This is a genomic window from Arthrobacter sp. EpRS71, from assembly GCF_001512285.1.
Lineage (GTDB): Bacteria > Actinomycetota > Actinomycetes > Actinomycetales > Micrococcaceae > Arthrobacter.
Genome location: NZ_LNUV01000003.1, coordinates 410,117 through 466,590 on the forward strand (window position 1 = coordinate 410,117; position 56,474 = coordinate 466,590).

Genomic DNA, 56,474 nt, shown 5'->3' on the forward strand with positions numbered 1-56,474 from the left:
TCTGTGCGGGTCCGTTCCACAGCCTGGGCCGCGACCACCTGCAAATACTCCACCGAACGGGACATCTCCTCGACCCTGCCCGCGAAATCAGCAGCCTCAACAAACCCCAACAACCGCACCTCATCGGTGACGGACAAGCGCGCTGCGTCCAGAAGTGCAGCAGCGTCTTGTAGAAGTTCACCCAGCACCACTCCCGAAACCGCAACGGGTCCAGGACGCTGCCCGTGCGGACGCTCGATCGGCTGATCAGGAACCAAGGTGGAGTCCGGGCCAGAGCCGAACCAGGCGTCCGGCCGTGGGCCGGACACCGATCCGGCATTGATTGCCGAAGCATCTACCTCCGTGCCGCCCGTGGAACCGGTGTCCGTGGTTTTGGCGTCGGCAGACTCTGCACCGTTGACCGGGCCTGCACCGTTGACCGGGCCTGCACCGTTGACCGGGCCAGTGCCGTTGGGCAGGCTGGTTCCGTTGACCGGGCCAGCACTGTTGACCCGCCCAGAGTCCTTGGGCCGCCTGCCGCCCTCGAAACGGCCAGCACCGCTGGCCAATCCAGTTCCATGGAAATGTTCCAGCACGGTGATGTACGGCGTCGAATCCTTGAACCCTGCCTTGACCACCCGCGGCATGCTCACGACGCGCTGTGACCGAATAGCAGCCAGAGCAGCAACAGCAGGGGACGGTTCCGCCCAAGATGCCATCAACTGCGCCAGTTTCTCCATGAATTAATCATTTCACTGGGGTCAGACATTATTAGCGGGACATAGTGGGAGGCAGCAGAACACAGCCGGACAGTGAAGGGCGGCACAAACCGCCCGTTAGGAACAGCGAGGCAGACCTGTCATCGGACCGAAGTCAGAGCCGCCAAAGCCATCTGTTCCAGAATGGGACGGGCGGACTTGACCGCGATCTTCCTGCCGTGATGGCGTACGGAGTGAGGGGTGGAGTTGATGAGTCCAAAGGCTGCGTGTGCCCGGACGCGCAACCCTGAAATGTCGGCGCCCTCGTGGAGCCGCGCCAAAACGTCCACCCAGGTTTCCACGTAGCTTCTCTGCAGGGACCTGACCTTGGCTTGGTCGTCGTCGCTGAGGCTGCCGAAGTCCCGGTCCTGGACCCGGATGACCTCCGGATTACTCAGGGCGAAGTCCACCTGGAACCGGATCAGCCCGGTAAGCGCGGAAAGGGGGTCCTCCGCTTCAGAGACCACGCTCTCGCCACCGTCCAGCAGGTCCCGGCTGACGCTCAGGAGTAGCTCGCCAAGGACCGCTTGTTTGCCGGGGAAGTGGCGGTACACGGCTGGACCGCTGACACCTGCCGCTGCTCCGAGGTCTTCGAGGGACACCCTGCTAAAGCCGTTTTCCGCGAAGAGACCTGCGGCGGCGGACAGCAACGCCTTACGGCGCAGCTCCTTGGCCTGGCTTCGTTGCGTTGTAGCCGCACCGGTGCCGTTGGCATTTGCTTCCGGGCTTACGGTCATGTGGTCCTCCTTGGCGCCCATGCCGGCTCAGCGGGCCTGGCGGGCCATGCTGTGCTGGACATCACAGTTAATAAAGACTAACCTAAATTTCAGTTACGTGGCACTAACCGAAATGGCCTGGGGCCGGGAATGGAACACGGTCAATGGAGACACTCGCCAACCTGATGGCATCCACCAGCGGCACCTTCGAAGCCAGCCGTGAGGCGCAGCTGGCCTTAGTGGAGGAGTTGAAGGAACGGCTCGCGACGGCGGCCCTCGGTGGACCCTCAAAGTCAAGGGAGCGGCACATCGCCCGCGGGAAACTTCTGCCGCGTGAACGGATCGACTACCTGCTCGATGACGGGAGCCCGTTCCTTGAGATCGCACCCTTGGCTGCCAATGGCATGTACAACGACGAGTCCCCAGGCGCCGGCGTCATTGCGGGCATTGGCCTTGTCCATGGCCGCCATGTTCTGGTGATCTCCAACGACGCCACGGTCAAGGGTGGCACCTACTATCCCATGACCGTGAAGAAACACCTCCGGGCTCAGGAAATCGCCATGGAAAACAAGCTTCCGTGTATCTACCTCGTCGATTCCGGCGGAGCGTTTCTGCCCAAGCAGGACGAGGTCTTCCCAGACAAGGAGCACTTCGGCCGGATCTTCTACAACCAGGCCAAAATGTCCGCGGCCAAGATCCCACAGATCGCCTCTGTCATGGGATCGTGCACAGCCGGCGGCGCCTATGTCCCGGCCATGAGCGATGAGACGGTCATCGTCCGGAATCAGGGCACTATCTTCCTGGGCGGCCCGCCGTTGGTCAAAGCAGCCATTGGCGAGATCGTCACTGCTGAGGAGCTGGGCGGCGGCGACGTCCATTCAAGGATTTCCGGAGTCACGGACCACCTCGCCGAGAACGACCAGCATGCGCTGGAGATCGTTCGGGACATTGTGGCCACGTTACCGAAACCGGCGCAGCCGGTTTGGGACGTGTCCGACGTCGTCCTGCCGCCCGTCGTCGAGCCTGCAGAGATCTACGGTGTGGTTCCCACTGACGTGAACGCCCAGTACGACGTCCGGGAAGTCATCGCCAGACTGGTTGATGGATCCGAATTCCATGAGTTCAAGAAGAACTACGGCACCACCCTGGTGACCGGATTCGCGCACCTGCACGGTCATCCCGTGGGTATTGTGGCCAACAACGGCGTCCTGTTCAGCGAATCGTCCCTAAAGGGCGCTCATTTCATTGAGCTCTGCGATCAACGCGGCATTCCCCTGATCTTCCTGCAGAACCTCTCCGGCTTCATGGTGGGTAAGGACTACGAACAGGGCGGCATCGCCAAGAACGGCGCCAAGATGGTCACCGCCGTGGCCACGGCCCGTGTGCCCAAGCTGACGGTGGTGATCGGCGGTTCTTTTGGGGCCGGCAACTACTCCATGTGCGGCCGGGCCTACTCGCCGCGGTTCCTCTGGATGTGGCCGGCCGCCCGGATCTCGGTCATGGGCGGAAACCAGGCTTCCAGCGTCCTGGCCACCGTCAAAAGGGACCAGTATGAGGCAGCAGGCCAGGAATGGTCCGCCGAGGACGAGGAAGCCTTCAAAGCCCCCATCAAGCAACAGTACGAGGACCAGGGAAGCCCCTATTACTCCACCGCAAGACTGTGGGATGACGGCATCATCGATCCCGCTGACACCCGGCGAGTCTTGGGGATGGCCCTGGATGTCGTCTCCCGCCAACAACTGCCCGAGACCTCCTTCGGCCTCTTCAGGATGTGACCATGACCTCGCCAACTACAGCCCCAGCCCGGCCAAACCCTGTGGTGGAAGCCCGGACCTTTAGTGCTGTCCTCGTTGCCAATCGTGGCGAGATTGCCTGCCGCGTGATCCGGACCCTGAAGGAGATGGGTATCCGCTCAGTGGCTGTGTACTCGGATGCCGACAAGAATGCCAAGCACGTGGCCCTTGCCGATACCGCTGTTGCCATCGGTGGCACGGCACCGGCAGAGAGCTACTTGAAGATCGACGCCATCATCGAGGCATGTCGTCGCAGTGGCGCGGAGGCAGTCCACCCGGGATACGGCTTCCTGTCCGAGAATGTGGAGTTCGCCAAGGCACTGGACGCGGCGGGCATCACCTTCATTGGGCCCGGAATTGGAGCCATTGACGTCATGGGCGACAAAATCCGTTCCAAGAACCATGTGATGGCCTATGACGTTCCCTGTGTTCCGGGCATCGCACAACCAGGACTCAGCGATCAGGACCTGATTCAGGCCGCCCCGGGGGTCGGTTTCCCCTTGCTGATTAAGCCGTCCGCGGGTGGTGGCGGCAAAGGGATGCACGTGGTGGAAAGGCCGGAGGATATGGCTTCCACGCTCGTCACGGCCAGACGGGTCGCAGCGTCCGCTTTTGGCGACGACACTCTCTTCCTTGAGCGGCTCATTCGTACCCCTCGCCACATCGAGGTTCAGGTTTTGGCGGACAACCACGGGAACGTGATCCATCTCGGCGAGCGCGAGTGTTCTCTCCAGCGGCGCCACCAGAAGGTGATCGAAGAAGCTCCGTCCGCCCTTTTTGAATCATTGCCCAACGGTGCGCAGGAGCGTGCCCGGATTGGCGAGGCGGCCTGCAATGCGGCCCGTTCGGTCAATTACAGTGGCGCGGGAACCGTGGAGTTCCTGGTGTCCGACGAACACCCCGACGAGTTCTTCTTCATGGAGATGAATACCCGGCTTCAGGTGGAGCACCCTGTCACAGAGATGGTCACGGGCATCGACCTCGTTGAATGGCAGGTGCGGATCGCCGCCGGTGAGGTGCTCACCGTGGCGCAGTCCGACGTCGTACTTAAAGGCCACGCCGTGGAGGCGCGGGTTTACGCTGAGGTACCCGAGCGGAACTTCATGCCGTCCATGGGACGGATCGTGGCGCTCGCTGAGCAGGGCGTACCTGATTCAACCGTTTCGGGGCAGCAACCAACGCATGCGAAGGTGCGGATCGACTCAGCCATGCGGGACAACCTGGAGGTCACGGGGGACTACGATCCCATGCTGGCCAAGGTCATCGCCTGGGGTGAGGACCGGGCCTCAGCGCTGGATACGCTGGACGCTGCGTTGGGGCGCTACACGCTGCTCGGTGTGGATACGAATGTGGAGTATCTGCGGTTGTTGATCAACGATCCCGAGGTCATCGCCGGGCACCTTGACACGGGACTGATTGAGCGCAGGCTGCCGTCCATGGAGTTCCGGCACGTCGGTTCTGCTGAGCTGATTGCCGCTGCCCTCACACTCTGGCTCGACCGTACCGGCCCTGCGCTCGCGGGCGACGCGTGGAAGTCTGCCGACGCTTGGCGTGCCGGTGGCCGCGGCGCGTGGACGGCCACCTTCGGTGTCCCGGGCGCCGGCATCGCGACAGTGTCAATAACCGAGGAGGACGGCGCCGTCAGGGCAAGCGTCGACGGCGGGAGTCCGGTCAACGTCAAGGTGGCGGATCGCGGTAACAACACCATCAAGGTGGAGTTCGACGGCGGTCCGGTCACCCTCGCGGTTGGCGTGGCGCCGGGCGGGCGCAACAGCGTCCAAGAACTCTTTGTGGGCAACGACGGCTGGTCCTGCAGGCTTGAGGTCCTGGACCGGGCTGCGCGCTTGCGTCGGATGCTCGCCGGGATCCAACGTGACGAAGATGCGGCGGACCCGGAGGTTCGTTCACCGATGCCCGGAACGGTGGTTTCCGTGTCCGTAGCCAACGGAGACACCGTGGAGGAGGGGCAGCCGCTCCTTGCTGTGGAGGCCATGAAGATGGAGCACCAACTGGTGGCCTCCGTTGCCGGAACCGTCCATCTCACCAGCAAACCGGGCGACCTTGTCAAAGCTGACCAGGTACTCGCCACCATTCACGTAGACACAGACAGCACCAGCACAGACGAGGAAGTCCAGCCATGAGCACGTTTGAACTAAATGAGGAGTATCAGGACCTGAGCGACTCCGTCCGCGAGTTCGCCGACGAAGTGGTGGCGCCCGTCTCCGCCAAGCACGACGAAGAGCACAGTTTTCCTTACGAGGTTGTGAAGCAGATGGGGGAGATGGGGCTGTTCGGCCTGCCGTTCCCCGAGGAGTTCGGCGGGATGGGCGGAGACTACTTTGCCCTGGCCTTGGCGTTGGAGCAGTTGGGCCGCGTTGACCAGTCGGTGGCCATCACGCTGGAAGCCGGGGTGTCGCTCGGTGCGATGCCGGTGTACCGCTTTGGCACTGAGGAACAGAAACAGGAGTGGCTGCCGCAGTTGGCGTCCGGACGGTCCCTGGCCGGTTTCGGCCTGACGGAGCGCGAGGCAGGTTCGGATGCGGGAGGCACCAAGACCAACGCCCATCTGGACAACGGCGAGTGGGTCATCAACGGCAACAAGGAGTTCATCACCAACTCCGGTACGGACATCACCACCTTGGTGACGGTCACGGCGGTGACGGGGCAGAAGGACAACGCGGACGGCAGCGCCAAGAAGGAGATCTCCACCATCCTGGTCCCCACGGACACGCCCGGTTTCCGGGCGGAAAAGCCGTACAACAAGGTGGGCTGGAACGCCTCCGACACACACCCGCTGACTCTGGATAATGTCCGAGTTCCCGAAGCGAATCTCCTGGGCGAGCGCGGCCGTGGCTATGCGAATTTCCTGTCCATTTTGGACGAGGGCCGCATCGCCATCGCTGCACTGGCAACGGGCGCAGCCCAGGGGTGCGTGGACCTGTCCGTGAAGTACGCCAAGGAGCGCAGCGCGTTCGGGCAGAACATCGGCAAGTACCAGGCCATCCAGTTCAAGATCGCGCGGATGCAGGCAAGGGCCCACACTGCCCGCCTTGCTTATTACGACGCTGCGTCCAGGATGCTGGCAGGCAAGCCGTTCAAGACCGAGGCGGCCATCGCTAAGATGGTCGCAGGCGAGGCAGCCATGGACAACGCGCGGGACGCCACCCAGGTGTTCGGCGGCTATGGCTTCATCAACGAATTCACGGTGGCACGCCATTACCGCGATTCCAAGATCCTTGAAATCGGGGAGGGCACCACGGAGGTGCAGTTGATGCTCATCGCCCGCGAGCTGGGTCTGTAACCGTAGGGGAAGGATCAAGGATGATTGACAAGGTTGTTGCCAGCGCCGCGGAAGCGGTGAAGGACATCCCGGACGGTGCCTCGTTGGCTGTCGGAGGTTTCGGTTTATGCGGCATCCCCGTTTCCTTGATCGACGCCGTGTACCAGCAGGGAACCACGGATCTTGTGACGGTCAGCAACAACTGCGGTGTGGACGACTGGGGCCTTGGCATTCTCCTGAAGGATGGTCGTATCCGTCGGACCGTCAGCTCGTACGTCGGTGAGAACAAGGAATTCGCCCGTCAGTACCTCTCGGGCGAGCTGGAGGTAGTCCTCACCCCACAGGGCACCTTGGCCGAGAAGCTCCGTGCTGGAGGTGCCGGCATCCCGGCCTTCTACACCAAAGCCGGCGTGGGTACGCAGGTGTCCGAGGGCGGACTTCCGCAAAAGTACGACGCCGACGGGAACGTTGCGATTGCTTCCTCGCCTAAGGAAGTGCGCACTTTCAACGACGCGGACTATGTGCTGGAAGAGTCCCTGACGCCGGACTTCGGCCTGGTCCATGCCTGGAAGGGGGACCGGCACGGGAATCTGGTCTTCCACGCGACGGCCATGAACTTCAACCCCCTCTGTGCCATGGCGGCACGGACCACCATTGCCGAAGTGGAGGAGTTGGTGGAGCCCGGCGAGCTGGACCCGGAGCATATCCACACGCCGGGGATCTTCGTTCAAAGGGTGGTGTTGGCAGCGTCCAGCGAGAAGCGGATAGAAAAGCGGACCGTGGCGTTAACCCCCACTATTGATGCAGGCCAATCCGGAACAGACCAGGCAGGAGCGGAACGATGACCGACAACACGTCCCAGGACATCCCGCCCCGCCCGGAGGCCGTCCGGCACGAGTACCGTCGCGCCGACGTCGACCATCACGACGCCAAAGGCTGGACCCGCAACGAACTTGCCGCCCGGGTAGCCAAGGAACTGACCAACGGGCAGTACGTGAACCTTGGCATCGGGATGCCCACGTTGATCCCCAACTACATTCCGGACGGCGTGGAGGTCATTCTTCACTCGGAGAACGGAATCCTGGGCGTGGGTCCTTACCCGGCTGAGGACAAGATTGATCCGGATCTCATCAATGCGGGCAAGGAAACGGTCACCACTCGTGCCGGGGCTGCCTTCTTTGATTCGGCGGCGTCCTTCGGCATGATCCGCGGCGGGCACGTGGACGTGGCCGTTTTGGGTGCCATGGAGGTGGCTGTGAACGGAGACCTGGCCAACTGGATGATTCCCGGCAAGATGGTCAAAGGCATGGGCGGAGCAATGGACCTCGTGTTTGGCGCCAAGAAAGTCATTGTCATGATGGAACATGTGGACCGCAACGGCAGGCCGAAGATCGTCCAGGACTGCACACTCCCGCTCACAGGAAAAGGGTGCGTGGACCGCATCATCACTGACCTCGCAGTGATCGACGTCGTGAAGGATGATGGCGAACCGCGTTTGGTCCTCCGCGAACTTGCCCCCAACGTCACCCTGGACGACGTCGTGGCGGCCACGGGCGCAGACCTCTTCGAAGAAGACCAGGAACTGACCGTATGACGCGGGTTGTGGAGCAGCGCGGACTCTATTTCGACGAGCTCGAAGAGGGCGTGATTTACGCGCACAAGCCTGGCCGTACCGTCACCGAGACGGACAATGTCCTCTTCACCACCATGACCATGAACACGCAGGCGCTGCATTTGGACGCGGCCTGGAGTTCCGGGCAGCCGTTCGGGCAGCGGCTTATGAACTCTATGTTCACTTTGTCCACCATGGTGGGGCAGTCCGTGACACAGCTGACGCAGGGCACCATCATCGCGCAGTTGGGCCTGACGGATGTCACTTTTCCGCACCCGCTCTATCACGGCGATACCCTGTACACGGAAACAGTGATCACAGGTAAACGGCTGTCGTCGTCGCGGCCCGGCCAAGGCGTGGCGACCATGCAGCACACCGGCCGCAACCAGGACGGGACGGTGGTGGCCTTGGCAACCCGGACCTGCCTCATGTGGACCAAGGAAGCGCACGCCGCGCAATCCTGACCCACCCTTTCCATACCTTTGTAGGTCACCAGCAGCAAGGACTTTCATGCTTTCTTCAGACGCGATTCCGTTCACCATGGGGCCGGCCCTCCTTTTCTGCCCGGCGGACCGGCCTGAGCGTTTCGGAAAGGCGGCTGATCGTTCCGACGCCGTGATCCTGGACCTTGAAGATGCTGTAGCCCCTGCGGACAAGCCGGGGGCTCGCGAGGCGATTCTCGAACAGTTGGATTCAGGCGGCCTGGACCCACACCGGACCATTATTCGGGTCAACCCCGTGGGGACACCGGAGTTCGAGCTGGATCTCAACACTTTGGCGAAGACGCCATACCGCACCGTCATGCTGGCCAAGGCGGAGAATGCGGAGCAACTCAAGTCTTTGGCCGGCTATCAGGTCATCGCGCTGTGCGAAACCGCGGCGGGCATCGTCAACGCCCCGGCCATCGCCGCCGAGCCGAACGTGGTGGGGCTGATGTGGGGCGCTGAGGACCTGCTGGCTTCCCTCGGGGGCCTTTCCAGCAGGAACGACGACGGCGGGTACCGGGCTGTGGCTCTTCACTCACGTTCCGCTGTACTGCTCGCCGCCAAAGCCGCAGGCAAGGAAGCAATTGACTCCGTGTACGTGAACATCCCGGATCTTAAAGGCTTGCTGGCTGAGTCGCAGGACGCCGTGTCCAGCGGTTTTGGAGCCAAAGCCTGCATCCATCCCCAGCAGGTGGCGGTAGTCCGGGAAGCCTACGCGCCCACGGACGACGCCGTAGCCCAAGCCGCCGAACTCCTGGACGCTGCAGCATCTGCCGGGACAGGCGTGTTCCAGTTCAACGGCAAGATGATTGATGGCCCTATCCTCAAGCACGCCCAAGCGACACTTCGCCGGGCCGGGCACTAACGACGAATCCGGCCCTCCTTCGCCCCACACACCGTAGAACGGCATGCAGAGCGGACGAAGACCGGACTCGTTGGCCGGCAGGGCCCTAGGTGAGTACCGACGTCGTGATTTCCGTCAGTTCAACCACGGCTGGCCGGGACGCCGTGCTCTTGATGGCTACTGCCTGCCCGTTCCTGGCGGATTCCAGCACTGATTCCATCACGTCCAAGGCATGGAAGGCCAGCTGACCGCCGGCCCGTGGTTCCTGGCCGGAGGGTGTGTTGGCGAGGTCGGCGATGCCGAAGCCGCGGCCCGAGTCCACGTACCCGGCCGAGACGGGAAGCGTTTCCCACTCCTCGGCGCCGAGTGCGAACAGCTGCACGTCGCCGTCGAAATGATTTGGGTCAGGGACCATCAGCGAACCCGTTTCACCGTGGATCTCAATGTTGGGGCTTTTGGTCTTGACGGCATCGAAGCTCATGAACAGTGTGGACAAGGCGCCGGACGCATGCACCAGGACGCCGGTGACGTGCGAGTCGATGTCCACCGGAACCACCTGTCCCTGACGCGGGCCCGAACCGATGATGCGTTCGTCGCGGGTGTGGCTGGCAGCACCCACCACCGACACCACGGGCCCGAGCAGCGTGACGAGTGCAGAGACATAGTACGGGCCCATGTCCAGCAGTGGCCCGCCGCCCGGCTGGTAGTAGAAATCGGGGTTCGGGTGCCAACGCTCGTGGCCGGGCGTCGCCATGGTGGCCGTCGCTGAAATTGGCGCCCCAATCAGTCCGTCGTCAATGGCTTTGCGGGCTGTCTGGACGCCGGTTCCCAACACGGTGTCCGGCGCGCAGCCCACAGTGACGCCCGCCGCAGCCGCCGCATCCAGCACCTGCCGGGCTTCGGCCGTGGTGGCAGCCAGCGGCTTTTCGCCGTAGACGGACTTTCCGGCCGCGATGGCCCTCAGCGCAATGTTAGCGTGGGCGGCAGGGATGGTGAGGTTCAGGACGAGGTCCACGTCCTCGGCGGCCAGGAGTTCGTCCACGCTCAGTGCCCGGACCCCGTCATACGAATCGGCAACCGCCTGGGCCCGCGCCGAATCAAGGTCCGCGACGGCCACAAGGTTGATGGAATCGAGGCGGCGGAAGTTGCGCAGGTACTGGGCAATGATGGCGCCACAGCCAATCACTCCTACATTTAGCGGCTTGCCCACAGCATGCCCCTTTCAATGATGGTGCGGACGTTGCTGTCCTGAAGGATTTCCACGCGGTGGCCCGGCGTGCAGACGAAGATTTTTCCCTTGCCCCACTGGCGGGTCCAGATGGCCGGCGAGGTGACTTCGCGGTTCCATGGGTCCCAGTCACGGACTTTTTGGGTAGTGGTGGCCAGGACGTCGATGTAGTCATCGGAGAGGACCCAGTACTGTTCCGTGACGAGATCGAAGTCGCCCATTCCCTGAGTGATGGGGTGGTGGGAGGCAACGGGCAACATGTTGACGGTATAAGGGACGTAATTGTCGGACTGCTCGCCGATCCGCTCGTCAGCATGCTTGCCGGGGTGGCAGGCGAACTGTCCACCGATCAGGTGCAGGTAGTCCGAGTTATTGCGGTAGGAATCAGCGATCCCGCCGTGCCAGCCAGCCAGGCCCGTACCGTTTTCAACGGCCGCGCGGAGCCCCTCGAATTCGTCCTTCTCGATGGTGGACATGGTCATGCACTGCACGATCAGGTCCACGCCCGCCATGTAGTCAGGGTCGGCGTAGATCTTGGGGGATTCCTCCACCCGGACGTCATAACCGTTCTCCTTCAGGTAGGGGATGAACAGCTCTGTGGCTTCCACCGGCTGGTGTCCGTCCCAGCCGCCGCGGACCACCAGCGCTGTTTTGTTGATGCTTGTCATGGTTTCCTTCGTTTCGGGCATATTCATAGCATTTAGACGTTCTGCCAGCGGCTGGCGTTCTCAGCGCTGGCTTCTACGGCGGCCAGCACCTTTTGCACCTGCAAAGCGTCAGCGAACGACGGCGTGGGCTGCTCGCCTGCGCCGATGGCAGTGACGAGGTCCACCACCTGATGGGTGAAGCCGTGCTCATATCCGAGGCCGTGGCCGGTGGGCCACCAGTTGGCGGTGTAGGGGTGGGACGGCTCAGTGACCATGATCTTGCGGAAGCCGGCGTCAGGTTCCAGCGCGGAATCGTAGTACTGCAGTGAGTTCATGTCTTCGAAGTCAAAGGCGATCGACCCTTTGGTGCCGTTGAGTTCCAGGCGCATGGCGTTCTTGCGGCCCAAGGCAAAACGGGTGGCTTCGAAGATGCCGATGGGCCCGGCGGTGGTGCGGGAGCCGGCGTCAGCACCGCCGTCGTGCTTGGCAAAACGGGCGGTGAACAGGGCAGCGTCGTCCACGGTCACCGGGCCGCGCGGCCCGTCAGAGCCGCCGTGACCGCCCAAGCCCACGAAGTCGCCGCCCACGGGGCGCTCCTTCACGAAAGTCTCCAGCAGTGCAGAGACACCAGAGATGTTCAGTCCCGTGATCCACTGGGCGGCATCGATGCTGTGAGCGCCGATGTCGCCCAGCGAACCGGACCCGGATTTAGCCTTGTCCAGGCGCCAGGTCAGCGGCGCGTCGGCGTCACTGAGCCAGTCCTGAAGGTACTGCGCGCGGACGTGCCTGATCTCGCCCAGACGGCCGTCGTCCACCATTCGCTTGGCCAGTGCCAAAGCAGGAGTGCGCCGGTAACTGAAGCCGCACATGGAGAGCACCCCGCGTTCCGCCGCGGCCTGAGCCACCTGGGTCATCTTCCCGGCTTCTTCCACCGAGTTGGCCAACGGCTTCTCGCAGAGGACATGCTTGCCGGCCTCGAGCGCCGCAATCGCTATCTCGGCATGGGTGTTGCCGGGAGTGCAGATATCAATGAGGTCGATGTCATCGCGTTCAATGAGTCTGCGCCAGTCGGTCTCGATGGACGCCCAGCCGTATTTGGCGGCTGCTGACCGCACACCCTCCTCATTTCGGCCCGCCACGGCCGTGAGTTCCGGAGCGAGGGGAAGGTCAAAGAAGCGGGGAGCAGTACGCCAGGCATGGGAGTGGGCGGCGCCCATGAAGGCATACCCCACCATGCCCACGCGCAGGGGTCGAGTCTCTGTCATCGGAAGTCCTTTCTGGTTGGTTCGTCGCCGGTTACTTGCTGAAACCTGCGGTGAGGCCACTGAGCAACTGCCGGCGCGCCACCACGTAGATCACCAGTAGCGGAAGCGTTGCCAGCACCACGGAGGCGAGCACTGCCGGGATGTTGACGCTGAATTCACCTTGGAACGTCCACAGCGACAACGGCAGAACCCTGGTGTCAGGGCTTTGCGTGAGGATCAGCGGGAACAGGAATCCGTTCCACACATGCAGTGCGTTGTAGATGCCCACCGTGATGACGGCAGGCTTGGTCATGGGCAACGCCAGGCGCCACATCATGGCCCAGTCAGAGCAACCGTCCAAGCGCATCGACTCAAAAAGTTCATTGGGGACATCCCGCATGAAGTTCGAAAGGATGAGCACCGATACCGGGATAGCGAAGGCAATGGAAGGCAGGATCAACGCCAACAAGGTGTCGTACATATGAGCCTTGGTGATCATCCAGTAGATGGGGATGATGGTTGCGTGCAGCGGAATGGCCAAGCCCAGGAGGAAAACGTTGTTGGTCCAGCTGAGGAATCTGCCTTTGCCGCGGACAATGGCGTAGGCGGCCATAAAGGCGACGAAAAGCGCCGGAACCACGCTGCCCACGGTCACGATGAGGCTGTTGGTGAAGTACTTGGCGAAGTCGTTCTCCAGGACAAGCTTGTAGTTGTCCAAGGTTGGTTCTGCCGGTGGGAGCATCGGGTTTGAGGTGAAGAAGCCTGCCTGGTTCTTCAGGCTGGTGATGACCACGTAGTACACCGGCACAATGATGATTGCCAGCCAGATCCAGCCGCCCAGGCCGCCCAGGAAGTTTGGCCGCGAACGGCCAAGTTGTGACGGCCGACGGCGGGTGGTCGCCGCTTGGGGCAGCACCGCCGGTGCCGGGGGGAGTTCAGTGGTGGAAGCCATTACGCACCTTCCAATTGGCTGGCGTTGCGGTTCTTGCCGCCGAGTCGTTGCAGGAACAATGCCAAGGCCAGGCCGATGACAACGAGGATGACGCCCAAGGCGCTCGCCGCCCCCATATCGTTCGCTTTGAAGCCGGTGAGGTACATGTGCAGTGGCAGGAGCCTGGTGGAGTAGCCTGGTCCGCCGGCGGTCAGGACGAAGATCAGGTCGAAGTACGCCAGGGATCCCACCACCATGAGGGTGGAGGAAGTGATCATGGTGTACTTCAGCTGCGGCAAGGTGATGTTGAAGAACTGCTGGACACGGCCTGCGCCGTCAATTTGGGCAGCTTCGTACAGCGAGGCGGGAATCTGCCGTACGCCGCCTTGGTAGATCAGGGTGTGGAAGGGCACGAACTGCCAGGCGATCACGAAGACCACCACGAACAGCACCAGATCAGAGTTACCCAGCCAGTCCTGCGCCAGGATCGGCAGCCCCAGGCCCGGGCCGAGCCCGAAGTTCGGATCCAGCAGGGCCTTGAAAGCGATGGCCACAGCCGCGGAGGACAGGAGCAGCGGCACGAAGTAGAGCACTGCCAAAGCCGCCCGGTACTTCTGGCTGGCAGCGGTGAAGACGCCGAGCAGGAGGCTGATGGGTGCCTGGACGATGAAGGAGAAGAACATGATCTTGGCCGTCACCAACAAGGCGTTGCCCGTGACGGGATCGGCCAGGACGGTGTTCCAGCTGGACAGTCCGTCGAGCTTAATTTCTCCCAGGCCGTCCCAGCTGGTGAAGCTCAGGAACAGGACTCCCAGGAGTGGGAGGATGGCGAAAAGCATGAAGAAGGCGAGCGCGGGGACAGCGAGCCACCCCGACGGACCCTTTTCCAAGGTCCGTCGGGTGCCTGTTGTGTGTCCAGTGCCCAACTCCCGCTGTGGGGTGGTGGTAGTAGTTGACACTGAACTACTTACCGATCGTCGCGTTCATGGTGGAAGCGAACTGTTCGGGGGTGATCTTCTTCAGGAAGATCTGGTCCAGGTTCGCCAGCATGGCATCGCCCTGGGCGGGGCTGAGTGCCTGATCCCAGGACAGTGTGAAGTCCGGGGCGTCCTTGGCCATGCCGTACACGTAGGTCAGGAAGTCCTTGTCCGGGGAGGCTGCGAGCTTGTCCTCAATGCCGGTGACCACAGGTACAGCTCCTGAGTCGATCAGGCCTTGGACGTTCTCATCGGTGAACATTCCGTCCTTGACGTATTCCAGGGCGGTTTTCTTTTGCTCTTCTGTGGCCTTGGATGAAACGGACCAGAAGTTGGACGGGTTTCCCACAACGTTGGCCGGGTCACCCTTGCCGCCCTCAACGGTGGGGAAGGGGGTGTAGCCGAGTTTGCCGCTTGATACGAACTCGCCGGCGTCCTTCTTCATGCCTTGGTAGATCCAGCTGCCCTGCAGAATCATGGCTGCCTTTCCTGTGTACAACAGGGCCTGGTCTGCGTTGCTGTCAGCGGCAATGGAGGAGAAGCCGTTGATGAAGCCGCCGGCATCCACCAGTTCCTGAATCTTGGTCAGGGCCTCGATCACTGCGGGGTCGGACCAGGCGCCCGGCTTGTTGGCTGCGATGTTTGCGAAGACTTCAGGGCCGCCGATCCGGTCCACTAGGTATTCGAGCCACATCAGGTCCGGCCATTTGGACTGGCCGCCCAGGGAGAACGGTGCCACACCGGCAGCCTTGAATTTTGGCACCAGCGCCATCAGTTCATCCCAGGTCTTGGGAGCCTCGGCGCCCACCTTTTCGAAGACTTCCTTGTTGTAGTAGAGCACTACGGGTTGGACCTTGTTGTTGGGGAGTGCATAGGTCTTGCCGTCGATCACGCCGCTCTCGAGGATGGAGGGAAGGTAACGGCTTTGGACGGCAGGGTTTTCTTTGAGGAATCCCGTCAGGTCATCCACCTGTCCGGCATCGACGTAGGACTTGAGGACTCCGCCGCCCCAGCCGTAAACGAGCGTGGGTCCTTGACCTGCGCCGACGGCGGTGCGGACCTTGGTCTTGTAGGCGTCGTTGGCAAAGAAGTCGAGCTTGATGGCGGAGTCGGGGTGGGCCTTGTTCCACGATTCCACGGATGCTTGGAACACAGGCTGGTCACCACCGGTCAGTCCCCACATGGTTGCTGAGTCCGCCGAGGCCCCTGTTCCGGCCGGACCCGAGGATCCGCAGGCTACGAGTGAGATCGACAACGCGGCTGCAGAAACGGCCATTCCGGCGGTGCGCAACTTGAGATTATTCATGTGCAGTTCCATTCGTCCTTCGGGCTCGACGCTGATGGCCCGGTTGTGCGTGTAAAAGCCGCACTTCGCGGTCTGCGGATCAACTTCGATACCCAGCTCCAGCAACTTTTCGAAATGTTTCGAAAGTCCTTTCGGAAGTGCCCACCAAACTTAGCCGTGACCCGCATCACCGTCAAGACCTGGATGAGAAGATACTTAGGTAGTTTGCTGCCTGTTTGACGAGCAGACCTCTCCGCGTGCAGACTGGCAGCAACCGAAACTTTTCGAAAGTGATAACTGTGAGCCCCGAAGAACGACCCTCCAAGCTGACCCTTTCTGCCGTTGCGCAGGAGGTAGGAGTGTCCGTACCCACCGTGTCCAAAGTGGTCAACGGGCGCGGGGACGTGGCCCAGGGGACCCGTGCGCGTGTTCTGGAAGCGCTGCAGCGGACCGGGTACAAATCACCCCTCCAGCGCAAGGGCAACCCTGTCCAGCGGACTGTCGAGGCGGTGTTTGACTCGCTGAACTCGGCCTACAACATGGAAGTCCTCAAGGGGATCATGGAGCAGGCCAACGCTTCGGACATGGAAGTGATCCTCTCGGTGACCGGATTGCAGGCAGCGCCTCCGCTGGGCCCGGAGCAACGTGCACAGCGCATGGTCGATGAGGGCCGCAGCGGCATGATCGTGGTGACCTCGGCGTTCGGAACAGCGCAGCTCGAAGCTTTCCAAAGACGCCAGATTCCCATCGTGGTGATCGACCCCCTGAACCCGCCACCTGCTGATCTGTTCAGTGTGGGCTCCAGCAACTGGGCCGGTGGGAAAGCCGCCGCCACGCATCTTTTGGCGCTGGGGCATCGACGCATTGCCTTTATTGGGGGTCCTGCCACCGCCGAATGCAGCCAGGCCCGTCTCCACGGTTACATGGCCGCACTGATGGCAGAGGGAATCACCGTGGAACATGAATATGTTTCCGCCGGCCAGTTTCGTCCCGAGACCGGAGCGGCAGCCTTCAAGTCCTTGGTGGCTTTGGAAGATCCGCCCACTGCAGTATTCGCCGGAAGCGACAGCATCGCCATGGGGGTCCTGGCTGAGGCGCGGAGGCAGGACATCCGGATCCCCGAGGAAATGAGCCTCGTGGGGTTCGATGGAACGTACCAAGCGGAAGAATCCACGCCACCCCTGACCTCGGTGAGCCAGCCGCTTCAGGAGATAGGGCGTTCCGCGCTGAACTTCATCCTTCGCCAAATGCAGGGTGAAGAGATCGACTCCCGGCGTGTGGAGCTTGCAACCCACCTTGTGGTTCGAGAATCCACAGCCCCACCCAGGGAACCAGCGCCACCCCGGGAACCAGCCTCACCCGGAAAGTCGCCGTCCCGGGTCTAGCTGCACCGGCGGGATTGCTTCATACAACAGCACCCGCACCCAACGGTCGCCCGTCCCACGGAACTCCTCACGGCTGGCAAAACGGTACAGGTAACTGCGCGTCCGCACCCAACGGGGTGGTTCGCCGTCGAACGGGTCCTGTCGAAGCAGCCCAAGCGTAAGTCGATCAGCCTGCAGGAGCCTGTCCAGGAACGCGTAAAACCAGTCCTCGTGGACAGTTCTCAGCGGCAGGAACCACATGAGCCAATCCAAGCGCAAGTGGTATGGCGCCCACTGCCGGGGGAGTCGCCGTACATCCCCGGGTTTGCCCTTGAAGCCGTACTCCAACCATTGTTCGTCCGGCGCCTGCGGATCCTCCTCCATGGTGCCCTCAACCACCATCTCAATGCGCTGCTTTGTCACCGTGCCGAAAGCGCCGTAGGCATTGACCAGTCGCCAGCGGTTAAAGCTGGCGTTCATCAACTGCTGGCTGGAGAAGAGATTCAGGAGCGGACGGTAGCTGAACACCAGCAACAAAACCGTCGCCAGCACGACGACGGCGAGCCACCACACTGAGGTATCGGCGCCCGGGTGCCACTCCAGCGGGATGAACGGAAAGACCGCGTGTGCAACGGGGTCGCTGACGGCGGCGAAAGCCAGGACGATGGCCACCCAGTTCAGCCACGCGAAGTTTCCTGTCCCCACCAGCCACAGCTGGGTGACGATGATGATGCCGGCTGCGATGCTGGCAAGCGGTTGCGGTGCGAACAGGAAAAAGGGGACCACCAGTTGCGCGAAATGGTTGCCCACCACCTCCACTTTGTGCAGGGGGCGTGGCAGGAGGTGAGCCAGCCTGCTGAGTGGCCCGGGCATCGGCTGTGTCTCGTGGTGGTAGAACATGGCCGTCATGTCCCGCCACTCGCGTCCGCCGCGGATCTTGATCATGCCGGCACCGAACTCAAGCCGGAACAGCAGCCACAGAATGAGTATGAGGATGGTCGCAGGTGGGGGAGTCTGGTCTGAACCGAGGAAAGCCACAGTGAATCCGGCTTCGAGGAGAAGTATCTCCCAACCAAAACCGTAGAACGTCTGGCCTACGTTCACAATCGACATGTAGAGGAACCACAGGGCAAGGAAAGCCAGCATGGGAAGCCACGGAGGACCTGTTTGGGGGAGACCGATGACCAGCAGAATGGACACCCCGATGCCCGTCCAGCACACGGCCCGGAGCAGTGTGTCAGAGTAGCGCCACCGGAAAAGGGTGGGCCGGCCCAGCCGGCGGGCCATGTCCAAGTAAGAGGGTACCGGCAACAGTCCGTGCTCGCCCAGGAGTGCCGGGAACTGGTTCACCGTGGAGAGGAAGGCAACCGCGTACAGCGCGGCTGTGCCACGCTGCAACACCTGCCGGGCAAATTCGTAGTCCCGCGCATCGAACCAGGACAACCACTCCACCATTCCACGGTACGCACGGGAGGGGGCTGGTCAAGCGGTATCGATTTTCCACATACACCTGTGCCCGTTCGCGGCCCCCGGCAGTGGCAGGGATACTTAAGTCATGCAGCCGCGCAAGATCGTCATCCTCGGGTCCACCGGTTCCATCGGCACACAAGCGATTGACGTCGTTGATGCCGCACCACACCGTTTCGAGGTGGTGGCCCTGAGCGCGGGCGGCGGAAACCTTGAACTCCTTGCCCGGCAGGCTGTCCACACCAGGGCGCAAGCTGTGGGAATTGCCACAGGAGATCCGGAAGCCCTTCGGCAATTGATCGACGCCGCCGCTGCCGAGGCACGCGTACGCAACTTTGCTCCGGAGATCTTTGCCGGACCGGACGCCTCCACCCGGATAGCAGCCATCGACTGCGACGTCGTCCTCAACGGCATCACCGGTTCCATCGGGTTGGCGCCAACCCTCGCTGCCCTTGGCACAGGAGCCACCTTGGCGCTGGCCAACAAGGAATCGCTGATCGTCGGTGGCGCCCTGGTCAAAGCCGCCGCCAGCCCCGGCCAGATCGTCCCCGTCGACTCAGAGCACTCCGCCATCGCCCAGTGCCTGCGTTCGGGCACTGACCAGGAAGTTGAAAAGCTGATCCTGACGGCATCCGGTGGCCCGTTCCGAGGCCGCACGCGGGAGCAACTTCACAACGTCACGCCGCAGGAAGCCCTTGCCCACCCCACCTGGGACATGGGCCTCATGGTCACCACAAACTCGGCCAGCCTCGTCAACAAGGGCCTGGAAGTCATCGAGGCACACCTGTTGTTCGATGTTCCTTTGGACAGGATCGATGTTGTGGTCCACCCTCAATCGGTGGTGCACTCCATGGTCCAGTTCGTGGATGGCTCCATCATTGCCCAAGCATCACCTCCGGACATGCGCCTGCCCATCGCGCTCGGGCTGGGCTGGCCGGACCGGGTCCCGCGTGCCGCCCAGGCTTGCGACTGGACCCAAGCCACCAGTTGGACCTTTGAGCCCCTGGATACCGTGGCATTCCCGGCCGTGGATCTGGCCAAGGACGCCGCCAAGCAGGGCAGCACTTTCCCAGCGGTATTCAACGCCGCCAATGAGGAAGCAGTAGAGGCCTTCCACGCCGGGCGCATCCGCTTCACGGACATTGTGGATACCGTTGAATCCGTCCTCAGCGAACATTCAGGCTCTTCCGAGCTAACGGTGGAGTCCGTGCTGGATGCTGAGAGGTGGGCACGTGCCCGAACCCTTGATCGTTTAGCCAGCAGCGCCCTGTAGCTCACAACCTTTACGGAAGCAGTCCCACCGGCATGAGTCCCGTCCTTCTCTTCATTCTCGGAGTCGTCTTCGTCGCGATCGGCGTAGCTGTTTCCATCGCGCTGCACGAGGTAGGCCACCTTGTGCCCGCGAAGCTCTTCAAAGTGCGCGTTACCAAGTACATGATCGGCTTTGGGCCAACGCTGTGGTCCAGGAAGAAGGGCGAAACCGAGTACGGCTTAAAAGCGCTTCCGCTGGGTGGCTACGTGTCCATGATCGGTATGTACCCGCCGAACAAAGAAGACGGCACCGTTCGCCCCTCCAGTACAGGCATGTTCCAGACCCTCGCCACCGAGGCGCGTTCCATGGCGCACGAGGAAGTGGGCCCCGGCGACGAGAACCGCGTCTTCTACAAGCTCCCTGTCTGGAAGAAAATCATCGTCATGCTCGGCGGGCCCGCCATGAACATGCTGATCGGGTTGATCCTTCTGGCCGTCCTGCTCATGGGTTTCGGCACTGCCCAGGCGACCACCACCATCGCGGACGTTTCCAAATGCCAGGTTGCCGCCGGGGAGACCGTTGACCCCGATTCGGCCGATTGCAAGCTGACCCCGGCCGCGGCCGCAGGACTCCAGCCCAATGACACCATCACCTCTTTCGACGGAAAAGCCGTCACCAGCTGGGACGAGCTCACCAGCTGGATCCGGACCTCCGCCGGCAAGGACGTTCCCGTCACCGTGACGCGCAATGGGGCTCCGGTGGAGACCACGGTAACCCCTGTGCTCTCCTCCCGGCCCGTGGTGGGCCCCGACGGGCGGCAGGCACAGGACGCCAACGGAGTGTTGCAGTACCAGGAAGTCGGCTTCCTGGGTATCGGAGCCCAAAGCGCTTTGGTTCCCCAACCGGCGTCGGCCGTTCTGCCCATGGCAGGGGAAAACATCAAACAGATTTCCGGTGTGATCTTCAACCTGCCGGCCAGGGTGGTGGGGGTGGCGAAAGCAGCCTTCAGCGAAGAACCCCGCGACCCCAACGGGCCCATCAGCGTGGTGGGCGTCGGCAGGGTCGCCGGCGAGGTAGCGGCCATGGAACAAGTGCCCATGCAGGCGCGGATCGGCACGTTGATCGGCTTGCTCGCCGGACTCAACTTTGCGCTGGCCATCTTCAACCTCATCCCGCTCCTGCCCCTGGACGGCGGCCATGTGGCCGGCGCGCTCTACGAAGGTGCCCGACGCCGGGTGGCCAAGCTGATGGGCAAACCGGACCCGGGCGCTTTCGACATTGCCAAGCTGCTGCCGGCCACGTACGTCGTCGCAGCGCTGCTGATGGCCATGGGTGCACTCCTGATCTACGCGGACATCGTCAAGCCCGTGAACATTTTCGGCTAAGCAGTGAGCATTTTCCGATCAGCAGGCGGGATAGGCTAGCTCCATGACTGTTTTCGCTGTTGAGTACGTATACGTCGCCGATTCGGGCGCCCTCCGCGACGAAGCCCGCCCTGCCCACCGTTCCTGGCTCGGGGAACTGGCCGAGGAAGGCAAACTGCTTGCCAGTGGCCCCTACGGTGACGGCGCCGGTGCTCTGCTGATCTTCAAGTCCGCTGACGAAACCGAACTCAATGACCTCCTCAAACAGGATCCGTTCGCCGAAGCAGGCGTGATTGCCGGTATCCGCACCACGGAATGGGCCCCCGTCATCGGTGTCCTGGCTGCCCACGTTTCCTAGCCCGGACGTCCTTCACCACAACGATCCACCCCTAACCCAAGGAGTCCACGTGACCTCGGTCAGCCTGGGAATGCCAGCAGCCCCACCCCCCGTCCTTGCCCCGCGACGTAAGACGCGGCAGATCAAGGTAGGGTCCGTTGGCGTCGGTTCTGACTCGCCCATCAGCGTTCAGTCCATGACCACCACCCCCACTACGGATATCAATGCCACCCTCCAGCAGATCGCTGAACTGACGGCGTCCGGATGCGACATCGTGCGCGTTGCTTGCCCGTCTGCCGACGACGCCGAGGCGCTGCCGATCATTGCCCGTAAGTCCCAGATTCCCGTGATCGCGGATATCCACTTCCAACCGAAGTACGTCTTCGCCGCAATTGAGGCCGGTTGTGCCGCAGTCCGGGTTAACCCGGGCAATATCCGCAAATTCGATGACCAGGTTAAGGAAATCGCTGCAGCGGCCCGGGACCACGGAACATCCATCCGGATTGGCGTCAACGCAGGCTCCCTTGAGCCCGGCATCATGAAGAAGTACGGCAAGGCCACCCCGGAAGCGTTGGTTGAATCCGCCGTCTGGGAAGCCTCCCTCTTCGAGGAACACGGCTTCCACGACTTCAAGATCTCCGTCAAGCACAACGACCCCGTGATCATGGTGGCCGCTTACGAGATGCTCGCCGAGAAGGGCGACTGGCCCCTGCACCTCGGCGTCACCGAAGCCGGACCGGCGTTCCAAGGCACCATCAAGTCGGCTACGGCGTTCGGCGCGCTCCTGTCCCGCGGCATTGGCGACACCATCCGCGTCTCCCTTTCGGCTCCTCCAGTGGAGGAGATCAAGGTGGGCAACCAGATCCTGCAGTCCTTGAACCTGCGCCCGCGCAAGCTCGAGATCGTTTCCTGCCCGTCCTGTGGACGCGCCCAGGTGGACGTGTACACGTTGGCCGAACAGGTCACCGCAGGCTTGGAAGGCATGGAGATTCCGTTGCGGGTGGCCGTGATGGGATGCGTCGTCAACGGACCCGGCGAAGCACGTGAAGCGGACCTCGGGGTGGCCTCCGGAAACGGCAAGGGCCAGATTTTCGTGAAGGGCGAAGTCATCAAGACTGTGCCTGAGAGCGAAATTGTTGAGACACTGATCGAAGAGGCCATGCGCATCGCCGAAGAGATGGGGGAGGCCGATGGCGAAGATGCTGTCAAGGGTAGCCCCGTGGTTAGCGTCTCGTAACGAGAACGGCTTGGGAGTCAGGGTGCTCGGCAGCGCCGACACCCTGGCTCTTCGCGCGCTTGCAAGCGAGGATGCGGTGGCCAACGTGTTCATCCTCGCCCATCTGGAAAGTACCGGTTCAGCAGCGCCAACCAGCGGTGGTGCCTGTATTTTCGGAGTTTTCGAGGGCCAAACGCTTCTCGGCGCATGCTGGGCGGGGGCAAACCTGGTCCCGGTTCAGCTCGATCCCGGCCTTGCGGGCTATGTGGCCGCCGCTGCCCACGAAACAGGGCGCCGTTACGCCTCCATTTTCGGTCCGGCCGACACTGTCATGGCGCTCTATGCCCGTTTCGAGCAACTGGGCCACGCTGCGCACGAAGTTCGCTCCCAGCAACCGCTGCTCACTATTTCAGGCCCGCCCATCGTCGGCGCCAACCCGTCCCTGACCTTTGGCTCCATGGGGGACTTTGACCGCATTCTGCCCGCCTGCGCCGCCATGTTCGAAGAAGAAGTGGGCTACTCTCCGTTCCTGGGAGGGCAGGAGTTCTATAGCAGGCGGGTCGCAGGGCTCATTCGGGAGGGCCATTCGCTGGTTCACATCGACGCCAACGGCACGGTGGTTTTCAAAGCCGAGCTGGGGGCAGTCACGCGGGATGTCACTCAGGTCCAAGGCGTGTGGATGAATCCCGAGTTGCGGGGGCGCGGCCAAAGCGGAGGCTACATGGCTGCCGTCGTCAACCTCTCGCGATCGTTCGCCCCGGTGACGAGCCTTTACGTCAATGACTACAACACCAAAGCCCGCGCCACCTATGAGCGGGTGGGCTTCGAACAAGTGGGAACCTTCGCAACCGTTCTTTTCTAAAGACGATGGGGAATCCAGTATTCTTGTCCGTGTTGGCGACCGCCACCTCCGGAACACTCGACTCCATTGGGGAAACGAATGAACAAGAATACGCTGCGCGGTTTCGCCGTGTCAGGACTGCTGGTCATGGGCCTTACCGCTTGCGGTGGCGCTGGCTCCTCCACGGATGCCGGTACCGCACCGGCAAGTGAAACCCCGACTCCCGCGCCCACTGCGGCAAAGCAGTACACCTCGGCTGAGCTGACAGACCTGGTCAAGCAGATCAAGCCGGCTGACGGCACGGAACTGACGGTTACCACCATTGATGACCTCGCCGCCCAGGCGAGCCCGCTCAAGGAACTCATGGGTTCCATGAACATTGAACCGGCCGAGTGCAAGGATCTGGCCATGTCCGGCGCCTCGCAGCCCATTGAAGGCGCCACCGGCGCCACCGGGGCCAAGGTTGACGCCGCAACCGGAAGTGTCTCCAGTGTGGCGTTGGTGTCCGGCGTCCCGGCGGAAGCCCTGCAGAAGAACCTCAAGGGGAGTGAGTCCCAGATCACCACGTGCTCCTCCATGAAGATGACCATGGGTGACACCGCCTTGAGCATGAAAACCGAGAAGCTTGACGGCGTCGGTTCGGTCCCTGGAACTGTTGGACTTAAAACCACCATGACCCTCCCGGATGGTCAGGCCCAGTCCACCGTGATGGCTTTCGCCGTCAAGGGCGGTGTGATGATCTCCGCAACGGCATCGGGCCAGAACGCCGGAACAGACGCGGCAGCTGCTGCCGGCACCCTGATGGATCAGGCCGCGGCCCTGGTCAAGTAGCCCTCACAGTCGCCAAGGACATCGTCAGATGGTGGCTCCAGGACCATCCAGCTCTCCCGTAAGGTAGCGCTGGATGGTGGGTGCCACCATCTGTATGACGTCCTCCCGCGCTGCGCCGGCCAACGGCTCAAGTTTGATGACGTAGCGGACCAACATCAGGCCAATGACCTGGCTGGCCACCAGATTGCTTCGCAGGTGCAGTTCTTCCGGCGTGCCCGGCAAGCCTGCAACCACCCTGGACAAGATGACCCGGTTGACCATTTCGCGCAGCAGGGCTGTCTTGGCCTTGGACCCTATGGTTCCCCGCACGAAGGCCACCAGCCCATGCTGAGCGGGGCCCTCCCACAGCCGCAGCACGGCGCGGACGATCGCTTCTGCCCGCACAGCGGGGTCCAGGTTTTCGATGCCGGCAAGAACCTCTGCCGGGTCGGCGGGCAACTCCACGCTGGCGGCAAAGAGCTCATCCTTGCCTCCGAAAAAGTGGTGCACCATGGCCGGATCCACCGATGACTCCCGTGCAACCTGCCGCAGGCTTGTCCCTTCGAACCCTTGCTCTGCAAAGAGTTTCCGTGCAGCTGTGAGGATGGCTTGCCTCGAATGGTCTCCTGCGCTTCGGCGTCCCCGGCGCGACGGGGGAAGGCTCATCGGGTTTGCCGCCTGAGGGTCAGTGATGCCAGGACCAGGACTCCCAGGACAATCCCGCCCATGATCAGGGCGTCTTGCCACATCGTTGCCGTGGCGTCGGCGTTCCCTGCAATTTCTTTCAACGCATCCACGGAGAATGTGAGCGGCAGAACACCGGAGATAGCTTCAAGGACCTCGTTCATCTCGTCCCGCGCCACGAACAAGCCGCACAACAGGATCTGCGGGATCACCACCACGGGCATGAACTGCACGGCTTGGAACTCGGTGCGGGCAAAGGCGGAACACAGGAGTCCCAGGGCGACGCCCAGGACGGCGTTGATGACGGCAATCATCACCACGAAGCCGGGGCTTCCCTTGATGTCGAGGTCGAAAACCCAGTAGGCCACAGCCGTCGCCACCAAGGACTGCAGCGCTGCCATGATGGAGAAGGCCAGGGCATAGCCGAACAGCAGGTCTGCCTTATGGATGGGGGTGGTCAGGAGACGCTCCAGGGTGCCGGACGTTCGCTCCCGAAGCATGGTGATGGAGGTGACCAGGAACATGACCACGAACGGGAAGATGGCCAGCATCATCAAACCAACGCGGTCAAAAGTGCGGGGAAACCCCGGTGGGAGTGTTTCGTTTTCGAAGAGGAAGTAGACGGCGGTCAGCAGCAGTGCGGGGACCACGAGGATCAGCGCAACGCTCCGGTGGTCGTGCCGCAGTTGTCCAAGGACCCGCGTTGTGGTGGCAAGTGTCATTCTCAAGTTCACGTCGTCACCTGGCGTTCTTCCTGACCACGATCAGCGGCTTTAATGATGGTCAGGAAAGCCCGCTCCAGATCCTCGCTTCGTCCGCGGCGGGCAAGTTCCGCGGGCGTCAGTTGCGCCAGCAGCGCGCCATCACGCAGGAGTAATAGCGAGGAACAATGGGAGGCTTCCTCCATCACGTGGCTGGAGACCAGCAGGGTTGTTCCGGTGGCCGCCATGGCGGCAAAGCGCTCCCATAGTTCGGCCCTCAGCACCGGATCAAGCCCGACGGTGGGCTCGTCCAGGACCAACAGTTTCGGGTGGGCTACCAGGGCGCAGGCGAGGGAGACCCGGCTGAATTGCCCGCCGGACAAGTCCGCAGCCTTATGGCGGGCAAGCGATTCAAGTCCGACGGCGGCCATCGCATCCGCGGTATCCGCCGCCGTCGCGTTGTGCATGGCACCGAAGTAGCGCACGTTCGCTTGGACGCTCAGGTCCGGGTAAACGCTGGCACCCTGGGTGACGTATCCGACGTCGTGCCTGAGCGGTGCGCTGCCGGCCGGGCGGCCAAGGACGGTGACGCTACCTTGGCTGATTCGCTGGACCCCGACAATTGCCCGCATGAGAGTTGTCTTGCCGCTGCCGGAGGGGCCCAGGAGGCCCGTGATCCGGCCCGCCTCAACCCTAAAGTCCAAACCTCGCAGGATCTTGCTGCGGGACCGGGACACGTGGAGCCCCGTCGCCTCGATTGCTGCTGGAAGGGGCGTCATACGGGCCTCCGATGCGGCTCCAATAATTCACCAGATGATGAATTAAAAGTAAGTCCGGCGCGCACCACGGTCAAGGGTCGCAAGACGGGTGCCGTTGGCAATCTTGAAAATGTGTCTGCGATCACATAGGTTCTTTCCAAGCCGTGTCGTTGGGGTGCGGGTGGTACAGGGGGAATCATGATCAAAACCTTGGCGGGCGCCATCGGCGGCCGTGCCATCCGCGAGCTCGGCAGTTTCCATTGCTTCCCAGCCGCAGGCGATCCCGTTCCGCTGGAGGGTACGGCGATCTAGTCTCCGGACAGAGCCTGCGGCCGGCCGGCCGCTGAGCCACGCCATCGCAGGATGACCAGCCGGTTGCGGCCAGGGGCTTCCAAACGCGACGGCGTGGCTCTTCCATGTGCACGATCCTGGTACGTGCGCGCTCGTGGAGCACACTAATTTGGCCTGTTCGAGTGGCCGCGCAGTCTGCCGGTAGATTAGTAGACAGTTGTTTTTGCCACATCTGCCATAGAAACGGATACGTACCCGTGGTCCTTCGCCTTTCCCAGCTGTTCCTGCGCACCCTGCGTGAAGATCCCGTCGACGCCGAGGTCGCCAGCCACAAGCTCCTTGTCCGCGCCGGCTACATCCGCCGCGCCGCACCCGGCATCTACACCTGGCTGCCACTGGGGCTGAGCGTCCTGCGCAAGGTGGAGGAGATTATCCGCCAGGAGATGTCCGCCATCGGAGCCCAGGAAGTCCACTTCCCGGCGCTGCTTCCCCGCGAACCCTATGAGGCCACCAACCGCTGGACCGAGTATGGCGAGGGCCTGTTCCGCCTCCAGGACCGTAAGGGCGCGGACTACCTCCTTGCCCCCACGCATGAGGAAATGTTCACGCTCCTGGTCAAGGACCTGTACTCCTCGTACAAGGACCTGCCCCTGAGCCTTTACCAGATCCAGAACAAGTACCGCGATGAAGCACGTCCGCGGGCAGGGCTCCTCCGTGGCCGCGAGTTCATCATGAAGGACTCCTACTCCTTCGACATCGATGACGCGGGCCTGGACGCAAGCTACGCTGCACACCGCGGTGCCTACCTGAAGATCTTTGAGCGCCTCGGCCTGGAAGTCATTCCTGTAGCAGCCACGGCCGGTGCCATGGGCGGCTCCAAGAGTGAGGAATTCCTGTTCCCCACCGAGATCGGCGAGGACACGTTCGTACGCTCCGCCGGGGGCTATTACGCCAACGTCGAAGCCGTGACCACTGTTGTCCCGAACGAGATCGACTTCAGCAACGCACCGGCCGCCCGGGTGCTGGACACGCCCAACACTCCCACCATCGACACTCTGGTGGACGCTGCCAACCAGCTGGCTCCGCGCAGTGAGTCCGACGGCGGCGCATGGACTGCCGCTGACACGCTCAAGAACGTCGTCCTTGCCGTCACGCTGCCCACGGGTGAGCGCCAGATCGTGGTTATCGGTGTTCCCGGCGACCGCGGAGTGGACCTCAAGCGCGTGGAAGCAAACATCGGCTTGCACCTGCCCATCGCCGGTGAAATCGGCCTGGAAGCAGCCAACGAAGAAGACCTCAAGAAGCTGCCGTGGCTGGTCAAGGGCTACATCGGGCCCGGTTTGTCCCTCGACGAGCCGGTGCTGGGCCTTGAAGGTTCGTCAAAGGTTCTCTTCCTTGTGGACCCCCGCGTCGTCTCCGGCACCAGCTGGGTGACAGGGGCCAACGCTGAGGGCAAGCACGTTTTCGGCTTGGTGGCAGGCCGCGACTTCGCGTGGGACGGCGTGATCGAGAGCACCGATGTGCGTGCGGGCGACCCCGCCCCGGACGGCTCGGGACCGCTGGAAACTGCACGAGGCATTGAAATGGGCCACATCTTCCAGCTCGGCCGCAAGTACGCTGAAGCCCTGGACCTGAAGGTCCTGGACCAGAATGGCAAGCAGCAGGTGGTCACCATGGGCTCCTACGGCGTGGGCGTGACGCGTGCCGTGGCAGCCTTGGCTGAAGCAAACCATGACGACCGTGGCCTCGTGTGGCCGCGCTCCGTGGCCCCTGCAGATGTCCACGTGGTGGCAGTCGGCCGAGGCGACGAGATCTTCGAAGCCGCTGAAAGGCTCTCCGCTGAGCTCGAAGCCGCCGGCCTGGACGTCATTTTCGATGACCGTCCCAAGGTCTCTCCCGGCGTGAAGTTCGGCGATGCGGAACTGGTGGGCGTCCCCACCATCCTGGCCGTTGGCCGCGGACTGGTGGACGGTGTGGTGGAGGTCAAGGACCGCCGCAGCGGCGAAGCCGAGAACATTGCGGTGGACAAAGCCGTGGATTACGTGGTCAACGCCGTACGAACCCGGTGATTTCCGGCTTCGAATCGATCCAGCTCACCACACTCGTCCTGATTGTGGTGGCTGGATTCGCAGCCGGCTGGGTTGATGCGGTCGTAGGGGGCGGGGGCCTGATTCAGCTCCCCGCCCTGCTGCTGGTACCGGGCATCACTCCGGTCCAGGCCTTGGCCACGAACAAGATGGGGTCCATCTTCGGGACCACCACCAGCGCCGTGACCTACTACCGCCGCGTTGGCCCGGATCTGAAGACCGCTATTCCCATGGCGGTGATCGCCCTGGCGGGCAGTTTCGGCGGAGCCATTCTTGCCGCGTCGCTTCCGGCCAGTGTTTTCAAGCCGATCATTGTGGTGGCCTTGATCGCCGTCGCCGTGTTCACCGCACTTCGTCCCGGTGCCGGCGAACTGACCGCCCTGCGCCACGACGGTCACAAACACTATGTGGTGGCATGCCTCATCGGCGCCGTCATTGGCTTTTACGACGGTTTGATTGGGCCCGGCACCGGCTCGTTCCTGGTGATCGCACTCGTTTCGGCCATGGGCTATGCCTTCCTTGAGGCCAGCGCCAAGGCGAAGATCGTCAACATGGCCACCAACGCCGGAGCGTTGATCTTCTTCCTGCCGCACGGGTCACTTCTGTGGGGCGTGGGACTGGTCCTCGGACTGGCAAACATGGCAGGCGGCTATCTTGGGGCCCGCACCGCCGTGGCCAAGGGGAGCGGATTTGTGCGCATCGTTTTCCTGCTGGTGGTTGCCGCCTTGATCATCAAGCTCGGCGTGGACGTCTGGAACGAGAACTTCGCAGCGTAGGTCTGTCGCGGCCGGTGTCAGATGAAGCTGCCGCTGGCGTTGGCGAGCGTCTTCAAACCGCGGACGACGGCGTGAGGCACCAAGGCGCTCGACGCCGGGTTGTTAGGGGAAGCCTCGTTCGTTACACGGATGTCGAAGGTGCCCAGGGAAGTCTCCGCCGTGACATGGTGAGACGTCTTCCTGGCTGCAGGGTCCGCGATCAATACAGCTTCGACCACACCCCAATCGCCCCCGGCGAGGGCTAAAGCGGACACCACGTTGGTGGATTTGGGGAAAGCCTTGATCAGTTCAGCCGGTCCACCCCGTAGTAACTCCACAGGGTGGGAAGCGGTGAGAAGTCGATCCTTCGTTCCACCATCCATCCATGGCTGAATCAACGCAGCAGGAAGCTTTCGCGATTCCACGGTGATGCGGTGAATGGTGCCACCAGCGCAGGCAGCGGTGATCGCGTCCAGACCACCCAGCGCCCCGGTTGTCAGGAGCGTCCGGCCGGGACCGTCGTCGAGCAACGCTTTCCGTAGGGACGCATCACACAGCGCCCCGATCGAGGTGACCAGCAGATCCTTCCCGGCCGAAACAACCCGTGGACCGAACTCGGCAACTGATCCAACGCCGGCGCACTCCACCACCACATCAGCGGTGTCCAGGGCGTCCTCGAAGCTGAAACCTGTCCCTGCGTCGCCGTGGGGAACCACGCCGGTGAGTTCGACTCCCGGGGCGGCCCCGGCGTCGAGCAGTTCCGCCACCCGCGATCCAATGGCGCCGGAACCAATCATTGCGACTTTCAGGGTCATGGTGTCAGGCTTCTTCGCCGGGGCCGGGGAGATCATGTGCCCGCGGCAGGGCATCCAGCGTGCTGCCGGCGAGGGTGCTGGCAACCCAGAGGGACCGGGCAAGGTCACCGGCGTGCCGGGGTTTCGCGGCGTACCACAAGGCGTTCTGCACCTCCCGGGCGATGCTCCATTGCCGGGCCACTTCAGGATCCAATCCGGCGGCACGGCTGAAGTCATGGCAGCGTTCCAGCAGCGCGGCCTCCGGATCCGTCCGCGAAAGATCGTGGATGCGGTTCCACAGGATCGGGGCCACCGCGAACTCAGCCTCGCCGATCTGCGGTTGTGGATCGATGGCCAGATAGTCGCCGCGGAGGGAGGACTTCCTGGCCTCGGTGGTGGCAAGAATGTTCATGAAGTGAAGATCCGTGTGCACCAGGACGTCTGTTCCGGAGCGGCGCCCTACTGCTCCGCGCGTCTGGCACACCTCCAGTGCCGCTTCCAGCAACCACCTGGGGAAGGGGCGGTCCAGATGGTCCCATTCGGCTGGCAGCTCGTCACTCCACCGCTCGGCGGTGGCGGCAACATGGTCCAAAGCCCTCCATTCGCCCCGGTGGTCCGGCTGGATGGAGAGCTTGCGCATGATGTCCCCCCACGCGTCCCTGGCTTCTTCCAGCGGGGCATCCTGAAGCCAGCGGGAGGCATCCAGGCGTTCAAGCAGCATGGAGCAACTTGCGTCATCCGAGGCGAGGAGCCGGACTGCGCCGTCACCGTTCCACAGGGCCAGTGCGTAGCGCTCAACCAGTGCTTCTTCGTGCGGAAAAGCGATCTTCAAGGCCGCGGGGGTATCACCCTGAACAACGGGCACCACCAGGGCTCCATGCCCATTCCAAGGTTCGCCGCCCGGAGCCAAGTCCACGGAAAGCTCCCAACGGTCCAACGCCTCAGAGATGAGCCCGGGAAGGCTTGCCAGCCAATCCCTGCCAGCCGAGTCGCGGTTGTACCGGGCGTGGAGGTCGCCCGGGATGGGAATCATCGCGTGAAGGGTCACGCCAACAGCCTAACTCCGCCTCGCCATGCGACCCTTAGAAAACGCCGCTGGCCCCCAACAGGGTTCCAACCAGGAAGGTGGCGGCCAGTGCCAAAGCCCCGCCGAGCACTACCCTGACTGCGGCGCGGAAGCGGGAAGCGCCGCCGATCCAGGCACCCACAGCTCCGGTGATCGCCAAGGCCAGCAGGACTGCGATGAACGTCAGGGGAACCCGCATCCCGGGTGGAGGCAGCAACATGGCCAGCATGGGGAGAGCCGCACCCAAAGTGAAGGCTGTGGCGGAAGCCCAGGCTGCGCTCCAGGGGCTGACGATGTCATCTTCGTGGATATTGAGCTCGGCTGAGAGGTGGGCGGCCAAGGCGTCGTGTTCGGTCAGTTCCTGTGCCACTGTCCGGGCCGTCTTTGCGCTGAGCCCCTTGGACTCGTAGATGGCGGCCAACTCCTCAAGTTCAAGTTCGGGTTGCTCCGCCAGCTCACGCTTTTCCTTGTCGATCAGCGCTTTTTGGGTGTCGCTCTGGCTGCTGACGGACACGTACTCGCCCAAAGCCATGGATATGGCCCCACCCACCAGGCCTGCGGTTCCGGCAGAGAGAATGACGCCGGTGTTGGTGGTGGCGCCGGCCACGCCCACCAGGATCGCAGCGACGGAAACGATGCCGTCATTGGCGCCCAGGACGCCGGCCCGCAACCAGTTCAACCGATGTGCCAGATCGTCCCGGTGGGGTTCGTTCTCGTGCGTGGTGGCAGTTTCCGTGGAGGCCATGCATCAAGCCAAGCACTGGCTGGCGGTCCTGACCAGCATGGGTAGGCTCGCCTATCCGCCGTGGGACGCGGGCGTGGAAGCGCCAGTGGACGCGGGCGCGGAAGAGGCGGTGGACCCGGGCGAGGCGGTGGGCGTCGGCAGCGAGGGGAGCTCGCCGGCGTCGAGCATGAGTCCTGGCAACGGAGGCAGCGGCGCTCCCCAGGCCATGCTCCTGCGGGCAGCGGCCACAAGGCCGTCGACGGCCCAAGTGCGGGTATCGTCCGTGGACAAGGCAACCAGGTCACCGAAACGAGGCAGGGAGGCAACTTCAACGGCGCCAAGGAATGTTGCCGGATCTTGGGTGAGCTGTTCCGGCACCCGGTAGCCCGCCTCGCTCGCGGGTACGTCTGAGCAGTTGGCGCTGGTGAGTGATTCTGCCTGCTGGAGCAATGCCTCGTGAACTTGCAAGTGCTTGGCAGCGGCCGCCGACTTCGTCTCGTCCAGCCGCTTCAGGGCAACCTGGTAAACGTAGATCGCTTCCTGCTGCGAGCGAACCACCGCAGCCAGGGCGGTGTCGGTGGTAGCGGACGTCGGTTCCGGGGTGGGGATTTCTGTTGGGCAGGAGGCTGCCAACGGCGTTGCCGCGGGAGCCTTGGTCTCAGGGACCGTTGTCTGATCCGGCAGCGGAAGCTGCCACTCCGCGGCCAGCTTTTCGGCCTGAAGCAGCTGTGCGGATCCGACGGCGGCAAGCAGGCGGGCCATCCCGCCGTCGGCCGTGCGGGCATCAGCCAGGCGCTTCCAGCCACTGATGGCCAACCCGGTCAGGAAAGAGCCGCGGCTGCTCGGTGCCGTTGCGGCCGTGGTCGAAGTGCCGGAGGGGGTGGCGCTGGATATCGCGCGTGATGGTGCGCCGTTGGGGTCCAATAGCGCTTGCGCGTGGGTTGTCAGCAAAGTCACAGCGTTGCCGAGTGCCGGCCTTGCGGCAGCGGGAGCCGCGGACTCTGCCAGTGTGGTGGCCGATTCCCGGAGCAGCAGCGTGTCCTCCAACGCCGTCAAGCGCGCAGTTTCGGAGAACGAGACGGCCGGGGGAGTACCGGAATCACGCGGAATAAGCACCATTCCGGTGCCGGCTACAAGCAGTGCCACCACCGTAACCAGTAAAACCCGGCCCCAGGGTGGTGTTCGTCGTTTTTCGCTTGTCTCCCCGTTCACAACAGACCATGGTGTCACGTGGACGGGGAAGTCCGTGCACCATGTTCCCGGGAAAATCGTTAGGCTAGTAGTCACAACAACATCTATCGGGAGGCGGCGGGCAACGTGAGTGACTCGGAAGCCACGACTTCAACAGACCGTTCTGAATCGAACTCAACGGCCACCATCCACAACCCGGAAGAGAGCAGGCTCAAAGCGCTGCTCGAACCGGCAGTCCTTGCCAGCAGGCTCTACCTCGAGGATGTTTCCATCCACGTTGCCGGTTCTCACCGCACGGTCCACGTCGTGGTGGACCTTCCTCAGGAAGAGACCGGAGGCGTCAGCCTGGACGCTATCGCGGACGTCTCACGTGGACTGTCCGATATTTTGGACAACGATCCCCACGACGACGGCCGCCCTTACGACCTCGAGGTTTCTTCCCCGGGAGTAAGCCGCCCCTTGACCGAACCGCGTCACTGGCACCGCGCCCGCGGCCGCATGGTCAGGGTCAACATCATTCAGGGCGACAACCTCCTGGGGCGTATTGCCTCTGTGGGAGACGACGCCGTGACGCTCATCCCCGAGCATGAGGTCAAGAAGGGCATGAAGCCCAAGCAAGGCGAACCCATCACTATTCCTTTCGACAGGATCCGCCAAGGAAAAGTCGAGATTGAATTCAGCCACCTCCACGAGGCTGCGCTGGAAGACGAGCACAACGGACCTTCCGAGGAGGCCTAATGGATATTGACATGAGCGCACTGAGACTCCTGGAGCGTGAGCGTGAAATCCCGCTGGATCTCCTGATTCCCACCATCGAGCAAGCACTGCTGGTGGCGTACCACAAGACGCCCGGCGCCTTCGAAAAGGCCCGTGCCGAGTTGGACCGCAAGAGCGGTCACGTGACCATTTGGGCCACGGAAATCGACGACGACGGCGAGCCCATCGGCGAGTTCGAGGACACCCCGGCCGGTTTCGGCCGCATCGCTGCCAGCACAGCACGCCAGATTATTCTGCAGCGCCTTCGCGATGTGGAAGACGACAATGTGCTGGGCGAATTCAAGGGCCGTGAAGGCGAACTCGTGGCCGGCATGATCCAGCAGGGCAACAACCCGCACATGATCCAGGTCAACCTCGGAGCTGTGGAAGCATTGCTGCCGCCGCCCGAGCAGGTTCCCGGTGAGAAGTACCTCCACGGAAGCCGCTTGCGTGCCTTCGTGGTGGACGTGCACCGCGGCGCCAAGGGTCCCTCCATCACCCTGTCCCGTTCCCACCCCGGCCTGGTCCGCAAGCTGTTCGAAATGGAAGTTCCGGAAATTGCGGATCACTCCGTGGAGATCGTGGCACTGGCCCGCGAAGCCGGTCACCGTACCAAGATCGCGGTCAAGGCCAACATTCCCGGCGTCAACGCAAAGGGTGCGTGCATCGGCGAGATGGGTTCGCGCGTGCGGGCAGTCATGACCGAACTCAACGACGAAAAGATCGACATCGTTGACTTCAGTGAGGACCCCGCCACCTTCATCGCCAACTCGTTGTCGCCGTCGCGAGTGAATTCCGTCACTATCACGGACGAATCAACCCGCTCCGCCCGCGTCGTGGTGCCCGATTACCAGCTTTCGCTGGCGATCGGCAAAGAGGGCCAGAACGCTCGGCTCGCAGCCAAGCTGACCGGTTGGCGCATCGATATCGTCTCGGACGCCGCTCCGGCCAAGACGGATTAGCGGTTGAACCGGCGGCCCGTGCCGCCGGTTCCGCGCCGCGCTGGCGGCGTCCTTGGTTTCGGGAGACCGGGGCCGGGGGGCTAGACTAGATGGAACCGGGCTTACGTCCGGTATCCGCGCGCTTTGGCGTGCCTCAGCTGCATGCGCAGGACCGGGGCCCGTCGGGTGCCAGTAGCGTAAGGCAGGTTGGACACGTCGTGGCTGAACTGCTTGAACACGGCCATGGGCCTGTTCGCACGTGCATCGGATGCCGGAAGCAAGGCTCCCGGTCCGAGCTTGTCCGGCTGGTCGCCCAAGGCAGCGGTTCCTCCGCTGTTCTGGTGGATGAACGACGCCGGATGGCCGGCAGGGGTGCGTGGCTGCACCCCAGCGAAAAGTGCTTGGCATTGGCGATCAAGCGGCGAGCTTTTGGAAGGGCCCTGGCGGGTGCTTCCGACACAGACGCCGTGGAACGATTCCTGACGCCCGGCACGCCACTTGCGGAGGCCCAGGCCGCCGCAGGAAAACCGTCCAAACCTGAAAGCGGGTCAGAAAACTGATGGAAACCCGATGAGTTCCCAGCGATGAGTGCGTAACGATGACAACTTTGTTGCGCTCTGCAATGGGCCTTTCAATCGCGCAAGCGGCGAAGGCCCGCAGTAAGAAGTAGACGGTTCGTGCCTGGCTCGGTGCGGACCGAGACAGGAGAAATGTGGCCAAGGTCCGCGTACATGAGCTCGCCAAAGAGCTCGGTATTACTTCCAAAGATGCAGTAACCAAACTGCAGGAATTGGGCGAATTCGTTCGCTCCGCCTCGTCAACAATTGAGGCCCCCGTCGTGAAGAAGCTTCGCGACGCCTACCCGGGTGCCGCCGCTCCCGCAGCAGCTCCGGCGGCGAACCGCCCCGCAGCATCCCGTCCGGCTGCTCCGGCACCGGGACCTGCAGCGCCGAAGGCCCCGGCCCCGGCACCTGCAGCCCCCGCTCCGGCAGCTCCGGCAGCCGCTGCTCCGGCAGCACCGTCAGCACCTGCCCCGGCAGCCCCCGCAGCTCCGGCTGCCTCCACTCCGGTTTCGGCCAAGCCCGGCGCCCGTCCTGCTCCCAAGGCAGAAACTCCGGCTCCGGCACGCCAAGGTGGCCAGGCTCCGCGTCCCGGTGGTCCCCGTCCGGGCAACAACCCGTTTGCCACCTCCCAGGGCATGCCCCGTGGCCGTGGTGGCGACGGAGATCGTCCGCCGCGTCCGGGCAACAACCCGTTTGCACCGTCCCAGGGCATGCCCCGAGGCGAACGCCGCAATGACGGCGAACGCACCGGCGGTCCCCGTCCCGCGGCCGGTGCCGGTGGACCCCGTCCCGCAGCAGGTACCGGTGGTCCCCGTCCGGGCGCTCCGCGTCCCGGTGCACCCCGTCCGGGCGCACCGCGTCCTGCTGGCGGTCCCGGTGCAGGAAACCGTCCTACTCCGGGCATGATGCCCAACCGCACTGAGCGTCCGGCTCCCGGTGGCGCAGGCCGTCCGGGTGGCGCAGGCCGTCCCGGTGGCGGACCCGGTCGTCCCGGTGGCGCACCTGGTGCAGGTACCGGTGGCGGCGCTCCCGCCGGCGGTGGCTTCGGCAAGGGTGGCCGCGGTCGCGGTGGCACCCAGGGTGCCTTCGGTAAGGGCGGCGCCGGTCGTGGCAAGCAGCGCAAGTCGAAGCGTGCAAAGCGCCAGGAACTGGAGCAGATGAGTGCTCCGTCGCTGGGCGGCGTATCGGTACCCCGCGGTGATGGCGAGACCATCATCCGCCTGCGTCGTGGCTCGTCCATCACGGACTTCGCCGAGAAGATCGATGCTAACCCCGCGTCGCTGGTGACCGTGCTGTTCCACCTTGGTGAAATGGCAACGGCAACGCAGTCCCTCGACGAAGACACCTTTGGCCTGCTTGGCGCCGAACTTGGCTACAAGCTCCAGGTTGTTTCCCCTGAGGATGAAGAGCGCGAACTGCTGGATCAGTTCGACATCAACATCCAGGACGAACTCGACGCCGAAGGTGACGACGTTCTCGAGGCACGCGCACCGGTTGTTACCGTCATGGGTCACGTTGACCACGGTAAGACACGCCTGTTGGACGCCATCCGCAACTCGAACGTTGTGGCCGGCGAGCACGGTGGCATCACCCAGCACATCGGTGCTTACCAGATCAGCCACGTCCACGAGGGCACGGCCCGCGACATCACCTTCATTGACACCCCCGGTCACGAGGCCTTCACGGCCATGCGTGCACGTGGTGCCAAGGTCACTGACATCGCGATCCTGGTTGTTGCAGCCGACGACGGCGTTATGCCGCAGACGGTGGAAGCACTCAACCACGCCCAGGCAGCCAACGTGCCGATCGTCGTCGCAGTGAACAAGATCGACAAGGAAGGCGCCAACCCTGACAAGGTCAAGGGCCAGCTGACCGAGTACGGCCTGGTTCCGGAAGAATACGGTGGCGACACCATGTTTGTTGAGGTCTCTGCCCGCCAGAACCTCAACATCGACGAACTGATCGACGCCGTCCTGCTGACGGCCGATGCCGCCCTGGACCTGCGCGCCAACCCGGACAAGGACGCTCGAGGCATTGCCATCGAAGCGAACCTGGACAAGGGCCGCGGTGCAGTTGCCACCGTCCTGGTTCAGTCCGGAACGTTGGCAGTGGGCGACACGATCGTGGCCGGTACGGCTCACGGCCGCGTCCGTGCGATGTTCGACGAGAACGGCGAGGCACTCGATGTCGCACTGCCGTCCCGCCCGGTTCAGGTCCTCGGCCTGTCCAACGTGCCGCGTGCAGGTGACACCTTCCTGGTGACACCTGACGAGCGTACGGCCCGCCAGATCGCTGAGAAGCGTGAAGCTGCCGACCGCAACGCTGCACTGGCCAAGCGCCGCAAGCGCATCAGCCTGGAAGACTTTGACCAGGCCGTTGCCGAAGGCAAGATCGACACCCTCAACCTCATCCTCAAGGGTGACGTATCCGGTGCTGTTGAAGCCCTCGAAGACGCCTTGCTCAAGATCGACGTCGGAGACGACGACGTTCAGCTTCGTGTCATCCACCGCGGTGTGGGTGCCATCACGCAGAACGACGTCAACCTGGCCACGGTTGACAACGCCATCATCATTGGCTTCAACGTCAAGCCGGCCGAGCGTGTTGCTGAACTGGCCGATCGTGAAGGCGTGGACATGCGCTTCTACTCGGTCATCTACGCAGCAATCGATGACATCGAGATGGCTCTCAAGGGCATGCTCAAGCCGGAATACGAAGAGGTCCAGCTCGGTACCGCCGAGGTTCGCGAAGTCTTCCGTTCTTCCAAGTTCGGAAACATCGCCGGCTCGATCGTCCGCACGGGCATCATCCGCCGTAACACCAAGGCACGTGTCAGCCGCGACGGCAAGGTCATCGGTGACAACCTCACCGTTGAGACGCTCAAGCGCTTCAAGGATGACGCCACTGAAGTCCGCACCGACTTCGAGTGTGGTATCGGTCTTGGCTCCTTCAATGACATCACTGAAGGCGACATCATCGAGACCTTCGAAATGCGCGAAAAGCCGCGCAGCTAGGTTCCGTTTGGGACGGGTCCGTCGGGTAACCCCGGCGGACCCGTTCCGTTCCCTTTTCTACTTTCCAGGAGGAAGTCATGGCTGATCCCGCACGCGCTGCCAAGCTGGCACAGCGGATAAAGGTGGTTGTTGCTGAGGCCCTCGGACGCCGGGTCAAGGATCCGCGCGTCGAGTCCATCACGGTCACCGACGCCCGCGTCACCAACGACCTTCAGCACGCCACCATCTACTACACCGTTTTTGGTGACGATGTAGCCCAGGCAGATGCTGCCAGGGCCTTGGAGAAGGCCAAGGGTGTGCTGCGGCAGGAAGTCGGCCGCAACATCACTGTTCGCCTCACTCCCACCCTCGAGTTCGTGGCTGACCAGATCCCGGTCAATGCCTCCAACCTTGAGGAGCTGCTCCGTGAAGCCAAGCGTCGCGACGCTGAGGTGGCCGCTCTGGCCGCCAGCGCCAAGCACGCAGGCGAGGCAGACCCCTACAAGGGCGATGCCCCGGAGGACATCGACGAGGACGACTTCGACGAAGAGGACACAGACCTCTCCGGCGACAACGAGCTCGACGAAGACGCCAACCGCTGAAACTTCAGAGTTTTTGTACAGCTCATGCCCTTAAGAAGCGTTCTTAGGGGCATGAGCTGTCTTCAAACTCGCTATGATCGGGAGCATGTCGGCGCACAGTGCTCAGCAACGTGATGAATACCTGAACCTGGCCATCGAACTGGCCGTTCAGAACGTTTCCGACGGCGGCGGCCCCTTCGGCGCCGTGGTGGTCACCCCGGACGGGACTGTCCATGAGGGAGTGAACCGGGTGACGCGGGACCACGATCCCACGGCGCATGCCGAAGTGGTGGCGATTCGTCGTGCCGCGGCTGCCACCAAGAGCTTCGACCTCACGGGTTCCGTTCTCTACGCGAGTTGCGAGCCGTGCCCGCTCTGCTTGTCCGCCACGCTCTGGGCCAGGGTCGGGCGCGTCTACTTCGCGGCGGACCGGCATGGTGCGGCGAGGGCCGGCTTCGACGACGCCGTGTTCTATGAGTACTTCGCAGGCACCAGGCCTGAACTTCTGCCAGTGGAGCATGCCGCGTTGGCCGCCTCGGATGAACCTTTCGAGGCGTGGCGCAACCACACCCACCGGACGGCGTACTAAAGACCCGCGATGACTAGAGTTTCGCTGGGAGGCGGTTGACGCCGTCGAGCAGGTCTTGTTGGCCGCCGCAGAGGGCGATCCTGATCCATCCCTCGCCAATCGACCCGAACGCGGTGCCCGGCGCGAACGACACGCCTGATTCCGCCAGGAATTTACGCACCCAGGTCCGGACGTCCCCGCCGCTCACATGCGAGACGTCGGCCCATAAATAGAACGCTCCTTGAGCTCCAAGGAACCGGATTCCCTTTTCGGTCAGCACCGCTGATGCTGCGTCCCGGTTGCTTCGGTAGTGATCGCGGGCCCGGGAAACGTAGTCTTGTGGGCCTGTCAGCGCCGCCAGGGCGGCGTACTGCGAAGGCGACGCGACGCAGGACACGATTGATTCCATCACGTTGTTCATCTTCTGTTCCAACCCCGGCGGGCAGATCAGTGCACCGATCCGCAGGCCTGTGAGTCCGTAGGTCTTGGACAGCGTCAGGGATGTAAAGACCCGGGCTTCACCGGGGACTTCGCTGTCGAACCGCGCGGGACTGACGTGGGGGACATCGAACGTGAAGGCTTCATAGCACTCGTCCGAGATGATCCAGAGGTCGTGCCGGACTGCCAGCTCCACCAGCTTGCGGGTGGCCTTTTCACTGATCACGGCACCCAGGGGATTGGACGGGGAGTTCACCACGATCACGCGGGTCCGGTCGGTAATGAGGGCTTCGATGTCCTCAATATGCGGCTGGAAGTCGTTCTGCGGATACAGCGGGTACTGCACAGGTACGGCGTGCAGCAGCCGGCTGGTCATGACGAAGGTGGGGTAACCGGGGTTGGGAATGAGAATCTCATCGCCGGGGGAGAGGAGGAGGCTCATGGCAAAGTGCAGTCCCTGCTGGGCGCCGTCCACTACATAGACGCGCTCCGCGCCGATCTGCACCCCCTGCTGTGCCCGGAAACGAGCAGCAAAGGCTTCGCGGAGCGCAGGAATCCCGGCATTGGGTGTGTAGTTGGTCTCATCCCTGTCAAGGCAGGCGATGCCGGCGTCCAGGACATGCCGCGGGAGGGCAAAGCCGGGTTCGCCGATGCTCAGGACGATCGATCCGGGGGTCGTCCAGGCGGCTTCGGTGATTTCACGGATCTGGTTCACGGGGACGTCACGGACATGTGCGGCAAGCTCAGGCATGGGAGCCATCCTAGCCACCCATATACTGGTAAGCGTGCTTTCTGGACTGGTAATCGTTGACAAACCGCAGGGATGGACCAGCCATGATGTGGTTGGCCGGATGCGGCGGCTGGCTGGTACCCGGAAAGTGGGCCACGCGGGAACGCTGGATCCCATGGCTACCGGCGTGCTGGTGCTGGGCATCAATAAGGCAACGCGCCTGCTGACCTACATCGTGGGCACGTCAAAGACCTACACCGCCACCATCAGGTTGGGCGAGACCACCATCACCGACGACGCCGAAGGTGAGGTCACCGAAGCCCGCAGTGCTGCGGAGGTGACCGATGAGGCCATTGCCGCCGGCGTCGCCGCACTGACCGGGCCCATCCAGCAGGTCCCCAGCAGCGTGAGCGCCATCAAAGTCAACGGCGAACGCTCCTATGCCCGCGTCCGCTCTGGTGAAGAGGTCAAGCTCGCGGCCCGCCCGGTCACCATCCACCGCTTTGATATCCACTCCATCACCAGGATCGACGGCGGCAGGGTAATTGACGTCGACGTCACCGTGGAATGTTCGTCCGGCACGTACATCCGGGCCTTGGCGCGGGACCTCGGCCACGCACTCGAGGTCGGAGGGCACCTGACAGCCCTGCGCAGGACCCAGGTTGGCCCATATTCCCTTGATCAGGCCCGCACGCTGGAGGAACTGGCAGAAGAGCTCGAGGTTCTGGAGATGTCCTTGGCGGCACGCTCCCTGATGCCCAACCGGGAACTGAGCGAGGAAGAAACCACGGAGATCTCTTTCGGCCGCCGGATCGCTGCCGGACCGGGAGCAGGAACCCCGGATGCCGCCACGGCAGAGAATCCCGCCGCAGCGTTCGCGCCGTCAGGGGAGCTCGTGGCACTGTTGGCAGATACCGGCAGTTTTGCAAAACCCGTGCTGGTCTTTGCGCCGGGAACAGGAACCGGTTCAGCTGGGCAGGCGCAATAGGCATGGACGGATACTTTTACGCCATCCTCATCGTCGGATTGGTGTCCACCATCATGTGCATCGTGGCCGGTTTGATGAAGAAAGCCCCTAACGACCCCACCATCTTCTCGGTACTGGCTGTTGAGCTTGCCCTGGTGGTGTACCTGGTGGGTTCGATCGTCCGGGTGGCCATGGGTGAACAGATGGCAGGTGAAGCCTGGGAGTTCTGGGGCTACCTCATTGTTGCCATGATGATCCCGTTGGGGGCCGTCTATTGGGCCATCCTTGAGCGAACCCATTGGAGTAACTTCGTCCTTGCCGCTGTAGGCGTTACGGCGCTGGTGATGGCCGCCCGCATGAATCAGATCTGGTACTGACCTTGAAAGAAGAACACAACGTGACTGGAACCGAGACCAACCCGGCTAACCGGCAGCCGCAGCCCAAGGACACCCGGAACACCGGGCCTGGGCGCTTGCTGATTGCGGTCTACGCCATCTTCGCGTTGTCGGCGACGGCACGTGCCGGGTACCAGATCGCCACCAAGTTCGCCGAAGCGCCGTTGGCGCACATCCTCTCGGCCTTCGCCGCCGTCGTCTATATCGTGGCCACCATTTCGCTGGCGAAGCCCGGGCGGACCTGGTTCAAGGTTTCCTTGGCCGCTGTGCTCACTGAGCTTGTTGGTGTGCTGGTGGTGGGAGCGATCAGCCTCTTTGATCCCGTTGCGTTCCCGCACGATACTGTGTGGTCCCTGTTCGGACGCGGTTACGGCTTCGTCCCGTTGGTCCTGCCGGTCCTTGGCCTTCTGTGGCTCAATAAGCGCCGACCGTCCTGAGTCAAACACCCCAGCGGGTAACCTTAGAATGTTCCGGTGCCGGGAGGTTGCCGGGCGGAACGAACATCTGCAGTAAAAGGCGAGGTTGATGGTCCACATCTGGAACGATCCCACCGAAGTCCCCAAGGACTTCGGACCTACTGTCGTGACCATCGGGAACTTTGACGGTGTCCACCGGGGCCATCAACACGTTCTGGCGCAAGTGACGGGCACGGCCAAGCGGCACAACATCCCGTCGGTGGCCGTGACCTTCGATCCCCATCCCGCCCAGGTGCACAGGCCGGATTCTGCTCCGGAGCTGATCATGGGGCTTCAGGACAAGCTGGAAGCGCTCGGCCACACCGGAGTGGATGCTGTGCTGGTGATGAAGTACACCCTGGACCTCGCCGCGATGACCCCGTTGGAGTTTGTCCGTGAAATTCTTGTTGAGGGTCTGCACGCCGCACACCTTGTTGTAGGACATGACCTCCGCTTCGGCGCCGGCAATTCCGGCGACGTCGTCACCATGCAGGAGTTGGGCGCCCAGCTCGGCTTCGGGGTGCAGGTTGTCAACGAATACGGCGCGGGAGGCTTCCCCGTCCACGACGACGGCGACACCGACCGCCGCTGTTCCTCCACCTGGGTGCGGGAGGCTTTGAGCGAAGGCGATGTGGTGACTGCTGCTGCAGTATTGGGCCGCCCCCACAGGATGCGTGGGGAAGTGGTGCACGGAGCCGCCCGCGGGCGGGATCTTGGCTTCCCCACGGCAAACCTTTCCCACGATTCCACCGGTTATGTGCCCGCGGACGGCATTTATGCGGGGTGGCTGATCGATCAGGCCGGCACGCGCTGGCCCGCTGCCATTTCCGTTGGCTCCAACCCCACCTTTGACGGCGTCAGCCGGCAGGTGGAGGCACATGTGATCGATCGCCCCGAAGAGAACGTGGAAGACTTCGACCTCTACGGGCAAAACGTTGCCGTCGAATTTACGCAGCGGCTTCGTGGCATGGTGGCCTACCGTGGGCCGGAGGCGTTGGTCGAACAGATGTGCCTGGACGTAGCCCAAGCGCACGAGCTGTTGACCCGGCGCCAAGGGCATTTCGACAACACTGCTGACGTGCCGGTAAACTGATCACTGGATCCGGCTGCAGTCCGTGGCGGCTGGACCTGTTTTTGTGTGCGGCAACGTACCAAAGGCAACCCGTCAGCGAGGCGCTGCACCGGGAGGCACGGCACAACTCTAGGAGTTCACGTGGCACTTGACGCCGCTGTAAAGCAGTCCATCATCAAGGAATACGCAACCTCTGAAGGCGACACCGGTTCGCCCGAGGTTCAGGTTGCAGTCCTGACTCAGCGGATCAAGGATCTGACTGAGCACATGAAGGAGCACAAGCACGACTTCCACACCCAGCGCGGTCTGCTGGCCATGGTTGGTCGTCGCAAGCGCATGCTTTCCTACCTGAAGAACACTGACATCGCCCGCTACCGTGCGCTCATCGAGCGTCTCGGCCTGCGCCGCTAGTCTGCCTTTAGGGGCGGCCCGCTCCTTTCCGGAACGGGCCGCCTTCTTCACCAACAACTAAAAACAGGAATCAACCGCATCGCGCATTCGCGGTCCTCGGTAGTGATTCCCGGGAGAACCATCTGTGAGGATGGCGCCCGTGGATCTCGATCGATGACCGGGTGTAGTACAGGCCAGGAAAAAAGAAGAGGCCTGGGTTGATGTGGCGGACTTCCGCTAACAGAAACGGAGGTGACTCTCTATGGAGGGTCCCGAAATCCAGTTCTCCGAAGCCATTATTGACAACGGGCGTTTCGGCAAGCGAGTCATTCGCTTCGAAACCGGCCGCCTTGCCAAGCAGGCAGCCGGCGCGTCGATGGTTTACATCGACGAAGACACCGCACTGCTCTCGGCAACCACCGCAGGAAAGCAGCCGCGCGAAGGGTTCGACTTCTTCCCGCTGACGGTTGATGTTGAAGAGCGTATGTACGCTGCCGGCCGTATCCCGGGTTCGTTCTTCCGCCGCGAAGGCCGTCCCTCCACGGAAGCCATCCTGGCTTGCCGCCTGATGGACCGCCCGCTGCGTCCCGCCTTCGTGAAGGGCCTGCGCAACGAGGTCCAGATCGTCGTCACCGTGCTGGCGATCAACCCCGATGAGCTCTACGACGTCGTCGCCATCAACGCGTCCTCGATGTCCACGCAGCTTTCCGGCCTCCCGTTCTCCGGCCCGATCGGTGGCGTCCGCGTCGCCCTCATCGCCGACGAACAGGGTTCACAGTGGGTTGCTTTCCCCAAGCACTCACAGCTTGAGAACGCCGTCTTCAACATGGTTGTAGCCGGCCGCATCACCGGTGACGACGTCGCCATCATGATGGTTGAAGCCGAAGCCACGGACAACTCCTGGAACCTCATCAAGGAGCAGGGCGCCACCGCTCCCACCGAAGAAGTTGTTTCCGAGGGCCTCGAGGCTGCCAAGCCGTTCATCAAGGCACTCTGTGAAGCACAGGCAGACCTGGCAGCACGCGCCGCCAAGCCCACTGTCGAGTTCCCGGTATTCCTTGACTACCAGGACGACGTCTACGCCGCTGTTGAAGCCGCTGCTGCTGACAAGCTGGCCGCTGTCTTCCAGATCGCTGACAAGCAGGACCGCGATACCGCATCCGACGAGCTCAAGGACGAAGTCCTGGGCGCACTTGCCGGCCAGTTCGAAGGCCGCGAGAAAGAACTGTCCGCAGCGTTCCGCTCGGTCACCAAGCAGGTTGTGCGCCAGCGCATCCTCAAGGACCAGATCCGCATCGACGGCCGTGGCCTGACGGACATCCGCCAGCTCACCGCCGAGGTAGAGGTTCTTCCCCGCGTCCACGGTTCGGCCATCTTCGAGCGCGGCGAGACCCAGATCATGGGTGTCACCACGCTGAACATGCTCAAGATGGAACAGCAGATCGACTCGTTGTCGCCGGTGACGCGCAAGCGCTACATGCACAACTACAACTTCCCGCCGTACTCCACCGGTGAGACCGGCCGCGTCGGTTCCCCGAAGCGCCGCGAAATCGGCCACGGTGCTCTCGCCGAGCGCGCCCTGGTTCCGGTTCTGCCTACCCGTGAAGAGTTCCCGTACGCCATCCGTCAGGTATCCGAGGCGCTCAGCTCCAACGGTTCCACGTCCATGGGTTCGGTCTGTGCTTCGACCCTTTCCATGCTCAACGCCGGTGTGCCGCTGAAGGCCGCTGTTGCCGGTATCGCCATGGGCTTGGTTTCCGACCAGGTTGACGGCCAGACCCGCTACGCGGCGCTGACCGACATCCTCGGCGCCGAAGACGCCTTCGGCGACATGGACTTCAAGGTTGCCGGTACGTCCGAGTTCGTTACGGCTATCCAGCTGGACACCAAGCTCGACGGCATCCCCGCTTCCGTGCTGGCAGCAGCCCTGAAGCAGGCCCGCGAAGCCCGCCTCCACATCCTCGAGGTCATCAACGCAGCGATCGACACCCCGGATGAGCTCTCCGAGTTTGCCCCGCGCGTCATCGCCGTCAAGATCCCCGTGGACAAGATCGGCGAGGTCATTGGCCCCAAGGGCAAGATGATCAACCAGATCCAGGAAGACACGGGCGCGGACATCTCCATCGAAGATGACGGCACTGTCTACATCGGCGCCACCAACGGTCCGTCTGCCGACGCAGCACGTTCCGCCATCAACGCCATCGCCAACCCGCAGGTACCGGAAATCGGTGAGCGCTACCTGGGTACGGTCGTCAAGACCACTACCTTCGGTGCTTTCGTTTCCCTCACCCCGGGCAAGGACGGCCTGCTGCACATCTCCGAGCTCCGCAAGCTGGCTAACGGCAAGCGCGTGGACAACGTTGATGACGTCGTTTCCGTGGGCCAGAAGGTCCAGGTTGAGATCACCAAGATCGATGACCGCGGAAAGCTCTCCCTCTCCCCGGTGGTTGCCGAGGAAGAAGGCGCAGCCTCAGAGGATGCTCCGGCCGAGGCCGCTGAAGAGTCCGCAGAGTAGTCTGTAAGCATTACACCCGGCAGGGCCGGTGGGCTTGAAAGAGCTCCACCGGCCCTTCCGGCCTTAACCCTAAAACCTGAAAGGCCTTGATGACTGTCGTACCCTTGCCGCTGGTGCAAACCCTTCCCGGTGGCGAATTGATCCATGGTGCCGAGGGCGGTTCCGTCGTACGGCGCTCGGTCCTTCCTGGCGGCGTGCGCGTCCTGACCGAGGCGATGCCCGGCCAGCGTTCGGCCACCATTGGTTTCTGGGTGGCAGTGGGTTCGCGCGATGAAGCGGACGGCCAGCACGGTTCAACACACTTCCTTGAGCACCTGCTGTTCAAGGGCACCAAAAGGCGTACGGCCCTGGAGATCGCATCCGCTTTTGATGAGGTGGGCGGCGAATCCAATGCGGCTACAGCCAAGGAAAGCACCTGCTACTTCGCCCGTGTCCTGGACACGGACCTCCCCATGGCCATTGATGTCATCGCCGACATGATCACGGGCGCGGTCCTTGATCCTGCCGAACTGGAGCAGGAACGCGACGTCATCCTTGAGGAAATCGCCATGGACAGCGATGACCCCACGGACGTGGCCCATGAGAAGTTCGTGGCTGCCGTCCTCGGCAACCACCCGCTGGCACGCCCCATCGGGGGAACGCCCGATGCCATCAAAGCAGTGTCAAGGGATTCGGTGTGGTCGCACTATCAGCGCTACTACCGCCCGGAGGAACTGGTCATTACCGCTGCCGGCGGGCTGGATCACGACGTCGTCTGCCAACTGGTTCTGGATGCCCTGAGGGCTGCCGGCTGGCAGCTCGATGCGGAAGCTGCGCCAGTAAATCGCCGGGGTACTGACCGTGCAGTGATCACGGGCACCTCGGGCCTGCATGTGGTCAAGCGTCCGGTGGAGCAGGCCAACATCATCATGGGTTGCCCCACGATCGTGGCTACCGACGACCGCCGCTTTGTCATGAGTGTGCTCAATGCCGTTCTGGGCGGTGGCATGTCCTCACGCCTGTTCCAGGAGATCCGTGAAAAGCGCGGGCTGGTGTACTCCACGTACTCGTTTACTGCAGCGTATGCGGACGCCGGGTACTTCGGGATGTACGCCGGATGCACGCCTTCCAAGGTCCGCCAGGTGTTGGAACTCCTGGGCCTTGAATTGGACAAGCTGGCAAAGGAAGGCATCACTGACGAAGAGCTCCGAAAAGCTGTGGGTCAGCTCAGCGGTGGCATTGTCCTTGCGCTTGAGGACACGGGCTCGCGGATGTCGCGGCTTGGCCGGGCGGAATTGGTGTCCGGGGAGTTCCAGGACATTGATGAGACCCTGGCCCGCATCAAGGCGGTCACGGTGGAGGACGTTCAAGACCTGGCCCGCGAACTCGCAGCGGCGCCCCGCACCATCACCGTTGTTGGTCCCTTCGAGGAAACCGAAACTTTCGGCCTTTAGGTTCCCGTCCGGAATCTCTGGACTCCCGCACTGTCAACAGGGCAGCATGATCTCACGATGATGCTGCCCTGATGACATTGGAGACCTGATGGATGTGCCCCCAAGCGGCCATGCCGCGGAGATGCTGCGGGAGTTCCTGGGCCATTGGCGGGGCATCACGGAGCTCGCCGCGTCACCGTGGGCACCTGCGCGGACTGCTGAGGCCGAAACGGTGTTTACCAAGGCGGCCGGCGGATATGCGGTGGTTCAGAGTTACCGGCACCGCGAAGCGGACGGCACGCATTTCGAAGGCCATGGGATGTTCACCGTTGATCGGGACCATGGTGACACGCTGTGGTACTACGTTGACAGCCTGGGGCGGACGCCGGCCAGCCCGGTTCGCGGGACCTGGCATGCAGGTACGTTGACTCTGGACAGGAGAACTGCCGACGGCGTGGCCCGGCATTCGTTCCGGGTTGAGGACGACGTTCTGGTGCACACTGCAGACCTGAGGCTCGAAGGAACGGCCGGGTACAGCCCGTTGCTGAAGAGTGTGTTCAGGAAAGCCTGAGTTTCAGCCCCCGGCGAAGGGCGGCAGGACGTCAATCACGTCATCATGTCCCAGGGGAGCCGTGCGGTCCCGCACGGCCACCTCGTTGCGAAGGAAACTGCTGCGCGCCACGATTCTGGCGAGCGTCGGGGTACCTTCGGGAGGCACTGGACGTTCGACGGCGAGGGCCGCTTCCAGCAGCGCCTCAAGGCTGGTGCCTTCCGGCAGGACGTGACGTTCTTCTTCGACCCCAGCGGCCGCGCGCGCGGCAGCGAAGTAACGGACAAGCAAGGGTTCAGCCTCCGATTGCGCTCATGCTGCGGTCCGGCTGGACGAAGTCCGCTGCGCCGAGACCGGTGTGATCCATGCCGTGGGCCTTGGGCTTGATCCACATGGCATCTTGCCACCGCGATGCCAGTTCGTCGTCCGTGGCGCCTCCACGAAGGAGTCCCAGGAGATCGAATTCTTCGCGGGAGAAAAGGCAGCTCATAATTTTCCCCTCCGCAGTGATGCGGGTGCGGCGACAATCGGAGCAGAACGGCTCGGTGACCGAGGCGATGATGCCGACTGTACCGAGGACCGGACCTGTGGCATCCCCTGTTGCCGTGTCACGGCGTCGTACTTCAAAGCGTTCGGCCGGGGCGCCGTCCCTCTCCCGGGGGTCCGTGCCCAGCACATAGTCGCGGGAGAGCAGTTCTCGAATCTCGGCGGCCGTGATCATGTTGCGCCGGGTCCACCCGTGGTCTGCGTCCAAGGGCATTTGCTCGATGAAGCGGAGTTCGTAGCCGCGGCCCAGTGCCCACGCCAGAAGATCCGGGGATTCGGCGTCGTTGATGCCGCGCATGAGTACCGCGTTCAGTTTCACCGGGCCCAACCCGGCTGCCCAAGCGGCATCCACGCCGGCCAGGACACGGTCCAGGAAAGGGCGCCGGGTGAGTTTGGTGAAGGTCTCCTCGTGGAGGGAATCAAGCGAGACGTTGATCCGGGTGAGGCCGGCGGCCTTCAAAGCTGCAGCCTTCTTATCCAGTCCCACGCCGTTGGTGGTCATGGAGATGGGGAGGTCCGGGTGGTCCGCGCGGATACCGGCAATGATGTCCACCAAGTCGGCGCGCACCAAAGGCTCACCGCCGGTGAGCCGGAGCTCCCGTACGCCCAAGGAGTTAACGCCGATGCGGACGATGCGGACTATTTCGTCCTTGGTCATCACCGCTTGCTTCGAGAGCCATTCCAGTCCCTCGGCAGGCATGCAGTAGGTACAGCGCAGGTTGCACTTGTCCGTCAGGGACAGACGCATATCCGTTGCGCGTCTGCCATAGCGGTCCCACAGTCCGGTGGGGGTGCCTGCTGGACGTGGAGGCGGACTTGCCACGCCGCTTTCCGTGCTGCCCGTGGCGCCGCCCGAAGGGGGCACCGGCATGCCTAGCTGAACACTCATAAATTCAGGCTACGCCACCATGGCTGGATCAGTGACACCAGTTACAGTCAAACAGTTCTTACGGATTCCATACGCTTGTGCCCTCGGTGCCTGGATTGCGTGCCCCGCACCGTCAGCAAACCTATGCTGAAAGCGTGACCACAAATTCGGCAGCACCAGCGGAGCCCGGAAATCGTAGGATCCTGCTGGTAGAGGATGAGCAGACCATTGCTGACGTCGTCCGTGACTACCTGCTAAAAGCGGGCTTCCAAGTGGACATGGCGGGGGATGGCTTTACCGCCCTCGAGCTTGCAGCGTCCCGGCAACCAGATCTTGTGATTCTGGACCGTATGCTCCCGGGACTGGACGGTGTTGAGGTCTGCCGCCGGCTCCGTCAAAGCATGAGTGTACCGGTCATCATGGTCACAGCTCTGGGAACCGAGGACGACCGGATTCTGGGCCTGGAGATGGGTGCGGACGACTACGTCACCAAACCCTTTTCCCCACGTGAACTGGTCCTCCGGGTGAAGTCGGTATTGCGCCGGAGCATCAAGGAGTTCACTCCGGAGCCGCCCGTGGAGGCTGCGGGACTCGAACTCGATCCTGCCTCCCGCACTGTGACGCACCGAGGAGTGCCCTTGGCGTTGACGGTCCGCGAGTTCGACCTCCTGGCCTTCCTGATGCGAAGGCCCCACCAGGTCTTCAGCAGGGAAGAACTCATCAAAGCCGTGTGGGGCTGGGACTTTGGTGACCTGTCCACTGTCACGGTCCACGTCCGGCGCCTGCGGGAGAAGATCGAAGCCAATCCCACCAAACCCGAACTCCTCAAGACTGTGTGGGGTGTTGGCTACCGTTTCGATGGCAGGCGGTCCGAGACGGGCAATGCGCGCCCCGGCAGTAGAGAGGGCGGCTATGGAAGGCAGTGAGCTGTGGACCATCCTGGCGTGGGTCCTGTTCTGGGCCGTTCTCATCGGGGTCGCCACCTGGGTGCTTCTCAGGCTGCTTCGCCGGGCTTCGGTACTCGCACAGATCTGTTTGATAGTGGTGGCCACGGTTGCCGTGCTGGTGGCAGGAATGGTCAGTGCTTTCAACGCGATGTTCATTTCCGCGAGGGACCTCGAAGTCATGTGGTACATCCTGGCCACTGCATCGGCTGTAGCCGTGGCGTTGTCCTTGATGCTCGGTGCCGGTGTCTCCAGGAACGCGGCCCGCCTGGTGGACGCGGCCCGACGCCTTGGGCGTGGCGAGACCTTGGAACACACCGATGCAGAGGGACGGGGGAGCGCTCCCGCCATGACGTCCGAACTCGCCGAGCTGGCCCAGGAACTTGAGGCCAGCAGCCGGAGCCTGGCCGAATCGCGTCGCCGGGAAGCCGCCATTGAGACGGCCCGGCGCGAACTGGTGTCATGGATATCCCATGACCTCCGGACACCCCTGGCCAGCATGCGCGCCATGACCGAAGCCCTTGAAGACGGAATGGCATCAGATGTGCAGGGCTACTACCGGAAGATCATCGGGCAGACAGAGCAGATGACGGCCATGGTAAACGACCTCTTGGAACTGTCCAAGATCCAGGCGGGCACTCTCCGCCTGCGGGCTGAACCGTTGGACCTCTATGACCTCGTCAGCGATGCGATCTCGGACTTGTCGCCGCTGGCGGCCCAACGTGGCATCAGGCTCGACGGCGGCGGGGACCGGGAGTGCATGGCAGTTGCCGACGGGCCCAGCCTCGCCCGGGCCGTGCGGAACATACTGCTCAACGCCATCATCTACAGCAGGCCGGACAGCGTGGTCCACATCAGCGTGGGACGGGACGGCGTGGGACTCTCCGGCGGAAACGCCGTGATCGCCGTTGAAGATCGTTGCGGCGGCATCCCGGACGAAGACCTCCCGCACTTGTTCGAAACGGGCTGGCAGAAAGACCCCGCCCGTCGCACCACCCAAGAACTGCACGGCAGTTACAGCGGTGCCGGCATCGGCCTCAGCATGGTGGCAGGCATCGTCAAGGCACATGGGGGATCGGTCACCGTGGACAACGTCGACGGCGGTTGCCGCTTTGCGTTGTCACTGCCAGCTGGGGCACCCCCAGCGGAATCATCGATGTCATCCATGACTCCTACCCATCAAGTCATCGCAACTGACAACCGCCCTGGAGGCATCTCATGAGTACGCTCGCGCCCGGTACAACCCAGCATCGGCGCAGCCTGGGCAAGCCTACGCTGTGGGCAGCAGCCGCCGGCGTGGCAGCCGGCGCTGCCGGGATCGCGGCCGGTGAACTGACAGCCGGTCTCCTGAGCCCGCTGGTCTCGCCCGTTACTGCCCTTGGTGGCGCGGTGATCGATGCCGTGCCGCCGGGAGTCAAGGATCTGGCAGTGCAGTTATTCGGTACCGCTGACAAGATCGTGCTGGTGGCTTGCATCGTGGGAGTCGCTGGAGTTCTGGCGGCGCTTGCTGGTGTCCTGGAACGTCGCCGGCCCGGTTGGGGACTGGCACTCGCCGGACTGGCAGGCGCCGCGGGACTGAGCGCCGTCGTGACCCGGGCCCAAACCAGCCCGCAAGCGGCCCTTGCACCAATCGTCGCCGCAGTGGTCACCATCATGCTGCTGCGGATGCTCGTGCGACGACTCTCCACGTGGGCACCGTCGCACGACGCCCAGGGGCCGGAGCGGGCGCCACTGGCCCGGCGAAGTTTTTTGAACGCCTTGGCGGGGACTTCGCTTGCCGCCGTCGTGGCCGGAACGGTCACCGCTGTCCTCACCAGGGCCACAGCGGTTGCCTCAGGTTTCCGGGGTTCCATGACGCTCCCGGAATCCGCCACGCCGGCACAATCCATCCCGGCAGGGGCATCCCTGTCCGTGGACGGCATCAGTCCTTTGGTCACCCCGAATGCGGACTTCTACAGAATAGATACCGCTTTGACGGTGCCCGCCATCGATCCCCCTGCCTGGAGGCTGAAGGTCACCGGCATGGTGGAACGCGAGGTGGACATCGACTTTGCCACGCTCCTCGCCAAGCCCATGACGGAACGGCACATCACCATCGCCTGTGTGTCCAACAACGTAGGTGGCGACCTCATTGGAAACGCCCTCTGGCTGGGCTGGCCCGTCCGGGAACTGCTGGCCATGGCAGGACCCAAAGCCGGTGCGGACATGGTCCTGTCCACCAGCAACGACGGCTGGACAGCCAGCACTCCCTTGGAAGCCCTCACCGATGACCGCGACGCCCTCCTGGCCGTCGGCATGAACGGTGAGCCGCTCCCGCTCGAACACGGATTCCCCGTGCGGATGATCGTGCCAGGACTCTACGGCTTCGTCTCCGCCACCAAATGGTTGACGGAACTGAAAGTCACACGCTTCGCTGACGACACCGCGTACTGGACGCCCAGGGGCTGGAGTGATCACGGACCCATCAAGACCCAATCACGGATCGATGTACCCCGCAGCGGCCGCAGCGTCCAAGCGGGCATGGTGCAATTCGGCGGTGTGGCGTGGGCCCAGCACAGGGGCATCAACCGGGTGGAGCTCCGCGTCAATCGCGGACCATGGCAGCAGGCAACGCTCGCCGGCGCGATCTCCACAGACACCTGGTATCAATGGCAGCTGAGCATCGACCTCACCCCAGGCGACTACGAAGTCCAGGTCCGGGCCACGGACTCCACCGGTGTTCCACAAACCGAAGACAAAGCACCGGTAGCTCCCGATGGCGCCACCGGCTATCACACCATCAACGTCAAAGTGAGCTGAGGCCCTAGTCTGGGTACGTCCGGAGAATTCACCGGAAGCCAGCGTGTCCACACAGGAGGATGTCCGTGCCCAAATCTGTTGCAGCCCACCGCCAGGCAGTGGTGGAGCTGCTGACCGGCGTCCTTGCGGGCAAAGGAAACATCACGCTTCCTTTGCTGGACGCGCTGGGCAAGGCGCTCGCCGTGGACGTCTACGCGCCACTTTCCCTGCCCCCGTTCGCCAACTCCCAAATGGACGGATTCGCCGTCCGCTCAGCAGATATCCCCGACGGCGGCGCGGAGCTCCGGGTAGCGGCGCCGGTTCCGGCAGGTGCCGCGCCGGCGGCACTCAAGCCCGGCTTCGCCGCCCCCATCATGACCGGGGCCATGATCCCGGAGGGGGCCGACGCCGTCGTGCCCATTGAAAAGGCGACGCCGGGCACTTTCCCGGAGCCTGCCGCAGAAGAAGCTGTGGTGGAACTACCTCCGGTGGCTCCAGGCACCTATATCCGGGACAGTGGCAGCGACATCAGCAGCGGTGCCTTGGCGTTGGCCGCCGGCACCCGGATGGGACCAGCCCAACTGGGCTTGTTGGCAGCCTTGGGCCTGACCACCGTTGACGTCCGGCGGCCGTGCCGCGTCCTCCTGGTCACCACCGGTGATGAGGTGGTGGAGCCGGGGGCTGAACTCACGTCCGGCAAGATCTTCGACTCCAACGGAACCTTGCTCGAAGCGTCCATGCGACAGGCCGGCCTCGATGTGGTTCGCGCCGGGATTTCCGACGACGAGCCCTCCAAGCTGCTGGCGGTCCTCCGCCACCACACCGCGCCTGCGGACAGCCGCGTGGATCTCATTGTCACCACCGGGGGAGTGAGCAAGGGCGCCTACGAAGTAGTCCGGCAAGCCATGGCTGATCAGCCGGTGGATTTCCTTCCGGTGGCCATGCAGCCTGGCGGACCCCAGGGATTAGGCATCTTTGAGGGCGTTCCCTTCCTTGGCTTTCCGGGAAACCCCGTCAGCTGCCTGGTCTCCTTCGAGATGTTTCTCCGGCCGGCCCTTTCGCTGGTGCTGGGAACCCCGGCGCCGCGGCAGGTGCTCAGGGCACGCTTGGTCGAACCGCTGACTTCCCCGGAGGGCAAGCATCAGGTCCGTCGCGGGACCGTGGACGCTGATGGATTGGTCCGGATGGAGGGCGGGGCAGGTTCGCACCTGGTCCACTCCCTGGCGAAGGCCAACGCACTGGTACAGATTCCCGGCGGCGTCACGGAACTCGCCGAAGGGGACGAAGTGGAAGTATGGATGTTGTGAACCACACTTCCGAAAATTCCGGTGGCCTGACCCACCTCAGGCAGGACGGCACCGCGCAGATGGTGGACGTCTCTCAAAAAGCCGTCACTACTCGTGTTGCGACTGCCACGGCCACTGTCCGCAGCACGCCCGCGGTGCTGGCCCTGCTGGGTGCCGGCGAGCTGCCCAAGGGCGATGCCCTCGCCGTGGCGCGCGTCGCGGGGATCATGGCGGCAAAGAAGACCCCCGATCTGATTCCGTTGTGCCATCCGTTGCCGATCTCCAAGGTCACCGTGGACTTTGAGCTGGACACCGACTCGATTGGCATCCTGGCAACGGTCAAGACCAAAGGCGTGACCGGCGTCGAAATGGAAGCCCTGACGGCGGCCTCGGTTGCGGCCTTGAGCGTCTACGACATGATCAAGGCCGTGGACAAGCATGCAGTGCTGACCGATATACGGGTCTTGGCCAAGAGCGGCGGAAAAAGCGGGGACTGGGACGTCTCCGGAGTATCAACGCCACGTGAGGCCGGCGAGTGAGTGCGTGCGAGCCGAACACGCTGCGGAAAGCCGGCGTCGTGATCGCGTCAACCCGTGCGGCCGCGGGAGTCTACGCCGATGAGACAGGTCCGATCATCCTCGATTGGCTCAGCGAGCACGGCTTCGATACGTTCCCCACCATGGTGGTGCCGGACGGTGAGCCTGTTGGAGCTGCCCTGAGAGCGCTCCTGACACAGGAACCCGCCGTGATTATCACCAGCGGAGGAACGGGCCTTAGCCCGGATGACCGTACGCCCGACATGACCCTGCCGCTCCTGGAACGTGAGATTCCGGGCATCATGGAGGGCATTCGGCGCGCCGGTGCTGCCAAAACCCCCATGGCCATGCTGAGCCGTGGCCACGCCGGGGCGGCCGGCAGCACGTTCATCATCAACCTGCCCGGATCCCCGAAAGGCGTCATGGACGGATTGGCTGTCCTGGACCCTTTGATCGGGCATCTCTGTGAGCAATTGGAAGGAAACCATGGGCACTGAAACAAACTTTGCAGTGATCAGCGCTGTTCTCAGCGCCGAGCCCATTTCCGTGGACCAAGCCATCGCGGCTGTTGAATCGGACACAGCGGGTGCGGTTGTCAGCTTCAGCGGCGTTGTCCGAAATCACGACGGCGGCAAGGCCGTGGACCGGCTGAGCTACAGTGCCCATCCCACCGCGCATCAGGTGATGTCAGACGTTGTGGCGCAGCTGGTGG

General features: G+C 63.1%; 56 protein-coding genes and 1 pseudogene (1 of these 57 cut by a window edge). 37 read left to right on the forward strand and 20 right to left on the reverse strand.

Annotated elements, in window-relative coordinates; genetic code table 11:
- Together AR689_RS23280 and AR689_RS04675 are read right to left on the reverse strand one after the other, a co-directional pair.
- A pseudogene (locus AR689_RS23280) lies at nt 1-719 on the reverse strand (hypothetical protein); the annotation flags it as partial.
- A gap of 119 nt (nt 720-838) precedes the next feature.
- Nucleotides 839-1,474, reverse strand: coding sequence for an SACE_7040 family transcriptional regulator (locus tag AR689_RS04675; protein WP_062067469.1), 636 nt, complete (start codon nt 1,472-1,474; stop codon nt 839-841).
- Nucleotides 1,475-1,617: 143 nt separating this feature from the next.
- Here AR689_RS04675 and AR689_RS04680 point away from each other — a divergent pair, with 143 nt between their 5' ends.
- The 7 genes from AR689_RS04680 to AR689_RS04710 are packed head-to-tail and all read left to right on the forward strand — an operon-like array spanning nt 1,618 to nt 9,488.
- Nucleotides 1,618-3,228 carry a carboxyl transferase domain-containing protein gene (locus AR689_RS04680; protein WP_062067472.1) on the forward strand — a complete coding sequence of 537 codons (1,611 nt, stop codon included), beginning with the start codon at nt 1,618-1,620 and terminating at the stop codon, nt 3,226-3,228.
- 2 nt (nt 3,229-3,230) lie between these two features.
- Nucleotides 3,231-5,387, forward strand: a complete 2,157-nt coding sequence (locus tag AR689_RS04685) for an acetyl/propionyl/methylcrotonyl-CoA carboxylase subunit alpha (RefSeq protein WP_062067476.1) — start codon at nt 3,231-3,233, stop codon at nt 5,385-5,387.
- Nucleotides 5,384-6,547, forward strand: a complete 1,164-nt coding sequence (locus AR689_RS04690) for an acyl-CoA dehydrogenase family protein (protein WP_062067479.1) — start codon at nt 5,384-5,386, stop codon at nt 6,545-6,547. Before AR689_RS04685 ends, AR689_RS04690 begins: the two co-directional genes overlap by 4 nt.
- Before the next feature lie 20 nt (nt 6,548-6,567).
- A complete protein-coding gene (locus AR689_RS04695; protein ID WP_062067482.1) occupies nt 6,568-7,371 on the forward strand; it encodes a CoA transferase subunit A in 804 nt (267 codons plus the stop codon).
- Entirely contained in the window at nt 7,368-8,120 is a 753-nt protein-coding gene (locus AR689_RS04700) for a CoA transferase subunit B (protein ID WP_062067486.1), read from the forward strand. Before AR689_RS04695 ends, AR689_RS04700 begins: the two co-directional genes overlap by 4 nt.
- On the forward strand, nt 8,117-8,602 hold the full coding sequence (locus AR689_RS04705; RefSeq protein ID WP_011774245.1) for a MaoC family dehydratase: 486 nt from the start codon (nt 8,117-8,119) through the stop codon (nt 8,600-8,602). Before AR689_RS04700 ends, AR689_RS04705 begins: the two co-directional genes overlap by 4 nt.
- A 46-nt stretch (nt 8,603-8,648) precedes the next feature.
- Nucleotides 8,649-9,488, forward strand: coding sequence for an HpcH/HpaI aldolase/citrate lyase family protein (locus AR689_RS04710; protein ID WP_062067489.1), 840 nt, complete (start codon nt 8,649-8,651; stop codon nt 9,486-9,488).
- Between the two features lie 85 nt (nt 9,489-9,573).
- On the opposite strand, the gene AR689_RS04715 is transcribed toward AR689_RS04710, so the two are convergent.
- From AR689_RS04715 to AR689_RS04740, 6 genes are read right to left on the reverse strand one after another with little or no spacing between them, the layout of a single operon-like run.
- On the reverse strand, nt 9,574-10,677 hold the full coding sequence (locus AR689_RS04715) for a Gfo/Idh/MocA family protein (protein WP_062067492.1): 1,104 nt from the start codon (nt 10,675-10,677) through the stop codon (nt 9,574-9,576).
- Complete coding sequence (locus AR689_RS04720) at nt 10,662-11,363, reverse strand: ThuA domain-containing protein (protein WP_062068607.1); 702 nt, start codon at nt 11,361-11,363, stop codon at nt 10,662-10,664. The genes AR689_RS04715 and AR689_RS04720 overlap by 16 nt, the downstream gene beginning before the upstream one ends.
- A 32-nt stretch (nt 11,364-11,395) precedes the next feature.
- On the reverse strand, nt 11,396-12,607 hold the full coding sequence (locus tag AR689_RS04725; RefSeq protein WP_062067494.1) for a Gfo/Idh/MocA family protein: 1,212 nt from the start codon (nt 12,605-12,607) through the stop codon (nt 11,396-11,398).
- Nucleotides 12,608-12,638: 31 nt separating this feature from the next.
- Nucleotides 12,639-13,538, reverse strand: a complete 900-nt coding sequence (locus AR689_RS04730; protein ID WP_062067497.1) for a carbohydrate ABC transporter permease — start codon at nt 13,536-13,538, stop codon at nt 12,639-12,641.
- Complete coding sequence (locus AR689_RS04735) at nt 13,538-14,476, reverse strand: carbohydrate ABC transporter permease (protein ID WP_082697802.1); 939 nt, start codon at nt 14,474-14,476, stop codon at nt 13,538-13,540. The genes AR689_RS04730 and AR689_RS04735 overlap by 1 nt, the downstream gene beginning before the upstream one ends.
- A 4-nt stretch (nt 14,477-14,480) precedes the next feature.
- Nucleotides 14,481-15,800 (reverse strand): extracellular solute-binding protein, encoded by a 1,320-nt coding sequence (locus tag AR689_RS04740; RefSeq protein WP_062068609.1) that lies wholly within the window; start codon nt 15,798-15,800, stop codon nt 14,481-14,483.
- Between the two features lie 278 nt (nt 15,801-16,078).
- Here AR689_RS04740 and AR689_RS04745 point away from each other — a divergent pair, with 278 nt between their 5' ends.
- On the forward strand, nt 16,079-17,164 hold the full coding sequence (locus AR689_RS04745) for a LacI family DNA-binding transcriptional regulator (protein ID WP_062067500.1): 1,086 nt from the start codon (nt 16,079-16,081) through the stop codon (nt 17,162-17,164).
- Here AR689_RS04745 and AR689_RS04750 read toward each other — a convergent pair.
- Complete coding sequence (locus AR689_RS04750) at nt 17,135-18,595, reverse strand: lipase maturation factor family protein (RefSeq protein ID WP_062068613.1); 1,461 nt, start codon at nt 18,593-18,595, stop codon at nt 17,135-17,137. The two genes, AR689_RS04745 and AR689_RS04750, sit on opposite strands and share 30 nt — an antisense overlap.
- A 103-nt stretch (nt 18,596-18,698) precedes the next feature.
- On the opposite strand from AR689_RS04750, the gene dxr reads away from it, so the two are divergent.
- From dxr to AR689_RS04780, 6 genes are all read left to right on the forward strand, one after another.
- Nucleotides 18,699-19,883: a 1-deoxy-D-xylulose-5-phosphate reductoisomerase gene (gene dxr / locus AR689_RS04755; protein ID WP_062067503.1), complete on the forward strand. Its 1,185-nt coding sequence runs from the start codon at nt 18,699-18,701 to the stop codon at nt 19,881-19,883.
- Nucleotides 19,884-19,915: 32 nt separating this feature from the next.
- Nucleotides 19,916-21,247, forward strand: a complete 1,332-nt coding sequence (locus tag AR689_RS04760) for a M50 family metallopeptidase (protein WP_062067507.1) — start codon at nt 19,916-19,918, stop codon at nt 21,245-21,247.
- A 43-nt stretch (nt 21,248-21,290) separates the two neighbouring features.
- A complete protein-coding gene (locus tag AR689_RS04765; protein WP_062067508.1) occupies nt 21,291-21,584 on the forward strand; it encodes a YciI family protein in 294 nt (97 codons plus the stop codon).
- Between the two features lie 49 nt (nt 21,585-21,633).
- Entirely contained in the window at nt 21,634-22,800 is a 1,167-nt protein-coding gene (ispG, locus tag AR689_RS04770; protein WP_011774258.1) for a flavodoxin-dependent (E)-4-hydroxy-3-methylbut-2-enyl-diphosphate synthase, read from the forward strand.
- Nucleotides 22,763-23,641 (forward strand): GNAT family N-acetyltransferase, encoded by an 879-nt coding sequence (locus AR689_RS04775; protein ID WP_062068615.1) that lies wholly within the window; start codon nt 22,763-22,765, stop codon nt 23,639-23,641. Before ispG ends, AR689_RS04775 begins: the two co-directional genes overlap by 38 nt.
- A gap of 78 nt (nt 23,642-23,719) precedes the next feature.
- Nucleotides 23,720-24,451, forward strand: coding sequence for a hypothetical protein (locus tag AR689_RS04780; RefSeq protein ID WP_062067510.1), 732 nt, complete (start codon nt 23,720-23,722; stop codon nt 24,449-24,451).
- A 24-nt stretch (nt 24,452-24,475) separates the two neighbouring features.
- Here the strand turns inward: AR689_RS04780 and AR689_RS04785 are convergent, their stop codons facing one another.
- Genes AR689_RS04785 through AR689_RS04795 form a run of 3 tightly spaced genes read right to left on the reverse strand, consistent with a single transcriptional unit; the run spans nt 24,476 to nt 26,594 of the window.
- On the reverse strand, nt 24,476-25,096 hold the full coding sequence (locus tag AR689_RS04785) for a TetR/AcrR family transcriptional regulator (RefSeq protein ID WP_062067512.1): 621 nt from the start codon (nt 25,094-25,096) through the stop codon (nt 24,476-24,478).
- A complete protein-coding gene (locus tag AR689_RS04790) occupies nt 25,093-25,836 on the reverse strand; it encodes an ABC transporter permease (RefSeq protein ID WP_062067515.1) in 744 nt (247 codons plus the stop codon). Before AR689_RS04790 ends, AR689_RS04785 begins: the two co-directional genes overlap by 4 nt.
- A gap of 8 nt (nt 25,837-25,844) precedes the next feature.
- On the reverse strand, nt 25,845-26,594 hold the full coding sequence (locus AR689_RS04795; RefSeq protein WP_062067525.1) for an ABC transporter ATP-binding protein: 750 nt from the start codon (nt 26,592-26,594) through the stop codon (nt 25,845-25,847).
- Nucleotides 26,595-27,121: 527 nt separating this feature from the next.
- Here AR689_RS04795 and AR689_RS04800 point away from each other — a divergent pair.
- On the forward strand, nt 27,122-28,933 hold the full coding sequence (locus AR689_RS04800; protein ID WP_062067528.1) for a proline--tRNA ligase: 1,812 nt from the start codon (nt 27,122-27,124) through the stop codon (nt 28,931-28,933).
- A complete protein-coding gene (locus tag AR689_RS04805) occupies nt 28,930-29,727 on the forward strand; it encodes a sulfite exporter TauE/SafE family protein (protein WP_062067531.1) in 798 nt (265 codons plus the stop codon). Before AR689_RS04800 ends, AR689_RS04805 begins: the two co-directional genes overlap by 4 nt.
- 17 nt (nt 29,728-29,744) lie before the next feature.
- Here the strand turns inward: AR689_RS04805 and AR689_RS04810 are convergent, their stop codons facing one another.
- The 4 genes from AR689_RS04810 to AR689_RS04825 are packed head-to-tail and all read right to left on the reverse strand — an operon-like array spanning nt 29,745 to nt 33,436.
- Nucleotides 29,745-30,521, reverse strand: coding sequence for an aspartate dehydrogenase domain-containing protein (locus AR689_RS04810; RefSeq protein ID WP_197412806.1), 777 nt, complete (start codon nt 30,519-30,521; stop codon nt 29,745-29,747).
- Between the two features lie 4 nt (nt 30,522-30,525).
- Nucleotides 30,526-31,548 (reverse strand): aminoglycoside phosphotransferase family protein, encoded by a 1,023-nt coding sequence (locus AR689_RS04815; protein WP_231745437.1) that lies wholly within the window; start codon nt 31,546-31,548, stop codon nt 30,526-30,528.
- 34 nt (nt 31,549-31,582) lie between these two features.
- On the reverse strand, nt 31,583-32,311 hold the full coding sequence (locus AR689_RS04820) for a VIT1/CCC1 transporter family protein (RefSeq protein ID WP_062067539.1): 729 nt from the start codon (nt 32,309-32,311) through the stop codon (nt 31,583-31,585).
- A gap of 51 nt (nt 32,312-32,362) precedes the next feature.
- Complete coding sequence (locus AR689_RS04825; RefSeq protein ID WP_231745438.1) at nt 32,363-33,436, reverse strand: DUF4439 domain-containing protein; 1,074 nt, start codon at nt 33,434-33,436, stop codon at nt 32,363-32,365.
- 171 nt (nt 33,437-33,607) lie between these two features.
- On the opposite strand from AR689_RS04825, the gene rimP reads away from it, so the two are divergent.
- Together rimP and nusA are read left to right on the forward strand one after the other, a co-directional pair.
- Nucleotides 33,608-34,219, forward strand: a complete 612-nt coding sequence (rimP, locus tag AR689_RS04830) for a ribosome maturation factor RimP (protein ID WP_062067545.1) — start codon at nt 33,608-33,610, stop codon at nt 34,217-34,219.
- The gene (nusA, locus tag AR689_RS04835; protein WP_062067548.1) at nt 34,219-35,199 is read left to right on the forward strand and encodes a transcription termination factor NusA; all 981 of its coding nucleotides are present in this window, start codon (nt 34,219-34,221) and stop codon (nt 35,197-35,199) included. The genes rimP and nusA overlap by 1 nt, the downstream gene beginning before the upstream one ends.
- 101 nt (nt 35,200-35,300) lie before the next feature.
- Here nusA and AR689_RS23735 read toward each other — a convergent pair whose 3' ends face one another.
- Nucleotides 35,301-35,564: a hypothetical protein gene (locus AR689_RS23735; RefSeq protein WP_353611605.1), complete on the reverse strand. Its 264-nt coding sequence runs from the start codon at nt 35,562-35,564 to the stop codon at nt 35,301-35,303.
- Here AR689_RS23735 and AR689_RS04840 point away from each other — a divergent pair.
- The 4 genes from AR689_RS04840 (at nt 35,484) to AR689_RS04855 (ending at nt 39,901) form a co-directional block, all read left to right on the forward strand.
- Complete coding sequence (locus tag AR689_RS04840; protein ID WP_353611604.1) at nt 35,484-35,738, forward strand: YlxR family protein; 255 nt, start codon at nt 35,484-35,486, stop codon at nt 35,736-35,738. The genes AR689_RS23735 and AR689_RS04840 overlap by 81 nt on opposite strands.
- A 152-nt stretch (nt 35,739-35,890) precedes the next feature.
- Nucleotides 35,891-38,752 carry a translation initiation factor IF-2 gene (infB, locus tag AR689_RS04845; protein ID WP_062067554.1) on the forward strand — a complete coding sequence of 954 codons (2,862 nt, stop codon included), beginning with the start codon at nt 35,891-35,893 and terminating at the stop codon, nt 38,750-38,752.
- 77 nt (nt 38,753-38,829) lie between these two features.
- Nucleotides 38,830-39,333 (forward strand): 30S ribosome-binding factor RbfA, encoded by a 504-nt coding sequence (gene rbfA / locus AR689_RS04850; protein ID WP_062067557.1) that lies wholly within the window; start codon nt 38,830-38,832, stop codon nt 39,331-39,333.
- A gap of 85 nt (nt 39,334-39,418) precedes the next feature.
- The gene (locus AR689_RS04855) at nt 39,419-39,901 is read left to right on the forward strand and encodes a nucleoside deaminase (RefSeq protein WP_062068617.1); all 483 of its coding nucleotides are present in this window, start codon (nt 39,419-39,421) and stop codon (nt 39,899-39,901) included.
- Nucleotides 39,902-39,914: 13 nt separating this feature from the next.
- Here AR689_RS04855 and AR689_RS04860 read toward each other — a convergent pair whose 3' ends face one another.
- Nucleotides 39,915-41,069, reverse strand: a complete 1,155-nt coding sequence (locus tag AR689_RS04860) for a pyridoxal phosphate-dependent aminotransferase (protein WP_197412807.1) — start codon at nt 41,067-41,069, stop codon at nt 39,915-39,917.
- A 34-nt stretch (nt 41,070-41,103) separates the two neighbouring features.
- On the opposite strand from AR689_RS04860, the gene truB reads away from it, so the two are divergent.
- The 8 genes from truB (at nt 41,104) to AR689_RS04900 (ending at nt 48,825) form a co-directional block, all read left to right on the forward strand.
- On the forward strand, nt 41,104-42,036 hold the full coding sequence (gene truB / locus AR689_RS04865) for a tRNA pseudouridine(55) synthase TruB (RefSeq protein ID WP_197412808.1): 933 nt from the start codon (nt 41,104-41,106) through the stop codon (nt 42,034-42,036).
- A gap of 2 nt (nt 42,037-42,038) precedes the next feature.
- Nucleotides 42,039-42,392: a hypothetical protein gene (locus AR689_RS04870; RefSeq protein ID WP_024820337.1), complete on the forward strand. Its 354-nt coding sequence runs from the start codon at nt 42,039-42,041 to the stop codon at nt 42,390-42,392.
- A gap of 2 nt (nt 42,393-42,394) precedes the next feature.
- Nucleotides 42,395-42,847 carry a hypothetical protein gene (locus tag AR689_RS04875; RefSeq protein WP_062067563.1) on the forward strand — a complete coding sequence of 151 codons (453 nt, stop codon included), beginning with the start codon at nt 42,395-42,397 and terminating at the stop codon, nt 42,845-42,847.
- An 88-nt stretch (nt 42,848-42,935) separates the two neighbouring features.
- Nucleotides 42,936-43,958, forward strand: coding sequence for a bifunctional riboflavin kinase/FAD synthetase (locus tag AR689_RS04880; RefSeq protein ID WP_062067566.1), 1,023 nt, complete (start codon nt 42,936-42,938; stop codon nt 43,956-43,958).
- Nucleotides 43,959-44,078: 120 nt separating this feature from the next.
- Complete coding sequence (gene rpsO / locus AR689_RS04885; protein ID WP_017198030.1) at nt 44,079-44,348, forward strand: 30S ribosomal protein S15; 270 nt, start codon at nt 44,079-44,081, stop codon at nt 44,346-44,348.
- A gap of 241 nt (nt 44,349-44,589) precedes the next feature.
- Complete coding sequence (locus AR689_RS04890; RefSeq protein WP_062067569.1) at nt 44,590-46,842, forward strand: polyribonucleotide nucleotidyltransferase; 2,253 nt, start codon at nt 44,590-44,592, stop codon at nt 46,840-46,842.
- 89 nt (nt 46,843-46,931) lie between these two features.
- Nucleotides 46,932-48,275, forward strand: coding sequence for a M16 family metallopeptidase (locus AR689_RS04895; RefSeq protein ID WP_062067572.1), 1,344 nt, complete (start codon nt 46,932-46,934; stop codon nt 48,273-48,275).
- An 88-nt stretch (nt 48,276-48,363) separates the two neighbouring features.
- Nucleotides 48,364-48,825, forward strand: coding sequence for a DUF1579 family protein (locus tag AR689_RS04900; RefSeq protein WP_062067579.1), 462 nt, complete (start codon nt 48,364-48,366; stop codon nt 48,823-48,825).
- A 3-nt stretch (nt 48,826-48,828) separates the two neighbouring features.
- Here AR689_RS04900 and AR689_RS04905 read toward each other — a convergent pair whose 3' ends face one another.
- Together AR689_RS04905 and moaA are read right to left on the reverse strand one after the other, a co-directional pair.
- Complete coding sequence (locus AR689_RS04905) at nt 48,829-49,095, reverse strand: MoaD/ThiS family protein (RefSeq protein WP_062067582.1); 267 nt, start codon at nt 49,093-49,095, stop codon at nt 48,829-48,831.
- Between the two features lie 4 nt (nt 49,096-49,099).
- A complete protein-coding gene (gene moaA / locus AR689_RS04910) occupies nt 49,100-50,239 on the reverse strand; it encodes a GTP 3',8-cyclase MoaA (protein WP_197412809.1) in 1,140 nt (379 codons plus the stop codon).
- A 134-nt stretch (nt 50,240-50,373) separates the two neighbouring features.
- Between moaA and AR689_RS04915 the strand changes: the two genes are divergently transcribed.
- The 7 genes in view from AR689_RS04915 to AR689_RS04945 are tightly spaced (at most 59 nt apart) and all read left to right on the forward strand, a layout consistent with a single transcriptional unit that may run on beyond the window.
- A complete protein-coding gene (locus AR689_RS04915; RefSeq protein ID WP_062068621.1) occupies nt 50,374-51,144 on the forward strand; it encodes a response regulator transcription factor in 771 nt (256 codons plus the stop codon).
- Nucleotides 51,131-52,384 (forward strand): sensor histidine kinase, encoded by a 1,254-nt coding sequence (locus AR689_RS04920; RefSeq protein ID WP_062067586.1) that lies wholly within the window; start codon nt 51,131-51,133, stop codon nt 52,382-52,384. The genes AR689_RS04915 and AR689_RS04920 overlap by 14 nt, the downstream gene beginning before the upstream one ends.
- Nucleotides 52,381-53,961 (forward strand): molybdopterin-dependent oxidoreductase, encoded by a 1,581-nt coding sequence (locus tag AR689_RS04925; RefSeq protein WP_062067588.1) that lies wholly within the window; start codon nt 52,381-52,383, stop codon nt 53,959-53,961. The genes AR689_RS04920 and AR689_RS04925 overlap by 4 nt, the downstream gene beginning before the upstream one ends.
- A gap of 59 nt (nt 53,962-54,020) precedes the next feature.
- A complete protein-coding gene (locus AR689_RS04930; protein ID WP_062067590.1) occupies nt 54,021-55,247 on the forward strand; it encodes a molybdopterin molybdotransferase MoeA in 1,227 nt (408 codons plus the stop codon).
- Entirely contained in the window at nt 55,235-55,765 is a 531-nt protein-coding gene (gene moaC / locus AR689_RS04935; protein WP_062067592.1) for a cyclic pyranopterin monophosphate synthase MoaC, read from the forward strand. Before AR689_RS04930 ends, moaC begins: the two co-directional genes overlap by 13 nt.
- Nucleotides 55,762-56,259, forward strand: coding sequence for a MogA/MoaB family molybdenum cofactor biosynthesis protein (locus tag AR689_RS04940; protein ID WP_062067594.1), 498 nt, complete (start codon nt 55,762-55,764; stop codon nt 56,257-56,259). Before moaC ends, AR689_RS04940 begins: the two co-directional genes overlap by 4 nt.
- Nucleotides 56,249-56,474, forward strand: the beginning of a protein-coding gene (locus AR689_RS04945; protein WP_062067597.1) for a molybdenum cofactor biosynthesis protein MoaE. 230 nt of this gene lie beyond the right edge of the window; only the first 226 of its 456 coding nucleotides appear in the window; the start codon lies at nt 56,249-56,251; its stop codon lies beyond the right edge, outside the window. Before AR689_RS04940 ends, AR689_RS04945 begins: the two co-directional genes overlap by 11 nt.

Coding starts and splice junctions, on each gene's coding strand:
- AR689_RS04880 (WP_062067566.1), top strand. CDS start 42,936: ATGGTCCACATCTGGAACGATCCCACCGAAGTCCCCAAGGACTTCGGA.
- AR689_RS04695 (WP_062067482.1), top strand. CDS start 6,568: ATGATTGACAAGGTTGTTGCCAGCGCCGCGGAAGCGGTGAAGGACATC.
- AR689_RS04890 (WP_062067569.1), top strand. CDS start 44,590: ATGGAGGGTCCCGAAATCCAGTTCTCCGAAGCCATTATTGACAACGGG.
- AR689_RS04900 (WP_062067579.1), top strand. CDS start 48,364: ATGGATGTGCCCCCAAGCGGCCATGCCGCGGAGATGCTGCGGGAGTTC.
- AR689_RS04870 (WP_024820337.1), top strand. CDS start 42,039: ATGGACGGATACTTTTACGCCATCCTCATCGTCGGATTGGTGTCCACC.
- AR689_RS04790 (WP_062067515.1), bottom strand. CDS start 25,836: ATGACACTTGCCACCACAACGCGGGTCCTTGGACAACTGCGGCACGAC.
- AR689_RS04780 (WP_062067510.1), top strand. CDS start 23,720: ATGAACAAGAATACGCTGCGCGGTTTCGCCGTGTCAGGACTGCTGGTC.
- AR689_RS04675 (WP_062067469.1), bottom strand. CDS start 1,474: ATGACCGTAAGCCCGGAAGCAAATGCCAACGGCACCGGTGCGGCTACA.
- AR689_RS04720 (WP_062068607.1), bottom strand. CDS start 11,363: ATGACAAGCATCAACAAAACAGCGCTGGTGGTCCGCGGCGGCTGGGAC.
- AR689_RS04725 (WP_062067494.1), bottom strand. CDS start 12,607: ATGACAGAGACTCGACCCCTGCGCGTGGGCATGGTGGGGTATGCCTTC.
- AR689_RS04860 (WP_197412807.1), bottom strand. CDS start 41,069: ATGCCTGAGCTTGCCGCACATGTCCGTGACGTCCCCGTGAACCAGATC.
- AR689_RS04710 (WP_062067489.1), top strand. CDS start 8,649: ATGCTTTCTTCAGACGCGATTCCGTTCACCATGGGGCCGGCCCTCCTT.
- AR689_RS04855 (WP_062068617.1), top strand. CDS start 39,419: ATGTCGGCGCACAGTGCTCAGCAACGTGATGAATACCTGAACCTGGCC.
- AR689_RS04685 (WP_062067476.1), top strand. CDS start 3,231: ATGACCTCGCCAACTACAGCCCCAGCCCGGCCAAACCCTGTGGTGGAA.
- AR689_RS04730 (WP_062067497.1), bottom strand. CDS start 13,538: ATGGCTTCCACCACTGAACTCCCCCCGGCACCGGCGGTGCTGCCCCAA.
- AR689_RS04705 (WP_011774245.1), top strand. CDS start 8,117: ATGACGCGGGTTGTGGAGCAGCGCGGACTCTATTTCGACGAGCTCGAA.
- AR689_RS04680 (WP_062067472.1), top strand. CDS start 1,618: ATGGAGACACTCGCCAACCTGATGGCATCCACCAGCGGCACCTTCGAA.
- AR689_RS04785 (WP_062067512.1), bottom strand. CDS start 25,096: ATGAGCCTTCCCCCGTCGCGCCGGGGACGCCGAAGCGCAGGAGACCAT.
- AR689_RS04795 (WP_062067525.1), bottom strand. CDS start 26,594: ATGACGCCCCTTCCAGCAGCAATCGAGGCGACGGGGCTCCACGTGTCC.
- moaA (WP_197412809.1), bottom strand. CDS start 50,239: ATGAGTGTTCAGCTAGGCATGCCGGTGCCCCCTTCGGGCGGCGCCACG.
- AR689_RS04765 (WP_062067508.1), top strand. CDS start 21,291: ATGACTGTTTTCGCTGTTGAGTACGTATACGTCGCCGATTCGGGCGCC.
- nusA (WP_062067548.1), top strand. CDS start 34,219: ATGGATATTGACATGAGCGCACTGAGACTCCTGGAGCGTGAGCGTGAA.
- AR689_RS04930 (WP_062067590.1), top strand. CDS start 54,021: ATGTCCGTGCCCAAATCTGTTGCAGCCCACCGCCAGGCAGTGGTGGAG.
- AR689_RS04775 (WP_062068615.1), top strand. CDS start 22,763: ATGCTGTCAAGGGTAGCCCCGTGGTTAGCGTCTCGTAACGAGAACGGC.
- AR689_RS04700 (WP_062067486.1), top strand. CDS start 7,368: ATGACCGACAACACGTCCCAGGACATCCCGCCCCGCCCGGAGGCCGTC.
- AR689_RS04760 (WP_062067507.1), top strand. CDS start 19,916: ATGAGTCCCGTCCTTCTCTTCATTCTCGGAGTCGTCTTCGTCGCGATC.
- AR689_RS04740 (WP_062068609.1), bottom strand. CDS start 15,800: ATGAATAATCTCAAGTTGCGCACCGCCGGAATGGCCGTTTCTGCAGCC.
- AR689_RS04920 (WP_062067586.1), top strand. CDS start 51,131: ATGGAAGGCAGTGAGCTGTGGACCATCCTGGCGTGGGTCCTGTTCTGG.
- AR689_RS04690 (WP_062067479.1), top strand. CDS start 5,384: ATGAGCACGTTTGAACTAAATGAGGAGTATCAGGACCTGAGCGACTCC.
- rbfA (WP_062067557.1), top strand. CDS start 38,830: ATGGCTGATCCCGCACGCGCTGCCAAGCTGGCACAGCGGATAAAGGTG.
- dxr (WP_062067503.1), top strand. CDS start 18,699: ATGCAGCCGCGCAAGATCGTCATCCTCGGGTCCACCGGTTCCATCGGC.
- AR689_RS04925 (WP_062067588.1), top strand. CDS start 52,381: ATGAGTACGCTCGCGCCCGGTACAACCCAGCATCGGCGCAGCCTGGGC.
- AR689_RS04810 (WP_197412806.1), bottom strand. CDS start 30,521: ATGACCCTGAAAGTCGCAATGATTGGTTCCGGCGCCATTGGATCGCGG.
- AR689_RS04895 (WP_062067572.1), top strand. CDS start 46,932: ATGACTGTCGTACCCTTGCCGCTGGTGCAAACCCTTCCCGGTGGCGAA.
- AR689_RS04820 (WP_062067539.1), bottom strand. CDS start 32,311: ATGGCCTCCACGGAAACTGCCACCACGCACGAGAACGAACCCCACCGG.
- moaC (WP_062067592.1), top strand. CDS start 55,235: ATGGATGTTGTGAACCACACTTCCGAAAATTCCGGTGGCCTGACCCAC.